Here is a 54,848-nt window from a genome sequence, read left to right as displayed (position 1 = left end):
TCTTCTCGTTGCGGATGTCGGCTTCGGCCTGGATGCCTTCTTTGCGCAGGGTCTCGACCACTTCGGCCACATAGTCATCGGCGTCTGATGTGATGGAGGCCACAACCACCTGACGCGGTGCGAGCCAGAACGGCAGCTTGCCTTCCCAGTTCTCGATCAAGATGCCGGTGAACCGTTCGAGCGAGCCAAAGAGCGCGCGGTGCAGCATGACCGGGGCCTGCTTTTCACCGGATTGGGTCACATAAGTCGAGCCAAAGCGTTCCGGCAGGTTGTAGTCCACCTGCAGGGTGCCGCATTGCCAGTCGCGGCCAATGGCGTCACGCAGAACATATTCCAGCTTGGGCCCGTAAAACGCGCCTTCGCCTTCAAAGATGGTGTACTTCATGCCCGCCCGATCCAGCGCGGTTTTCAACGCGCCTTCCGACAGGTCCCAGCTCTCGTCGCTACCAATCCGGTTTTCAGGCCGGGTCGACAGTTTGACATGGACGTCTTCAAAGCCAAAATCCTTGTAGATCGAAAGGATCAGGTCGTTCACCTTCAGACATTCATCGGTCAGCTGTTCTGGGGTACAATAGATATGCGCATCGTCCTGGGTAAAGCTGCGCACGCGCAACAGACCATGCAGCGCGCCAGATGGTTCATAGCGGTGAACCTTGCCGAACTCGGCGATCTTGATCGGCAATTCGCGATAGCTGCGCAGCGTATGATTATAGATCATCATATGGCCTGGGCAGTTCATCGGCTTTAGCGCATAGTCGCGTTCATCATGGGTTTTGGCCAGGAACATGTTTTCCATGTAATTGAACCAGTGGCCCGAGGTTTCCCACAGAGCGCGGTCCATGATGTCAGGTGTGTTGACCTCCTGATAGCCCGCAGCTTCCTGACGGCGGCGCATATAGGCAATGAGGTTCTGAAACACACGCCAGCCGGCCGGGTGCCAGAAGACAGAACCCGGTGCGTGCTCTTCAAAATGGAACAGATCCATTTCGCGGCCCAGCTTGCGGTGGTCGCGTTTGGCTGCCTCTTCCAGCATGGTCAGATGCGCTTTGAGCTTTTCCTTGCCGGTGAAGGCGACCCCATAGATCCGCTGCAGCATCTGACGATCGCTGTCCCCGCGCCAATAGGCACCCGCAACGGACATCAGTTTGAACGCATCGCCCGGAACCTGACCTGTGTGCTGCAGGTGCGGGCCGCGGCAGAGATCCTGCCAGTCGCCGTGCCAGTACATCCGCAGGGGCTCATCGCCAGGAATGCTTTCGATCAATTCGACCTTATAGGGTTCGTTGTTGTCGGTATAATGCTGGATCGCGCGGGCACGCTCCCAGACCTCGGTCCGGACTTCATCACGTTTGTTGATGATTTCCTTCATCTTCTTTTCGATGGTGCCGAGGTCTTCCGGGGTGAAGGGCTCTGCGCGGTCAAAGTCGTAATACCAGCCGTTGTCGATCACCGGGCCGATCGTGACCTTAGTGTCGGGCCAGATTTCCTGCACGGCGCGCGCCATGATATGGGCGAGGTCGTGGCGGATCAGCTCGTTTGCCTGTTCCTCGTCCTTCATGGTGTGGATGGCGATGGAGGCATCCGCATTGATCGGCCACTGGAGGTCCCAGTGCTGGCCATCAACGGTGGCCGAGATTGCTTTTTTGCCGAGAGAGCTTGAGATGTCAGATGCGACCTGTGCAGGGGTTACGCCTGCGTCATAGGACCGTGCATTGCCATCAGGAAAAGTGAGAGAGATTTGGGCCATTGTCGTGGCACTCCTCGTCGGTTTGGCGCCCACTGAACGCCCGGTTGCGGGTTATGGTGTACGGTCTTCCTGCCCAATGGAGCCTGTGAGGTCAAGCCCTTGATGTGTAAGCGAGGATGCCTGCCTGATCCCTGTGGTTTTGGGGTTTCGCATTGGGGGGCAGTCGCGTGCGATCAAAAGACGGTATCACGGGCAGACCATGGACGAGGTGCGCGTGTATTTTTAAATAAAAAAACTACCAAAAATTGTATTTATGAGGCACTGTTGGAGGGGCGAGTGGAGTATTTTATCGAATTGTCGTTCTGGAGGAGCGAGATGACAACAGATCCATTGTGGACATTTGAAGATGGCGAAACGTTTCAGGCCGCGCGCAATTTTCATGACATGTCCAAAGACACGCTGACGGATCCCTGTGCCCATCGGGGGGACGCGGCAGACGCATTACACGAGAGCATTGTTGATATACATCGTATGTCCCGGGTGGAGTATGCCCAGAATATCCGCAAGGTGGGACGCAATGTTTTTCCATTGATTATTGCCCGTGATACCGCGCCCGAAGGCGACCCCCAGGATTTGGGACGGCAAGGGTTGGGCGGGATCTATACGCTCTATCTGGCCAATGGCGAAAGCCGGACCATCCAGCCAACCCCCGCTGGGTATGAGCGGTTGAAATGTCTGAGCCATATTCCGTTGGGGCTGTTCAATATTCTCAGCCCGCATTTCCTGGACCCCGCGGCGCGGCTATGGATGCCCAAGGTTCAGGCTATGGCCGCTAAGATTGCTGAGGCGTTGCGTCGGCTTGAAGCGGCGCCATTTGATGCGCGTGAACTGAAGATTACCACCAATATCCTGAAACGCAGCGATGGCTATGTGAACAGGCTTCTGTCGGATCAGAAAGTCACGCGGGAAGGGTTTGAGGTCTATGCCGCCTCGATCCGGGCCAGTATTCGCGATGCGATGGATTATGCGGCCGAATTGCAGATGGACACCTGTATGGAGGCGTTGGGCCGATGGCGGGACGAGCTGGGACCCGAGGAATGGCGCAAGCTGCATGTGGTGGTGACAACGATCTGGCCCGTATCAGAACACAGTCCGCGCTGGCAGCTGTTCCGCACGCTCATGGATCCTGAAACGGTTGAAACACATCTGATTGTCGGGGAGGGGATCAAGACCAACGAGGAGGCACGCGATCTTTTGGGGCGCATTGTGGCGGACCGGCTTGCCTCGCGCCTGATCATTGGGATCGAGGATGAGCGCGGGCGCAGGATGACCCAATGTCTGAGTTCACGTACCGATGTGGTGGCCGACAGTGCCTATCGTGCGCTCCAGCGCCAATGCCCGATGGCGGGGGCTGCGCATACCAAGGCGGGCTAACCAAAGCGGACCACCTTTGCGTTCAGCACACCGCCCGCGCTACGGGCGGTGTGTTTGTTTCGGATTTGCTTAGCGGTCGATTTTGATGGGTGTCCCGGTCTCCAGCCAGGACTTCAGTGAGGCCACATAGCGGGGCCAGCCCTCGGCAACAGCCGCATGCACGGACGGGATCTCGTAGTGCTCGCAGGTCAGCTTGCAGGTGTCGCCCTCGGCGCTGATCAGAAAGACAGAGCGGCTGATGTTGGTGCCGTTCTCTTTGGTGGTTGTCTCAAAGGTCAGTTCCAGCCGTGACTTGGGCGTGATGCTCAGCACTTTTTGGGTCAGCATGGTAGAACCGTCTTTGCGTTTAGAGAGCATAACATCGCCGGGGGCGGTTGTGTCGCCTTCGACCCGGTCACAATCAAAGTGGTGGAGCGCAACCTGATCCGCACGGGTCAGCGCCTCCCACAGCGCGTCCTGAGTGCAACGGATAACGGTCTGGTGGACAAAGTCAGGTTTGGTCGTGTCAAGCATTTCGGTTTCTCCTTCCAGGTGGGTTTTCAAATCAATGAGGCCGCGGGCAAGCGGCTTGGCGAGCAGCGGTTCGATCCAGCGATCGATGACTTCCTGCAGGGGCACTGCGTTGAGGTAATGATATTTGAAGCGTCCCTGCTTTTTGGACAGGACCAGCCCTGCGTCCTCAAGAAGACCCAAGTGTTTCATCACGCCAAACCGTGTCATGTCGAACTGGCTTTCCAGCTCGCTGAGGCTTTGTCCGTCCTTGGTACGCAGACTGTCCAGGATGGCACGGCGCGCCGGGTCGTTGAGGGCTTTGAAGATCTTGTCCATAAAATTTTTATATGTGATTATTTAGTCACGTGTCAATATGGTCACCTTTTAAGATTGCCAGACTGCGTCCCGCGTGTTTGCGAATCCGCTGAAACATGGCATCCCCGAGTGGCGTTCAAAGTGAAGGAGAGCTGCCATGACGGATGTGAACGGAGCCGAGTATCTGGAAACCCAACACGGGCGGCGGATTGCCTATCACAAGACCGACGGAACAGGCCCGATGGTGGTGTTTCTGGGCGGGCTGAAATCCGACATGGAGGGCACAAAGGCTGTCCATCTGGAAGCTTGGGCCAAGGCGCAGGGACGAGCTTTCTTGCGGTTTGATTATTCTGGCCACGGCATCAGTTCTGAGAAATACGAGGACACCTGTATCGGTGACTGGCATCAGGACACGCTGGCCGTGATTGATCACCTGACAGAAGAGGAGATCGTGCCGGTGGGCTCGTCCATGGGGGGCTGGCAGGCGTTGCTATTGGCCAAGGCCCGGCCAGAGCGGATCAAGGGTCTGGTGACAATTGCGGCCGCGCCGGACTTTACTGAGGACGGTTGGTGGCAAAGCTTTACCGACGCCCAGAAAGCCGAGCTGGAAGAAAAAGGCGTGGTCTATCTGCCGTCGGATTACATGGAACCCTATGTTGTAACCAAACGGATGATCGACGACGGGCGCCTGCATCTGGTCTTGCGCGATGGGTTGGATTTGCCGTTCCCGGTGCGCTGTCTGCAAGGGACCGCGGATACGGCCGTCAGCACAGAGACTGCTCTGAAACTGTTGGATCACGCGTCCTGTGACGACATGCGGCTGACGCTGGTCAAAGGGGCAGATCACCGGTTTTCTGACGAGGCCTGCCTGAAGCTGATTGAAAATGCCGTAGACGAGGTTTTTCTATGAGCCGCAGGTTATTGTTTGTCACCCATGGTGAGGTGGACATCGACCCGGACGTGCCGATCACTGACTGGGGGTTGAGCGCTGTGGGACGCGCCCGGCATGAGGTGTTTTCGACCAGCCAATATGTGCAAGGGGTCGCGCACGTGTTTTCCAGCGCTGAAAAGAAAGCACGCGACGGGGCAGAGATCCTGTGCGCCCATCTTGGGGTGCCACATCAGGCCGTTGAAGCGCTCCATGAAAACGACCGCTCGGCCACGGGTTATTTACCAAGGGACGAGTTTGAGCGCACGGCGGACGCATTTTTTGCCAATCCCGAAGCGAGCATTCGCGGTTGGGAGCGTGCAATCGACGCGCAAACGCGGGTGACTTCAGCCCTGCGCGAGATTGCAGAGAATGTTCCCGATGGGGATATCGCAATTATTGCGCATGGCGGTGTCGGGGCGCTTACGCTGTGTGATGTAATGGGGGTGCCGATTGACCGGAAACACGACCAGCCGGGCAGCGGCGGTGGCAATGTGTTTGCGATCAACTTGCCCGACTGGTCTTTGTTGCACGGGTGGTGCGCAATCGAGGCTGTGGACCCTTCCCAGTAGGCGTGCCTGATTGATAGGCGTTGTTTGGTGGGTAGGCGACACATGCTGTAAATTTCAGCTTCGCCTATGGGTTGTTTCTGACCGTCCGGCTATATCTTAGTTATCGTGCGGTATGTTTGAATAAGCGGGTGGGGCGACACAATGGAACAAAGGGTCAGTCTGATCACATTGGGGGTCAAGGATCTGGAAAGAGCTACGGCATTTTATCGGGCGCTGGGCTGGGTCGAGGTCGAAAGCCCGGATGGAATTGTGGCCTTTGATCTTTTGTCCCAGACCCTTGGCCTTTATCCGATTGACGCCTTGGCCAAGGACATGGGCGTACCCGTCGAAAATCTGGGGCAGGGGGCTGTGACCCTGTCCTATAATGCTCGCAACCGGGCGGAGGTCGACGCGGTAATGGCCGCTGCAGGCAAAGCAGGCGCTGAAATTCTGAAACAACCTCAAGAGGTTTTCTGGGGCGGATACTGCGGCTACTTTCGGGATCCCGAGGGGCATTTCTGGGAAGTTTCAATGAATCCCTTTGCTCCCTTGCGCAAGGATGGCGCTTTCTGCTGGGACGGGTATTAAAGACACGGTTTCAATCTTCTGTCATTTGCAAATCTTGTGGCTTCAATGGGAAAGCTGCAAATTGCTATGAGGTGCCCGCTGACTGGCACCAACTCCTTTGAGCAGCGTCTAAGAGATAGCAGGCGACATGATGCTGGACCTTGAACCCTTGATTCTGATCCCCGGAATGATGGCGGATGCGCGGGTTTTTGCACCGCAGCTGGCGGTGTTTTCCGGTTTTATGCCGGTGATGATCGCGCCGCCTATTGGGGGAGACACAGTTGAACAGATTGCAGCACAGATGTTGCCGCAGTTGCCACAGCGCTGTGCGCTGGTGGGACTGGGGCTGGGTGGAGGCGTGGCAATGGAGATCCTGCGCCGCAGCCCGGACCGGGTAACCCGCCTGTGTCTGATGTCGACCTCGGCGCAGCCGGAAAGCCCTGAAGCCTCATCAGAGCGGGAACCCCATATTATCGGTGCTCGAACCGGGCGTCTTCCCGAAGCCGTGCGCAGCATTGTTGCGCCGGATCTGCTTGCCCCGAACAGCAATCGAGCCCAACTTGCCCAGAGCCTGATGGATATGGGTATTGATCAGGGGGGAGAGCTCTTTGTCATGCAATCCCGCGCTATGCAGCGGCGTGGGGATATGCAGGGGGCCTTGCGGCGCTGTACCGGCCCGGCTTTGGTTTTGCGGGGAGAGTACGACAGGTTGCTGCCCAGGAAACGGCAGGATTTTGCGGCGACGTTGTTGCCGCGGGGCACGCTGATGGAAATCCCGCGGGCCTCACATTTTCCGACCCTTGAAAATCCGGAGGGGGTCAACCAGGCATTGGCAGAATGGCTCTCCATGCCGCTTTGAGTTCCGGGCTGTGATCCCTGCTCTGTACCCCTTGCGCTTTGGTCCCGGGGATATGCGTCCCGTGCTGCGATCCGAAATACGGCAGGGTCAGCGGGGCAGGGCGTTGCGTTCCTGTTTGGTCAGTACCTTGATCTCGGACACTGGAGCGCCGGTTTCAGCGTCAAAGAAGGGTGTCTCTTTCCACGTACCTGACAGGCGCGAAGCCCCCATTCGTTTGACCAGTGCCAGCACCATTGGCAGCGCCCCTTTGGTGCGGGGCGGTTTGCCGGGTTGCGGCATAAAGGCCTGAACGCGGATTTTGCCAAAATGGGTCGGATCCGGAAACAGGGCAGTGCAGATCCCGGCAAAGGGCAGTTTGGGTTTGGCAAGTGTATTGGCGATCGGAGTGCCACAACATCCCGCATACCAGCGCAGAATGCCACGCGGCGTAAGACGCATCACCCGCAGATGTTCGTGGCCCTTGGAGATGCAGATGCTTTCAGGAGAAATTTGCAAAAGGCGGACCGCATTGGGTGCTGGATCCGGTTGGCCGTGAAAGACTTCATTGGCCCGGCAGTCGGCACAGAAACACTCCACATGGGTGCCAGCTTTGGCCCCCTCCGCAGACAGATGACCTTGAATAGACCCGCAGGCGCAGGAGAACGCCAGCGGGTTTTGGGATGCTTCAGCCGTCATGTCTGGTCTCCGACTGTCTTATTTATGCAGGACGATCATAACCGCACTACTCGGCCGCGGTTGACTGCGCCTGATCCTTTTGCGGTTCACGGGCATTGGCGTTCATGAAGTCAATAACCAGAGGGCGGATATTGTTGCGCCAGCTGCGGCCAGCAAAAATACCGTAGTGACCCGCGTCGGGTTCCACATGGCTGGCCTTTTTGCTTTCATCCAGACCGGTACACAGATCCAGCGCCGCGATACATTGGCCGGGCGCGGAAATATCGTCATTTGCGCCTTCGACGGTCTTCACCGCAACATCGGTGATTTTGCCGATATCGACCTTATGTCCGTTTACAACAAACTCGTTCCGGGCGATTTCACGATTCTTAAAGATACGTTCCACCGTGGACAGATAGAATTCCGCGGTCATATCCATCACCGCCAGATATTCATCATAGAACCGGTTGTGCGGATCGTGATCCGATGCCTCTCCCTGCGCGACGCGGGAAATCTGATCCATGAAGGCTTTGGAATGGCGGTCCATGTTCATCGACATGAACGACGAAAGCTGCAGAAGGCCCGGATAGACCTTGCGCCCAACGCCCGGGTATTTGAAGCCGACCCGCTGGATCATCGTTTCTTCCAACTGGCCCATTGTCACTCGGCGGCCAAAGTCTGTGACATCGGTCGGTGTTGCGTCAGGATCAACCGGGCCACCGATCAGCGTCAGCGAATTGGGCTGGGCCTTGGGTTCTTGCTCCGCAAGATAGGCGGTGGCTGCAAGTGTCAGCGGCACGGGCTGGCAGACCGCGACGACGTGGATGTCAGGGCCCAAAGCACGCATGAAATCAACAAGGTAAGAGGTGTAATCCTCAACGTCGAACTTGCCTTCGGATACTGGGATATCCCGAGCATTGTGCCAGTCGGTGATATAGACTTCACAGTTTTCTATCAGACTTTTTACCGTGGACCGCAGAAGGGTTGCATAGTGGCCGGACATCGGGGCCACCAGCAGGACCCGGCGGGGCTGTTCATCCCGGCCGGAGACGCGGAAGTGGATCAGGTCGCCAAATGCACGTTCTACGACTGTGTCAATTTCGACCACGTGGTCTTTGCCGTCAGCGCAGGTGACAGTGTGAATACCCCAGTCGGGTTTCGCTATCATGCGCTGAAAGGTACGTTCTGTGACTTCGCCCCAAGCGGCCATCCATCCAAGCGCGGGGTTGGGTAAACCGGCAAAAGCAGGGTAAGATGCAAGCGAGAGGGCCGAAGCACCAAGCCATTGATTGGTATTACGTACGGTTTCCATAAGGTCGTACGCCATCATGTATCGCATTTGTGTCTCCTTAAAGGACCACAACCATAGGTAATTTACGATTGCGACATTTTCACCTTCTCATGGCGGGGTCGCTTTGTCGTAGAATACCAAAGCAAGAATTCTGCACAGCAGAAAGACTACGGGGGAAACATTAAGATGACAACTAGCGACGACATTTCCACCGGAACTTCACCAGAAGCTCTTGAACGGCTTAAAGAAAATATGACCCGTGTCGAAGGGCTTTCCAAGCGATTGGTGCAGGTTATGTCCGCCAAACCCCACCATAATCCCAGTTTGGACGGACCGAATCAAAGCCTGTTTGCACGCGCCGCAAGCGCGTATTGGTCGGAAGTGGCGATGAATCCGGCTAAGCTGATGGAACAACAGGTAGAGTTCTGGGGCAAAACTGTATTGAATTTTGCAGAAGCCCAGAAAAAAATGCTGCGTCAGGAGCCGATTGAAGGCGCAGAAGCGGATCGGCGTTTCAAAAATCCGTTGTGGGACAGTAATCCGTATTTTCATTATGTGAAGCAGCAATATCTGATTAATGCAGATGCGGTGCGCCAGGCCGTAACAGATATCGAGGATCTGGATCCGCTGGACAAGCAAAGGTTGAATTACTTTGCTGATCAGATTGTGCAAATGATGGCGCCTACCAATTTCCTGGCCACAAATCCTGACGCTCTGGAAAAGGCCCTGTCGACGGAAGGGCAATCGTTGATTGACGGGCTGGAAAACCTTGTCGCCGATCTGGAAGCCAACAATGGTGAGCTGGTGGTGCGGCTTGCGGATGAAAACGCCTTTGAGGTTGGCGGAAATATTGCCACCTCTCCGGGCAAGGTGGTCTTTCGTAACCGGATGCTGGAGCTGATCCAATACAGCCCGACCACCGAGACGGTCCACGAAACACCGATTGTGTTGTTCCCGCCCTGGATCAACAAGTTCTATATTCTGGACCTGAAGGAAAAGAACAGTCTGGTGAAATGGATCACGGACCAGGGGTTCACTTTGTTTGTGGTGTCCTGGGTCAATCCGGATGAAACCTATGCTGACGTCGGTCTCGAGGAATACGTACGGGATGGCTATTTGAAGGTGATCGACGCCGTCAAAGAGATCTGTGGCGTCAATCAGGTCAACGCTGTCGGCTATTGCATCGCTGGCACAACTTTGAACCTGACGCTGGCCTTGTTAAAGAAACGAGGAGATAGCTCGGTCAAATCCGCGACCTTCTTTACAACTCTCACCGATTTCGACGATCAGGGCGAATTCACACCGTTCCTACAGAACGACTTTGTTGACGGGATCGAGGCACAGGTGGGCGAAGACGGCATCCTGAAGTCGTGGATCATGGCGCGCACCTTTTCGTTTTTGCGCTCAAATGACCTGATCTACGGCCCGGCGATCCGAAGCTATATGATGGGGGAGGCGCCGCCAGCGTTTGACCTGTTGTATTGGAACGGGGACGGGACGAACCTTCCGGGCAAAATGGCGGTCGAGTATCTTCGTGGTCTTTGTCAGGAAAACAGATTTGTCAAAGACGGTTTCGAACTGCTGGGAGAGACAGTGCATGTCAAAGACGTGACGGTTCCGGTTTTGGCGATTACCTGTGAAAGCGACCATATTGCGCGATGGAAGGATTGTTATCGCGGCGTTCAGCAGATGGGGTCGCGCTCCAAGACATTTGTGGTGTCCCAATCCGGCCATATCGCGGGCATCGTCAACCCGCCAAGCCGGAACAAATACGGACACTATGTGAACAAAGATCTCAAAGGTGACGCGGAGAGCTGGATGGAGGGGGCAACCTTCAGTGAAGGATCCTGGTGGCCTTTGTGGGCAGAGTGGTTGAAAGGGCGTTCTGGCAAACAAGTGTCCGGGCGTGTGCCCGGCTCTGACAAATACCCGGCTCTGGACGCAGCTCCTGGGCAGAACGTCAAGGTGAAGGCCAGCCTTTAATATGGCTGTCTTAATCGGCTGATATGGATACCCTCGCAGTGTGAGCGCTGCGAGGGGGCTTGGGAGAAATCTTGCGGTGCGCAAAGCCCTCAAAGTGAGTCGCCCGGCTTGAAACGATCTGGACGTCCGATTGACGTGTTTGTGACGCAAGAAGCGCGCGCCAGTCTCGGGCATTGCAGAAAAGAGAAATGCTGCAGTGCAGAAAAAATCCGGAAAATTGAGGGTTTTATGATGTTTTTCTGCAGCGCGGCATGATTTTTCTTGAATTGCTGCGGTGCAGCATGCATATTGTTCCTGTAACACGAAGCGGTTCGGAAGCGCCCCGCGATACATCTAGAGGATTACGACCAATGGCTAAGACCCAAGATTTCACCGCGTTCATGAAAGAAATGATGGGCGCATTTCCGGTAGACACCGCTGCTCTGGAAGACGCATTCAAAAACACTGCAGCGCTGAATGAAAAGCTGGCGGGTGTTGCTCTGGACGCGGCTGAAAAATCTGCTGAACTGTCCACCACCTGGACCAAAGACGCGCTGTCCAAAATGGGCGAAATGGCAAAAGCCAAAACTGAGCCTGCGGAATACGCAAAAGTAGCGACCGATCTGGCGTCTGCTTCCGCTGAAACCGCCGCAGAGAACATGGCCGCTTTTGCTGAGATCGCGAAAAAAGTTCAGATGGACACTGTTGAACTGCTGATGGCAGCTGGCAAAGACATGAGCGAAGAAGCAACCGCTGCTGTTAAAAAGGCCACCGAAGAGGTGACCACCGCAGCGAAAAAAGCGACTGCCGCTTAATTCCAACGGCCGCGCTTCGGAACAAGCTCTCCTCCCAACCGTTCCGTGCGTGAAGAAAGGACAGGCTGCGCGCCTGTCCTTTTTCGTTTTGAAGGGAGAGTTCAAAACGCCTGGCTGCGGAAATCCGATGCCACCGGTTTCCAGCCGGTGGCGCATTTGATCTTTGTTGCGTCCATCTGCTGGTCCAGCATGGGGCCTGCTGCCAGGGAACCAAAATTACGTTTTACATAAGCCTCGCTGCGCACGACGTAGCTTCCATCATGGCCGTAGCGCAGGCAGATTTCTTGCATAATCTCGCGCACGGGAACCCCTTGCTCGGCGGCTACGTTGAACGGGCCGGTTAAATCCGGCCGCAGGGCCAGCGCAGCATAAGCGGCGGCGAGGTCATTGCGTTCGACCAAGGGCCAGCGCGTATGGATGCTGCCCCAGATCTCAATCGGGTCCGGTGTCTGCGCGGCGTCGATGAGGCGCTGAAACGCACCGCCTGGGGTGTTCTTTGATCCGTGGTAGACAAGCGCCGGATGGACCGTGGCGACAGAGAGATTGCCCGCGGTATTCAACTGCCCCGCGTGTGTGCGCATAAAAGAAAACGGCTCAATCGGACGCAGGGGGCGGCGTTCATTGGCAACCTGCTCTCCGGTTTCGCCATAAAGCCAGCACCCGCCGGTATAAAGCACCCGCAAAGGATGGCTGCGGAGACGGGCACATGCCAAAAGAGTCTGTGTCACATTATGGTCGGCACGGGCCATCTGGTTGTCAAAGGTTGCAGCAAGATGCACCAAGACATCCGCTTTCACCAAAAGATGCGACCAGCTGTGTGGGTTCAGAATGTCCCCTAGGGCTGGTCGCGCGCCGAGGTCTTCCAAGTGCCGTGCCGCGCGATCCGAACGTGCAACCCCGGTCACCTCATGACCTTCCGAGACCAGCTGTCGCGTTACAGCTGTGCCGATGCTTCCTGTGCCTCCAAGTACTACAATCCGCATGGGAACCTCTCATCTACCTGTTATGCGGATCTGGTGATAAAACTTGAAGTTAGGTTTAGGTCAAGGGCCGTGTTCGCTGCGTTCTCCGCAAGACCAACTTTGGTGAAAATTCTGAAGTTCCAAGGAAGTCTTTCCTTTTGTTCTGCGCTCGCATAGGCTTTTCTGCATCGCACCATGGTCTTGAGAGGGAAAATATGGCGGATCAGGACAGCCCATTGCTTATTAAACGCTATGCCAGTCGCAGGCTCTACAATACGGAGACCAGTGATTACGTCACGCTGGAGGATATAGCGGGGTTTATTCGCGAAGGGCGCGAGGTGCAGATTGTCGACCTGAAATCTGGTGATGATCTGACCAGACAGTATTTGCTACAGATTATTGCAGAGCATGAGAGCCGGGGGGAAAACGTCCTGCCCGTGGATGTGCTGAATGATCTGGTGCGCAGCTATATGGTGCCGGGAGGCGGGGTGATGCCGCACTTCCTGCAGTCATCTTTTGATATGCTGCGCAACAGTCAGGAAAAGATGATGGAGAATATGAGCGTGATTAATCCGATGGCTCAAATTCCCGGGTTCGAAGCGATGAAGGCGCAACAAGAAGCGTTTTTGAAAGCAATGACCGGGGGGTTCTCCGGTGGCTGGACAGGGGCTGCGGGCTCTGAACGCGAAGGGGGCGCAGCTGAAGGCGATGATCTGGATACGATCAAGAAGCAACTGGCGGAGCTTCAGGATAAATTGTCCAAGTTAAAGTAAAACGATCTGACCTGTTCTGGAGGAAGGATCGAAAAAGGGCTGCTCCGGTGACGGGGCAGCCCTTTTCTGTTTAGCCGGATTGCGGAATGCCGCGTATTTGAAGCGCCCGCACCGCGCTTGCGCGGTGCAACGCCCAACGCTTTGGCAGGGCAGTTTACTGCCATGTCAAAGGGGCGGGAGCTCCCGCCTGTTTGGGGGCGATCAGAGATCTCCCTGCACAGTTGGGCCACGCGCCGCGCATAGGCGCGGCGCGGTTGCGCGCTCTGGATCAGGCGGCGGCTTTGGCCAATGTGTCGTCCATGGCGCCGGTCAAAACCGAGAGGATTGCATCCAGTTCGTCGCGTGTCAGGCGTACCGGTAGGCGCACATCACAGGCATTCATCAACATGGCGCGTGTTTGCGGCAGCTCTGGAACCTCTCCCATGAATTGCCAGTTCCAGAAGGCCCGGGCATTGTCGTTAGAGCGGCCAAAGATCTGCACCTTTACCCCACGCGCTGCAGAGGCTTCTGAAAACGCCTCGATCTGTGCGTCTGTCAGATTGACCAGATTGAACTGGATCGAATCGGGCGCACGGCGTTCGGGCAGTAGGGGGGCTGGGACGTGGAAATGGGCATGGGTGTTGAGCTGCTCAGCCACATAGTCATGGTTTGCCAGCCCATCGGTCACACGGCGTGCCAATTCCGGGATCTGTGGTCGGATCACGACCGCCGACAGGTTCGACATGCGAAGGTTATAAAGCGGCAGCTGATTTTGCCATCTGGCAAAAGCCTCGGCAAGCTCTGGATCGTTCTGACCTTCCGGGCCTTTGTGCTTTTTCCAGTTATGTTCGTAGGCGCCGGACATGATTACCGCCTGAGCCACCAGATCGGCGTCATCGGTGATCAGGATGCCACCTTCCCCCGCGTTGATCATCTTGTAGCTTTGGAACGAGAAACAGCCAACTTTGCCAATGGTGCCGATGTTCCGGCCATGCCAAGTGGTTCCCAATGAGTGCGCCGCGTCCTCCACCACGGGAATACCGCGCGCGTTGCAAAGCGCCATGATCGCATCCATGTCAGAGGTATGGCCGCGCATATGGCTGATAATGACAGCTTGAATATCCTGGTCCAACTTGGCTTCGAAATCGGCCATATCGATGCGGTAGTTGTCGGCGACTTCACACAGAACAGGAACGCAATCTGCGTGTACAACGGCCGATGGCACGGCCGCAAAGGTGAAGCCCGGGATCAACACGCGGGAATCTCGGGGCAGGCCAAGCGCTTTGAGCGACAGAAAGAGAGCTGCCGAGCAGGAGGATACGGCCAGCGCGTATTTTGTGCCCAAAAGCTTGGCGAAATCCTGTTCCAGCAGAGTTACTGGTGCATTTTCAGGAGCCGTATAGCGGAAGAGATCCCCTGATTGCAGCAGCGCGTCAATCTCAGCGCGGGCGGCTTCGGGGATAGGCTCAGCCTCGTGAACATTGGGAATTTGCTGCATGTTTCAAAATCCTGAATTTAGTCTTTCAAAAACCTAAAACAAGCAAATGAAGAATCCAAGACAAAGCGGAAGAACGGCTTCACTTTGTGTGATATTTTGTGCCTGTGTTGCGAAATCACCCGCCGCGGTGCAGCGGCGGGTCGCATGAAACGGTACTGACTGTGCTGATCACACGTTCAGAAGCAGGTGCTCGCGTTCCCAAGGAGAAATCACCTGCAGGAACTCTTCATATTCTGCGCGTTTGACAATGGAGTAGACGCGGGCAAATTCTTCACCGAGAACCGCGCGCAGTTCATGCGCCTCGTCAAAGAGGTCAAGCGCCTGGCCCATAACCTGTGGAATATCGCCGTCGCCCTCATAGGCATTGCCCTTGAACTGCTTGCGCGGGCGCTCTTCCTTGATCAGGCCAAGATAGCCGCAAGCCAGTGACAGAGCGATGCCGAGGTAAGGATTGCAGTCCATACCTGCAATCCGGTTTTCGACCCGGCGCGCGGCAGGCGGGGAAAGTGGAATTCGGATACCGGTTGTCCGGTTGTCCCGCGCCCATTCCAGATTAATCGGCGCGGCGTGCTCTTTCACATACCGGCGATAGGAGTTCACATAGGGTGCCATAACCGCAAGCCCGGCTGGCAGGTGGTTCTGAAGGCCGGCGATAAAGTGATAAAACGCGTCGGTCTCTCCACCCTGCGGCCCCGAAAAGATGTTGTCTCCGGTTGCTGTATCCAGGATCGAATGATGGATGTGCATGGCTGAGCCCGGCTCGTCCGCGATCGGTTTGGCCATAAAGGTGGCAAAGCAGTCATGGCGCAGCGCGGCTTCGCGGATCAGCCGTTTGAAGTAAAAGACCTCATCCGCCAGTTTCACCGGATCACCGTGGCGGAGGTTGATCTCCAGCTGGCCTGCACCGCCTTCCTGCGTGATGCCGTCGATTTCAAAACCCTGGTGTTCGGCAAAGTCATAGATGTCGTCGATGACGGGGCCGAATTCATCCACGGCCGTCATTGAATAGGCCTGACGCGCGGCCGCTGGACGGCCAGAGCGGCCCATCATTGGCTGGATCTCGCGGCCCGGATCCGTGTTGCGGGCCACGAGGTAAAACTCCATCTCGGGTGCTACCACCGGCTCCCAGCCTTTGGCACGATAAAGTTCGACCACCCGTTTCAAAACATTGCGTGGAGAATAGGGGATGGGCGCACCGTCGCGGTCATAGGCGTCGTGGATCACTTGCAGTGTCCAGTCTCCGGTCCAGGGCGCCGCTGAAACGGTAGAGAAATCGGGCCGCAGGGTCATGTCCTTCTCGATCCAGCCGTCGTCATCCGCAGCATCAGCCCAATCACCGGTTACCGTTTGATAAAAGATGCTGTCGGGTAGGTGGAAATAGTCCTGGCGCGCAAATTTGGACGCAGGCACCGCCTTTCCGCGCGCAATGCCGGGCAGGTCCGAGATGATACACTCCACCTCATCCAGACGTTTCCCGTCCAGATAATCAACTGCCGCCTGCGGCATGTGTTTGAACCAATCGGCCATTAGGACCTCACTTGTTTAAAGAATGTGGCGATGCGGTTGGCAATGTCGCCATTGTGGACGGGTTCGTCCAGATGTTCGCTGGCGGCGGCAAGCTGTGTATCGGGCACTACGCCCTTGCCGCGGAACCGGATCAGGCCGTCAATAAAGCCCGCATCGAACTCTGGATGTGGCTGGATGGTCCAGATGGTGTCACCATAGGCCAGCATTGCGTTTTCGCAGAAATCGTTGCTGCCAACCACAGCCGCCCCTTCGGGACGCTTTACAACCTGATCCTGATGCCAGGCGTTCAACGCCACAGTTTCCCCCTCGAGGTCATAGGTGGTGCGCCCGATGGCCCAGCCACCTTCAAATTTTTCAACCTTGCCGCCCAGAGCTTGCGCGATGATCTGATGCCCAAAGCAGACACCCACCATGGGAAGGCCCTTGGCGTGGATTTTGCGGATCAGCTCTTCGAGCGGGGGAATCCAATTGTGGTCCTCATAAACGCCATGTTTGGACCCGGTGATCAGCCAGCCATCGGCCTGATCAGGGCCTTTGGGAAAAATTCCGTCCAGAACGGGGAAGTTCTGGAACGAGAAGCCGTGGCCTTCGAGAAGACGGTAGAACATCTCGTCGTAATTGCCGTGGGTTTGCTTCATCTCCTCAGGAGAATGGCCAGTCTGCAGAATGCCAATTTTCATGGGTCACCAAATTTGATCAAAACTTTGCTTCGAACCGAAAGGCGCCGACGGTTCACACGGCTTCCAATAGCACTTGCCAATGCGACTGAGGAGCCAGATCTGCAAAGCTTTGCAGCTCTTGGCGTTTGGTCATGGCCAGGTTTCGGATTGTCTCAGTCGGCAGGATACGCGCCATCAGCGTATCCTGTTCGAACCATGTGATGGCGCTTTTCCAATCCGGGGCGAGTTGCGGGGCGTTTGTCACCTGATAGGCGTCGCCGGAAATCGGCGCGGGCGGCTTCATCTGATCCTCGATTCCGGTGATTGCCGCTCCGAGGACGGCGGCCAGCATGAGATAGGGGTTTATGTCACCACCTGCTGTGCGATGTTCAATCCGCCGCGCTTTGGAGGAGCCGCCGGGAATACGCAAGGCGGTGGTGCGGTTTTCATACCCCCAAAGTGCCGCTGTAGGAGCGTGTGCGCCCGGCACCAGCCGATCATATGAGTTGAGGTGCGGCGCAAAGATCAGCGTGCTGGCGGGCATGACGGCCAGACAGCCCGCCACCGCATGGCGCAGCAGATCGGTGCCGCTGTCGCCGCCATCATCAAAGACATTATTGCCATCCTGATCCACCACCGAGAAATGCACATGAAGACCATTCCCGGCCTCATCTGCGTAAGGCTTTGCCATGAAGCTGGCGGCAAACCCGTGTTTGCGGGCCACGCCCCGGACCAGAGTTTTGAACAACACAGCATCATCTGCGGCGCGCAAGGCGTTCTGGTGGTTGAGGTTTACCTCAAACTGTCCCAGCCCGGCTTCCGAGATTGCGGCCTGCGCCGGAATGCCCATGGCCGCGCAGCCGTCGTAAAGATCGGTGAAAAACGCGTCAAAGGCGTCAAGTTCAGCCAGCGACAGCACTTCCTGATGAGAAAGCATACGACCGGTCAGCGGGTTTGCCGGAGGTTGCGGCGCGTCGCTGCTGTCGTCGATCAGGCAGAACTCCATTTCGGTGCCGGCCATGACCTGCCAGCCGCGCGCTTCAAACCGGTCCAGAATATGGATCAGCGCCTGACGCGGGTCGCCATAAAAGGGAGCGCCGTCCTCGTGGTACATCATCATGGGAACCAACGCGGTAGGGGCGCCCAGCCAGGGCATTGGCACCGCGCCGCGATCGGTGGGCAGCAGCACACCATCGGCATCGCCACTTTCAAACACCAGTGGAGAGTTCTCAATGTCGCGGCCAAAGATGTCGACGTTCAGCGCGGAGAACGGCATCCGCACGCCACCTGTGTCCAGTTTTCCGGCCTGAGCACTGGCAAGACGTTTGCCACGCCAGATCCCGTTCAGATCGACACAGCCAAGGCGGATGGTGGAAAGACTGCTGATATCCATGAAGCGTCCCTTGTACTTTGAACGTAGCCTAGCGGAGGTCTTGGGGGGAGGACAAGGAAATTTGATCAAAAGTTTGCGCGCAGGTTACATGAAAACGGCTCCCGCTGGGGGAGCCGCCTCTTTTTTGTCACCGGATCAGGTTCATCTTGAACCGCATTCGCGTGCGCTGGGTTTGCGGCAAGTGCCTGTTCAAACGCCTGTTCACCACGCCAAAGAGCGAGATGATAAGCAAAGTCAACAGAATGAAATAAAACGCCAGGATCGGGTAGGGGACAAAGGGGTTAAACGTCTTGTCCGCGAAATAGCTTGCATAATAAAGCGCATCCCCCTGTTGGCGCCATGCCGGGAACCCCGAAAAGAACACCAATGTGGTGGCATGGAACAGGAAGATCGCCTCGTTTGTGTAGGACGGCCAGGCGAGGCGCATCATGGTGGGCCATATGATGCGGCGAAACCGTGTCCAGCCCGAAAGCCCATAGGCATCTGCGGCCTCGATGTCGTTCTTGGGCACGGATCGCAGCGCACCAAAGAAGATCTCGGCAGAATAGGCAGAGGTGTTCAGAAACAGGACGATCAGCGCTCCAATACCTGCTGCGGTGAAGGAATCAAACAGCGGCGACACTGATTTGAGTTCCAGGAACAAGAAGTAGGCAAAGAAGAACTGAATAAAGAGTGGCGAGCCACGGAACAGAAAGACAAACCATTCGGCTGGCTTGCGAAAGACCGGGTTTGCAGAGTTCTTCGCCAGTGCCAGGATATTGGCAAAGACAAAGCCAAAGATGATCGCCAGCGTGCCGAAATAGATGTTCCACAGCATGCCTGAGCCGATCAGAGTGAACTGATCGCACAGGGTAAAGTCGCTGCGCGGCAGGAGACGCTCGCCAAACCCGATGGAGCGGAAGGCATAGGCCTGGATGGTTTCAATACAGCTCATGACTTACCCCTCTGCCTTGCGCAGGGCTTCGCCTGCCAATGTGGCCTGACCGCGGGACAGACGTGTGGTGATGCGGGCCAGAACCATTTCAGAGACTTTGGTAAAGCCGAGGTAAAAGATCAGGAGCGCCAGAAAATACCACATGCGCCAGTCGCCATGCGGGTAGTCGGTGAACTTGGCGTTCTTGGTGCCACCGAGTTCGCGTGCCCAATAGACGATGTCTTCGACGCCAAGCAGGAACAGAAGCGGCGTTGCCTTGATCAGCACCATCCAAAGGTTGGACAGGCCGGGCAGGGCGAAGGTCCACATTTGCGGCAACAGCACGCGGCGGAAGACCTGGCGCGGTGTCATGCCGTATGCGGCAGCCGTTTCGAGCTGGGCACGCGGTACCGCCTGCATCGCGCCATAAATCACATTGGCCGCAAACGCGCCAAAGACGATGGCAAATGTGAGTACTGCAAGCCAGAAGCCGTAGACCTCATGCACCCATTGCGGGGCGCTGTTCAGTGGCATCTTGGCGATGTCGCAGACCAGAAAGTCACTGCCCTGGCGGATGGGGTCAGACCAATCCGGGCATTTGACCTGGTGACGCAGCCATTCGATCCCCTGATCCAGGGCAATCACAAAGAAGAGAAAGAATGCGATGTCCGGCACGCCGCGCACAATTGCAATATAGCCACGTCCCAGCCAGCTGAGCGGCGCGAAAGGCGCGCGGGCGGCAACTGCGCCGCCAAGGCCAAACAAAAGCGCTGTTGGCGCGGTGACGGCCAAAAGCAGAAGGACTGTGCCAAAGGAGGCATAAAAGCCCATGTGCTTGCCTGTGGTCAGATAGCAGCTTAGCCACTTGAGCCCTTCAAGCGTGGATGGGTCCGTGCAGTAGGAAAACATATAATCCCCGTTTTCTTTGGTCGCGCCCCTCTGCGTGGGCTGGACGAAAACGCAACAGGCCCGCGCATGGAGGGCGGGCCTGCCAGATCCGAATGGATCAAATTACCATTGGGAAGACACTTCCCATTTGGCGATCATCGCGTTCAGTGAGCCGTCGTCTTTCATCGACTGGATTGCCGCGTCGAATTTGGCGCGCAACTCACCATCGGATTCGCGCAGGCCAAGCCCAACGCCGCCCCCGATCTGTTCGGTACGCTCCAACATCACCAGCTCACCATCCAGAACAGTGTCCAGGAAGCTCTTGTCCGCCAGAACCGCATCTGCCTCGCCGTTGCGCACGGCTGCCACGGTTTCTTCAGGCGTTGCAAATTCAACAACGGTCCAGCCTTGCTCTGCGATGAAGGCCGCCTGAATGGTGGTTGCCTGCGCAGCAATGACACCGCCTTCGAGGTCCACATCCGCGGACAGAGCAACATAAACGGACGGGTCTGGCGGGGTGTAGGCTTGGGTGAAGTCAATGACTTCGTCGCGCTCATCGGTGATCGACATGCCCGCGATAATGGCATCGTAGTTGCCGGACGTCAGGTTGGGAATGATCGAATCCCATTCGTTGGTGACCCACTCGCAGGTCAGTTCTGCACGTTTGCACAGTTCATCGCCCAACTCGCGTTCAAAACCGTCAACTTCGCCCGCATCATTGAGGAAGTTCCAGGGCGCATAGGCACCTTCGGTTCCCAGACGCACGGTATCGGCAAAGGCCATCGTGCCCGCAACTGCGGCAATGGCCGTGCTCAAGATCAGTGATTTCATTAACAGTACTCCCGGTGGTTGTTGTCGTTTCTTATTCGTGGTTATCCGTGGCGTGTCGATTTTAGGAAGCTTCGCAGTCGCTCGGATTGGGTGTTTGCGAAAACCTGATCGGGCGTGCCTTCTTCCTCGACCAGACCTTGGTGCAAAAATACGATATGGGTTGAGATATCTGCGGCCATGTCCATGTCATGCGTCACGATCAGCATGGTGCGGCCCTCGTTCGCGAGGTCTTTGATCACTTTGATGACTTCCTGTTCCAGCTCGGGGTCCAGGGCAGAGGTCGGCTCGTCAAACAACAGCGCTTCGGGTTCCATGCACAGCGCGCGTGCGATGGCTGCCCGTTGTTGCTGGCCACCAGACAGCTGCGAAGGGTAGACATCACATTTGTCGCCGATGCCAACTTTGTCCAGGTAATGACGTGCCTTTTCCTCAACCTCGGCGCGGTCGCGGCCTAGAACCGTGACAGGCGCTTCCATCACGTTTTCCAGGATGGTCATATGCGACCAGAGGTTAAACTGCTGAAACACCATGGACAGGTTGGTGCGGATGCGAATGACCTGTTTAGCGTCGCCGGGACGGCGCGTGTGCCCGGCTCCGGACCATGTGATGGGCTCCCCCTTAAAGAGGATTTCACCCTGTTGGCTGTCTTCCAGAAGGTTGCAGCATCGCAGCAGAGTGGATTTTCCAGAACCGGAGGACCCGATCAGCGAGATGACATCTCCCCGATTGGCGCGCACATCAACGCCCTTGATCACTTCCAGGTCGCCATAGGATTTGTGCAGGCCGCGAATTTCAAGAACAGGGGTCGGTTCGGTCAAGGTCAGTCAGTCCATTTCAATGCTGATCTGACTTATTGGACAAAAAATTCATCCAAACGCAACTGGCAAACCGGATAGAGTTTCCGCTGTTCGGTCAAATAGTCGGTAAATTCTTCCGGAATGGAACAAATCGAACTAAAATTGCGCGGTCCCCTGTGGTTAGCGCAATGCCCCTTCGACGCGATGCCGGGCGGCTGCGCTTTGGACGTCATTGATTCCCAGCAGATTGGCGGCCATGCGCAACAAAGCGTCTTCTGCGGCGTCTCTTTCACCATCTGCAAGCACCACTTGCCACATGGCTTCGATCACCGCGATTCGGTCTTCCAACGCGACAGCGTCCTTGATCGCGCGGGTGAAACGGACCGTATCCGGTGCTTCCGCTTCCAATCCTTCGGCCTGTTCACGCAGAATGATCGCCCCGCCCACATCCAGACCGTAGCGGGCCATATTGATCCGGTCGATCCGGTCCATTTCCACATTTGCGTAATTGTGGTCGGCACGGGCGATCCGGACCAGAAGTGCGGTCAGTGCCATACGCGCATCCCGGTCGCTGAGCGGTTGCGGGGCTGGATCCAAAAGTACGTTTAACAGGTCACGAAATATCATTTTAAAATATCTTCCGGAAAGAGTTTGGACCGCGCCCTTGCACGCGCGCGGGTGTTGTCTTTTAGCGAAAGGCCCATAGCCAGACAGGCATCGTCAACGATTTCGACTTCGCCTTCCCGTTCAACCCCATCCGCCAGTACAACCTCCCAAAGCGCATCCAGCGCCGCGAGCCGTTCTTCAAGCCCGGTTGTCTCGCGGATCAGGCGGCCGAATGTGTCGGTGTCCGGTGCCGCTGCATGCAGCTTTTCGCAGGTGGCGCGCACCTTGGCGGCCTCAATTGCATTGTGCTGGTAAAGGCGCGCGAGAATGCGGTCGATCAGGCTGATCTCTTCAACCTGATAGGCGCGGTCGCCCTGTGCCACACGCACCAACAGTGCCCCCAGGGCCAGTTCTGCATCCGGATCGGGCAGGTTGGGTTGGGCTTCGGGCCGGAAGGCCTGGAACAGTTTCTTTAACATTGGCATGGGTTAAAACGCCCTCACATCAGCGGCTTGTGTCAGCCGTCATACCCTTCGATGATTTCCATATCCCCGGTCGAGACCGGGTCGCGCAACGCTTTGGCATCCTGATAGGCCACCGAGTCGTAACAAGCCCGCGCGGTTTCGTAATCCTTGAATTCGATCACAACTGTGCGGCTGCGCAAAGCCCCTTCGCGCACTTCTTTTTGCCCATTGCGCACCAGAAACCGGGCGTCAAACTGTGCAAACGGGGCCGCATTGGCCGCAATGTAACTCTTATACCGCTCCATATCGTCCACATCTATGTGGGCGATCCAATAGCCTTTTGGCATCTGGGTTCTCCTCTATGCGCTGCAGGCTGGCCCAGTTTGTGATCAAAGGCAATGAGAAGAATGTACCGAAACTTCCCCTCCGTCCGCTCAGGGCCATGTGCCACAGACAAAAGCGCCCACCTGTGACGGCGGGCGCATTTTGGGGCATGGGCCGGATCAGGCGATTTCGGAAATACGCGCCAGCGCCTCTGATATCTTGGCTTCTTCTTCCTCACGCGCTGCGAGGTTTTCGCGGGCCTCGGCCACCACTTCGGCAGGGGCGGATTCGGCGAATTTGGGGTTGTTCAGACGTCCGCGCAAACCGCCCAACTCCTTGGCGAGTTTGCCGAGGTTTTTCTCCAGACGCGCCTTTTCCTTAGCCACGTCGATGATCTCTGCCAGCGGCAGGCCGAATGTGGCACCGGGCGCGGCGATGGCGATGCAGCCTTTTGGGGCTTCATCCACGGCGGTCAGGCTTTCGATCCGGGCAAAGCGTTTGATCAGCGCCTCGTTACGGTCCCAATACGCCTGACCTTGGGTGTCGATCTGGGTCACAACCATCGGCACTTTGGATCCGGCCGGCACGTTTACCTCAGCCCGCGCAGATCGCACATTGTCGATGACCGCGATGACCCAGTTCATCTCGGCTTCGGCCTCCGCATCCACCAGATCGGCGGCGGTGTAGCTTGGCCAGTGTGCGTGGGCGAGCATTTTGGAGGCTTCACCGGTTTCAAACCCGCGGCCCTCAGTCACGTTCCAGATCTCTTCGGTGACAAACGGCATGATCGGGTGCATCAGGATCAGCGCCTGATCGATGGCCCATGCGTAAACCGCCTGTGTTTCATCCTTGGCGGCCTGGTCCTCGCCAAAGAAGATCGGCTTGGTAAATTCCAGATAGCGCGCGCAGAAGGTGTTCCAGAAGAAGGCATACAGCCCGTTGGCCGCGTCATTGAACCGGAAGGCCTCGAATGCGGCGTCGACCTCTTCGCGCAGTTTTGCGATCTCACCAATGATCCAGCGGTTGAGGGGCAGGGTGGCCGCTGGCGGCTGTGCACCACGTTCCGCGCTGAAGGCGTCAATCTGGCTGTCGCCATAGGAGGACGCCTGCCACAGTTTGGTGACAAAGTTCCGATAACCCTCGATCCGCTTCATGTCGAGTTTGAGCACACCACCCAGCGAGGCCATCGCCGCATTGGTGAACCGCAGCGCATCGGCGCCGTATTCGTCAATGATCTCAAGCGGATCGACCACATTGCCGGTGGATTTCGACATCTTCTTGCCCTTGGCGTCCCGCACAAGGCCATGCAGGTAGACGGTGTCGAACGGGATGTCGTCGACCACAGCCAGCTGCATCATCATCATCCGCGCAACCCAGAAGAACAGGATGTCCTGACCGGTGACCAATGTAGAGGTCGGGAAGTATTTCGAGGTGTCCTCGGACCATTCCGGCCAACCCAGCGTGCCAATCGGCCAGAGGCCGGAAGAGAACCAGGTGTCCAGCACGTCGGGGTCGCGGTGCAACGATAGGCTGCAGCTTAGGTTTTCAATGGGTTGATTGGCGCCGGAGACAAGAAGACTACTCGCAAAGGTATTGTTGGAACTTTGTGACGCTCCAATACGGTCTGCAGCAGAGAAAGTACTGTCATTGTCCGGAAGCACATCCGCATAGTAAGCGCGTGCTTGATCCGCAGCTTGCTGTGAATTTGCGCCGCAAAATGCCACCACGTCTTCTGAGAAGCGCCAGTGATATGCTTCATCAGGATGATCGGCTTGATGGGCGTGCTCCTCTAGAGCCTGCTTAAGGGTTTCTTTGCTCGGCCCATACCAAACCGGGATCTGGTGACCCCACCAGAGCTGGCGAGAGATACACCAGGGTTCGATGTTTTCCAACCAGTGGTAATAGACCTTCTCACCTGACTCCGGCAGGATTTTGGTACGGCCATCGCGCACCGCATCCAGCGCCGGGCCAACAACCTTTTCGGCGTCGACAAACCACTGGTCGGTCAGCATCGGCTCGATCACAACTTTGGAGCGGTCGCCAAAGGGCTGCATGATCGGCTTGTTCTCGACCATTGGCATGGTTTCGGTGAGTGTGGTCTCTTCACCATCGTCACTTTTGACGGTTTTGGTCACCTCGGACATCACGGCGAGACCTTCGGCTGTGATCTCGTCCACCACGGCTTTACGCGCCTCAAAACGGTCGAGGCCGCGCAGATGGTCCGGAACCAGGTTGATCGCGTCGATCTCACCCTCGGTAAACTCGGCACCCTTTGCGTGGGCCTGCGCTTTGGCGGCCTCTTCCGCGTAGGGCGCGCCATCGGCACGCATCGCGCCTTTGGTGTCCATCAGGCGGTACATCGGAATGCCGCCGCGTTTGGCGACCTGATAGTCGTTGAAGTCATGGGCGCCGGTGATCTTCACCGCGCCGGAGCCAAAGTTCATGTCCGGGTATTCATCGGTGATGATCGGGATCAGGCGGCGGTGTTCCTTGGGGCCGACCGGGATTTCCACCAGCTTGCCCACGATGGGCGCATAACGTTCATCATCCGGGTGCACCGCAACCGCGCCGTCGCCCAGCATGGTTTCAGGCCGGGTGGTGGCGATTGAGATGTAATCGCGCTCTTCGCTCAGCGTGACATTCCCGTCCTCGTCCTTTTCGACATAGGTATAGGTCGCGCCGCCCGCCAGCGGGTATTTGAAGTGCCACATGTGGCCCGCTACTTCGATGTTCTCAACCTCAAGGTCGGAAATCGCGGTTTCAAAATGCGGGTCCCAGTTCACCAGACGTTTGCCGCGATAGATCAGACCTTTGTTGTACATCTCAACAAAGACCTTGATCACCGCGTCGTGGAAGTTCGGCGAATTCTCGTGACCCGTACGCGTGTCACCCTGCGCGCCTGCCATAGTGAAGGCGGTGCGGTCGAAATCACAAGACGCGCCAAGACGCTTCAGCTGGCCGATGATGGTGCCGCCGGACTGCTCTTTCCAGGCCCAGACTTTTTCCAGAAACTTCTCACGACCCAGTTCCGCGCGCGAGGGTTCCTGGTTCTTGGCCAATTCGCGTTCAACAACCATTTGGGTTGCGATGCCTGCGTGGTCCGTGCCCGGCTGCCACAGCGTGTCAAAACCCTGCATGCGTTTCCACCGGATCAGGATATCCTGCAAGGTGTTGTTGAAGGCATGCCCCATGTGCAGGACGCCGGTCACATTCGGCGGCGGGATCATGATGCAATAGGTCGAGGCCTCGGGCTTTGCATTTGCGCCGGCCTTGAAACATCCGGCCTTTTCCCAGGCTTCAAACAGACGGCCTTCTGCTTCGGCCGCGTTAAATGCTTTTTCCATCGCCATGAAATCTGTCCTGCATCACATCATTTTCGGGTTGTTCAGTCCCATATCGAAATGGGGCGCAAAGGGAAAGGTGGGATTGGCACGCAAGGAGAGTTCGTGCGCCCGGTCTGGCAGCGCCTAGCGCTTCTGCGCCGGACCGGGCGACTTGGGAGTGGAGGAGTTGGGTATGGCCTCAGCGTCCCGAAACTTGGTTAAGATAAGGTTGCCAAATCTCGGAATGTGCGGGTTCATCCTCCCATCCGGTCTATTTTTGTGGCCAGATGGATCAGACTTTCCGAGGATCTGACCCCTCGGGCACCGGCAATGTGATCGATGGTTTGGTCCAGCTCTTCGGTCGTTTGCGCTTCGACCTGCGCCAAAAGGTCAAAGCGCCCCGATGTTGTGTGTACAACCTGAACACCGGGCAGAGATTTCAGGCGCGCCAGCACGCCGGGGGCGGCGCGCGGCTCAACGGAAATCAAAACAGTGGCTTGTAAGGGGGGGCGCATCAAAGGCGAGCTGCGCAGCGTGTAGCCCACGATAGCGCCCGATGTTTCAAGCCGTTCCAAGCGCGCCTGGACCGTTGTCCGCGCCAAATCCAGCTTGCGGGCCAGTTCAGCGACGGATTGTCTGGCGTTGTCCTTCAACAATGCCATCAGTTTCTGGTCGGTATCGTCAATTTGCATGTGGCACCTGATAATTAGACGAATCTTTTCGTCATTATAGTCGATATGACGCATGAAATCGACGTTCCCATGGGGGATCGTGATGAAAACAGGATGAGGCCTCCCATGCAGAATATCCCAGCGCTTTGGCGTGATCCCGAAACCTATTTGGCACGCATCGCGCCGGACCACCCTGTGTTGTTTTTTGCGCCGTCGGTTCTGCATGCCACAGCTCAGCGGTTTTTGGACGGGTTTCCCGGCTTCGTGACCTATGCGGTGAAGGCCAATGCCCACCCATCCGTCTTGTCCAATCTGGTGGCCGCCGGGGTGTCTGGGTTTGATGTGGCGTCGCCTGCGGAAATGGCGGCCGTGCGGGCGGTGAGCACGCGTGCCGATATGCATTACAACAATCCGGTTCGCTCGGCCGCTGAAATTGCTGCGGGGATTGCCCATGGGGTGACCAGCTGGTCTGTGGATTGTCAGAGTGAATTGGACAAGCTGGCTGCTGTTCCGCGCGATCGCGAAATCGCCGTGCGCTTTGCCTTGCCCGTTGCTGGTGCGGCCTATGATTTTGGGAGCAAGTTCGGTGCAAACCCGGATGACGCGGTGAAGCTGTTGCAGCGGGTCACAGCCGAGGGCTGGACACCGGCGCTGTGCTTTCATCCCGGCACACAGTGTGAGGATGCGGCGGCTTGGGTGGAATATATTCATGCGGCCAAGACTATCGTGGACCGGGCCGGAGTGCAGGTTGCGCGATTGAATGTTGGCGGCGGGTTTGCTGCGCATCGGGCGGGTGAGGCACCGGATCTGGAAGCGGTGTTCACAGCGATCCGCAATGCGGTAGATAAGGCCTTTGGCACCAAAGCACCGAAGCTGATCTGTGAGCCGGGCCGTGCAATGGTTTCCGAGGCTTTCACCCTGGCAGCCGGGATAAAAGGAATTCGCCCGGGTGGTGAGACAGTATACTTGAACGACGGTATCTACGGCGGTTTGGTTGATATCCGCGATATGGGCCTGCCGGAACGGGTGCATGTGGTTGCGGCTGATGGCAGCTGGCGCATGGGCCCTGCGCAAGCACGCATTGTCTTCGGCCCGACCTGTGACAGCTTGGATCGCCTTCCGGATGGGCTTCCGCTGGCCGAGGATGCAGCGATCGGCGATTTCGTTCTGTTTCCGGGGCTTGGCGCCTATTCCCTGGCCATGACCACGGCCTTTAACGGCTACGGCCTGTCAGAGGTCGTGACCGTTCTGGACCTCGCGCGTCACTAGGAGATGACCGAACGGTTGTGTTACGCAATCGTAAGACTTCTGCGCAATTCTAAAGAGACGGGCCATATGCGTAGGATTTGAGGGCTCCCACTCGGTTTTGCCGCACTTGTGAGCAAAACTGAAACGACCCCAGCAGGTTTTACGCTACACTGTTTATTAATGACAGGCAGCGGGGTTGCCTGGCCCATTTGGACCGGATGTTCCGTCCCCGCCGCCATCGGCCTCAGACAGAGGCAGAATTGGATGTGGAAAAGGATGATTTTCAGACGGCTGCAGAATAAAGTTTTGGCCTGGATTGGACGGCCCCTGCTGTCCGAGCATACTGCCGAAGTAAAGCAGCGCGGTCCCCAGGACCATGTTATTATCCTTGATGGAACCATGTCGACGCTGGACGAAGGGTTTGAAACCCATGCGGGCCGCCTGTTTCGCCTGTGTCAACAAAGCGGTGGGCGCATCAATGTGTTTTATGAATCGGGCATTCAGTGGCACAGCTGGAGGAGCGCGCCGGACGTGATGATGGGGCGGGGTATCAACCGCCAGATCCGCCGCGCCTATGGCTATCTTGCGTCGCGATATCGGCCCGGAGATCGTATCTTTCTCTTTGGGTATTCGCGGGGCGCCTATGCCGTGCGATCCCTCGCGGGGGTGATTGATCAGGTCGGGCTGTTACGGGCGGAAGAAGCAACCGAACGCAATATTCGCACGGCTTACCGCCACTACCGTAAGGACGGCCCGACCGATTTCTCCGAAGCTTTTCGCGGTGCCTATTGCCACCAGGATGTCGAGATAGAGATGGTTGGGGTCTGGGATACCGTAAAGGCGCTTGGGCTGCGGTTGCCAATCCTGTGGCGTTGGGCTGAAAGCCAACATTCTTTCCATAACCACGCATTGGGGCATCACGTAAAGAACGGATTTCAGGCTTTGGCATTGGACGAAACACGGAAAGTCTTTGGTCCGGTGCTCTGGGATTGTCCCGAAGGGTGGAGCGGACATATGGAGCAGGTTTGGTTCAGAGGCACTCATGGCGATGTCGGAGGTCATCTGGGCGGGTTTGAAGAGGCGCGGCCCTTGGCGAATGTCCCCTTGGTGTGGATGTTGGAAAAGGCAGAAGATTGCGGCCTTCCGCTGCCACAAGACTGGCGGATGCGTTTTCCTGTTGACCCTAACGCCCCGTCAGTTGGAACCTGGCGGGGCTGGGGTAAGATCTTTGTGTTGCGTGGAAAGCGGACCGTGGGGCGCTGCCCGTGTGAACGTCTTCACATCTCGGTGCAAAGCACCGAAGGTCACGGTGCTTCTGATTGGCCTGCGCTTGCAAGGCGCTCTGCGCCGCGATAGGCCAGCGCGGCGCTTGCGGATTCCAATGCAGCTTCCGCAGCGGCCGCTAAAGTGGTTTCGCGTGCCGCAAGCACAGTTTGACTGCCCCAAAACGATTTCAGAAATCTGAGATGTTCTTTGAGGAGGGTGGTATCTTCTCCGGCACTTTGGGCATCGCTTAGGCTCTCCTCGCTCTGTGCAACCAGATCTATCCGCTGCTCTGGGTCAAAATCGGGAAGCCTGTAGTCAATCCCGGTTTCCGCACGTGCTGTGGAAATGTGAGTTTCCAGATGCGCCCGGAAATCTGCGCCCTTGGTCAAAAGCCTGCCAAGGGTTTTGACGTCTGTGAACCCGGCTTCAACCAGATCCTGTGCAGCCTGATCGATCTCCCGCGGGGTGATGTTTGTCATGTCGTATTGGCCTTTTACGGCATGTATCTCTTCCGCAGTTGAAGATGTGCGCGCTGCCGACGGGGTTTTCTGCTCCGCCACCGATAGGTTTGTAAACAACGGTGAGCGGGCCTGAGTGGATGTAATTTGCATATGAAACGCCTCACTCTTCGGTTTGGGCCAAGGCCGCTTGGATGGCTGCGGCGACTGCAAACAAGGTGTTCGATGCGGGTTTAGAAGAGAAAGATTTCAGAAAAGCGATATTTTCCTCGTGGCCTTTCTGGTCGCGGCCTTCATTCTTTGCGAGTTGCAACTGTTCCTCGGCGATCCCTATCAGGTTGACCGGTTCACCTGACCCTATCAGCGGCATCTCTATCTTGATTTCTTGTTGTTCGTAGACCTGGGCTGCGATCTGGGTCATATGCCCTTGGAAGCGTTCTCCGGCGTGATGGAGCGGTAAGAGTTCGCGAAGGCTGACGCCGGCGGCAAAAAGTTCATCCGCTGCCTGATCGGCCTCCCAGGGGGTGATATTGGTCACGTCGTACCGGGACTTGATCGACTCGATTGTTTCGGCATTTGCCGTCGTGTCGGATGAAAACGATGTTTCTGGACGAGAGCCTGCCGTTTCTGACAGATGATTGAAAATGGGAAACGCCTCGTAGGCTTGATGAATCTGCATTCTGCATACCTCCTTGAAATTCCGCATATGGAATATCAAGGCGCACTAAAAAGCAGGTTAAGGGTTGGGAGGAGTTGAACCCAGAACAGTCAGCCGACCGCAAAAAAGGCCTGCATTTGCAGGCCTTTGAGATCACAATTTTGTTATCGGTCTAGGCGACGTTTTCCAATGAGACCTTGGGCTGGATCCCAAGCGCGTGACAGACATCACGGGTCAGCTCGGGTCGGTTCAGCGTATAGAAATGCAGCCGCTTCACGCCGCCGTCCAACAATTCCGAGCAGAGTTCAGTACAGATTGCCGTGGCCAGCAGATCTTCGCGTCCATCACGCTCTGCTTTGGTGAAGGCCTCATCAACCCAAGCCGGGATATGCGTCCCGCAGCGTTTGGCAAAATTGCGCGCGCCTTTCCAGTTTTCGATCGGCAGAATGCCCGGCGTGATCGTGTCTCCATCGATACCGGCCTTTTGGCAGGCGTCACGGAAGCGAAAGAACGTCTCTGCTTCAAAGAAGAACTGTGTCAGGGCCTCGTCCGCGCCCGCATCGATTTTGCGCTTCAGCCAATCCACATCTGCCTGGGCATTGGGCGCTTCGGGGTGCGGATCCGGGTAGGCACCCACGCGAATGTTGAATTTTTCGGTTGCCGCCAGCGCTTCGATCAATTCGACCGAATTTGCAAAACCGTCCGCATGGGGTGTGAACTTGCCTGCGCCCTTGGGGGGATCGCCGCGCAGGGCAACAATTTCCTTGACGCCTGCTTCGGCAAACTGATCCGCAATTTCCAGCGTTTCTGCGCGGGAGGCGTTTACACAGGTAAGATGTGCCGCCACATTCAGGCCTGAGGATTTATGAAGCGTTGCAACCGCATCGCGGGTCAGTTCCCGCGTTGTCCCTCCGGCGCCATAGGTCACAGAGACAAAGCGCGGTGACATCGGCGCCAGCACCTGAACTGTATCCCAAAGACGGAAAGAGGCTTCCAGCGATTTTGGCGGGAAGAACTCAAAAGAGATTTCAGGTGCGCTCATTTTCATAAGTCCTTTTGTCGATTTCGTCCCTTGTTGCACGGGCGGCTTTGTGAGACAAATTCATTATCCTCAAGAATAACATGAGTTAGATATGAGTTTGGTGTCGCGATTGGTTGCCATAGGGTCGTTCCTGGATCGTTTAAATCTCGTTCAAAGCGCTGTTATTGCGCGTGTTTTTACGTGTGATTTTACGGTGCAGTGGCTCCTTGCGCGCGACATTTCGACAGGTCGCGTGACACAAGTTTCATAAAATTCTCATCATCATCTGGAAACCAAGACAATGCATATCGAATTTCGCCACCTGCGCACGATCAAGGCGATTCATGAAGCCGGGGGACTGGCGCGCGCGGCGGATCAGCTGAATATCACCCAAAGTGCGCTGTCGCATCAGATCAAAGGGTTGGAAGATCAGGCCGGGGTGGAACTGTTCCTGCGTCGGTCCAAACCGTTGAAGCTGTCGGCAGCTGGTCTGCGTCTGTTGCGACTGGCCAATCAAATCCTGCCACAGGTGGAAGCAGCACAGGCGGAATTCTCAGATTTGCGCAGCGGCAACACGGGCCGGATGCATATCGCCATCGAATGCCACGCCTGTTTTGAATGGTTGTTCCCTGTTCTGGAAGCGTTCCGGAAAAATTGGGGGGATGTGGATGTCGACATCCGCCCGGGCCTTGCCTTTGACGCGTTGCCTGCTTTGCAAAAGGAGGAGGTTGATCTGGTTGTCTCTTCCGATCCCGAAGATATTTCCGGTGTGACCTTTATTGAGCTGTTTGATTACAAGGCCGTTTTTGTCGCCTCCAGTCAGCATCCGCTGGCCGAAAAGCCCTTTGTCGAGGCAAAGGATTTTCTGGGCCAGACGTTGATCACCTATCCGGTGGAGAAAACCCGACTGGATGTTTTTAGCCAACTGCTGATCCCGGCTGGAATTGAGCCGGGTGCCGTACGCCAGGTCGAACTGACGGCAGTAATCCTGTTGTTGGTGGCATCAAACCGCGGTGTGTCTGTGTTGCCGGATTGGGTCGTCCGTGAGGTGAAGTACAATTCGGACTATGTCACCCGTCCCTTGACCCAAGCGGGCATCACCCGCAGGCTTTATGCGGCGATCCGCACCGAGGATGAGGAAAAACCCTTTGTGCAGGAGCTGATCCGGCTGGCCAAAACCGAAGCGCGGAAATTGCAGCAGCATATGGCTGCGCTATAATTTAAAGGAGCGCTCGATTATCGAGCGCTCCTGAAAAAACAATTTTCAAAGCCTTCATTCAGCTTTGACTATGATTTCCGGCGTTTTGCAATAACACCAAGGCCACCCAAACCAAGCAAAAGCAGCGGGAGGCCTGCGGGCAATGGAACCGGAGCCAAGTCTGCGGTTACAACGGTTACATTATCAATCCAGGTGTTCCCCGGAGTGTTAGTTGACGAAAAACGGAAACCACCTACACCGTTGTTGCTTGTCGTGTTGACGGAAATCGAGTTCGTGTAGGAGTACGTGTCGAACCCATCGAACGTATCTAGCACATTTCCAACGATGTCATAAATGGTGAGTAAATTGCCACCGGTAAAGGTTGCCACATCCATCGAAATCGATGTGATCGTGGACCCAAAAAGCAAGTCAAACTCAACGTTGACCAAAGGGTCACCCTCATTTGTGTCTTCTACCCAAAGACCAAGCGGTTGATTGCCTCGTCCTTCACCAACACCATAGTAGTTTCGGATGTTCGAATTAGTGCCCAGCCACTCGTTTTCCCAGTCTGGAAACACATCGAAACCTTCGGTTAAAGTGGCTGCACTGGCGGTTCCTGCGCAAAGCACTGTACAAAAAGCGGCGCATCGCAGGGCGTTTTTAAGCTCATGTAACATAGAGATTCTCATACATTTAAGATCGATACCGTGATTAAAGTTTAAATAGTTGCCCTCCTCAGTCAATTAGTTAAAAATCTATTAATCCAGTGGTTGGGGGAAAATTGACTGGGGTGTTTATCAAAGCCTGCTCATAGAGATCGTTGAGGGCTCGGGGACAGTGACAGGTTGTTCTTGATGTGAGGCCCGCAAATTGCAGGTCTGATCTTCGCAGAATGCACAGGTCTTGGGCGTCTGCCCCCTTGGCAAATGGGCTTTGGGCGCGTATAGGCACGCTTTGACCGACATCTCCCCGTCCAAGGATAGCCCGTAAAATGATTGGTAGCGCAAACCTCAATGTGATGATCAAGGCCGCTCGCAAGGCTGGCCGCTCTCTGGTGAAAGACTTCCGCGAGGTGGAAAATCTTCAGGTCTCCTCCAAAGGGGCCGGGGACTTTGTCAGCCGCGCTGATATTGCGTCAGAGCAGATCCTGAAAGACGAGTTGATGGGTGCGCGTCCGACTTATGGTTGGCTGGCTGAAGAAGGTGGAGAAGAAGAGGGGCAAGACCCCACACGTCGCTGGATTGTGGATCCGCTTGATGGGACCACCAACTTTTTGCACGGCTTGCCGCATTGGGCCATTTCAATCGCGCTGGAACACAAGGGCAAGATCGTCGCCGGTGTGATCTATGACGCAGCCAAAGATGAGATGTTCTTTGCGGAAAAGGGCGAGGGTGCCTGGATGAATGACACCCGGATCCGGGTGTCTGCGCGCCATCGTATGATTGAATCCATCTTTGCCACTGGCGTGCCATTTGGCGGCCGTTCGGATCTGCCGGAAACCATTAAGGATCTGGCCCAGATTGCGCCGGCCTGTGCAGGTATTCGTCGTTGGGGATCCGCTTCGCTGGATATGGCCTATGTGGCGGCTGGACGTTATGAAGGCTATTGGGAACGCCGTCTGAACGCTTGGGATCTTGCCGCGGGTGAGATCATTGTCAAGGAAGCAGGCGGTTTTGCCCAGGCGCTGGACCCGGAAGACACGATTGTCGAAAGCGGCACCGTGATCTGCGGCAACGAGGTGGTTTTCGACAGTTTTGCCAAAGTGATCCGCGGCTAATCTGCCAGGTGATCTTATGGTTCGGATGGCGCGTCTACCGTTTGGTGGGCGCGTTTTCTTTTGCGAAATCTTGTGACCACGGGTCATTGGAAGAGGATGTCTATTTGCCCCAAGGTCCGGGGCGGCGCGGGGCCTGATGTCGGCGTGCCACCTTTGGCAGGCGACTGGAACTGTACACATACTGTGTTTCAGGGTGAGGTGGGGTGCCTTTGGTTTGGGACCAGAACTGCGGCCCACCTCGTTTGAGCCACAACGGCAGCGCAAGGATAAGCCCCGCAGCAAAGCCACCGGCATGGGCCCAATAGGCAACGCCTCCGCCGGAGGTATCGGCTGTGACCCCACCAAAAAGCTGCAAAGCCAGCCAAACGCCCAAAACCCAGACGGCAGGGATAGAGATGATCCGGAAAAAGATGATGAGGATCAGAAGGATGTCGACCTTTGCGCGGGGGAAGAGCAGAAGATAGGCGCCCATGACCCCGGCGATGGCTCCGGAGGCCCCGACGGTTGGGACGCGTGATAGCGGGTCCGCTGCAACCTGGGCCAGAGCCGCTGCAACACCACAGGCCAGATAAAACAGGAAATAGGGCAGGGGGCCCATCTCGTCTTCGATATTGTCGCCAAAGATCCACAGGAACAGCATATTGCCCGCAAGATGCATCAGACCGGCGTGGACAAACATAGAGGTGATCAGGGTGCCGTAGCCCTCTCCATGCGTGATCTCGATCGGAACCACGGCAAAGGCGTCGTAGAATTGTGCCAACGCCCGCCCTTCGGGGAAGCTGGATGAATACCAGAAGAAGGCAAGAATATTTACCGCCATCAGGCCGTAGGTAACATAGGGCGTGCGCCCGGAAGGATTATGGTCGCGCAGTGGAAACATACAAAAAAGCTGGGCCCTTAGGGGCCCAGCGTCAAGGGGAAAGGGTGGAGGGGATTAGTTACCCATTTCCCCCCAACAAGGCTGCGTTGCCGCCGGCTGCTGTGGTGTCGACACAGACATGGCGTTCTGCCATGACGCGGGCGCGATCAGGCAGACCGGGGATCAGTGGTATAATCGGGCCGGACCGTGTGGCAAGAATTTGCTCGATCTGGCGCGCGTGACCCTCGTCGCCCCACCACAAAACGCCGGAGATCGGAGTTTCGGATTCAAGGAGTGACGTGTCCACTTCGCCAGTTGCTTCGATTGCTCGACCGCCCAATGCGCGGACCGCCTGCGCCTGGGCGCGCGCGGTGTCGGCACCCGGACCTGCACACAACAGCGGCGGACGGGGGCTTGTGGTCAGGCGATTGGACTCCCCTGTGGGACCGGGCAATGTCAGTGTGACAGGATCAGCCCCGGTTTCCTCGAAGCTGGGCAGGTTTGTCACGACGCCGGACCAGTTGCCCTCGGCTGTCTGGCGATCTGGCGCGCAGAACCGTGACATGTAAAGCGGCCCGCCCGCTTTGGGACCGGTGCCGGACAGGCCCTCGCCGCCAAAGGGCTGGCTGCCGACAATCGCGCCGATCTGGTTGCGGTTGACATAGATATTGCCGGCATGAACACGGTCACAGACATGTTGAACGCGGTCGTCAATCCGGGTGTGCAGACCAAATGTCAGGCCATATCCGGTGGCATTGATTGCATCAATCACCGCGTCGATCTCTCGGGACTTGAACCGGGCAACATGCAGAACGGGGCCAAAGATCTCTTCTTTGAGGTCTGCAATACCGTTGATCTCAATCAGGGTCGGGGCGATGAATGTCCCTTCCGTCGGGGCCACCAGTTCTTTGAGAACGCGTCCCTCGGTGCGGGCGGCTTCGATGTGAGCAGCAATACCCTGTTGCGCGCCCTTGTCGATGACCGGGCCACAATCGGTTGAAATGTGCCAGGGATTGCCCATGCCCAGGCAATCCATCGCGCCTTTGAGCATGGTCAGGAGGTCATCTGCGATGTCATCCTGCACATAAAGGCACCGCAGGGCCGAGCAGCGTTGGCCGGCAGATTGAAAGGCGCTTTCGACAATTGCCTGAACTGCCTGTTCGGGAAGGGCTGTTGAATCCACGATCATCGCGTTCAGGCCGCCGGTCTCAGCTATCAGAGGCGCGCCGGGGCGGCATCCATTTGCCATTGCCGCGCGGATCCGCATCGCTGTGGCTGTGGAACCGGTGAATGCAACGCCACCGATGCGGGGATCTCCGGTAATGGTCCCACCGATTTTGCGACCAGAGCCTGGAACATATTGCAGCACTGCGCGGGGGACACCTGCTTCATGCAGCATTTCAACCGCGCGGAACGCGACAAGCGGTGTCTGCTCCGCAGGTTTTGCGATAACCGCATTGCCGGTTGCAAGCGCAGCCGCAACTTGGCCGGTGAAAATGGCCAGAGGGAAGTTCCACGGCGAGATGCAGGTGAATACGCCTGCTGGCGCAGCTTCTGGAATATTGGCTGCGTAAAAGCGCAGGAAATCCACAGCTTCGCGCAGTTCCGCCACCGCGTCCGGCTGGTTTTTACCGGCTTCGCGGGCAAGGATGGCAAAGAATTCGCCAAAGTTCTCTTCGTAGAGGTCAGCCGCGCGGTTCAGGATCTTGGCGCGCTCGCTTGCAGGGGCGTCCCAAGTGGTGGCTGACGCCAGTGCGATCTCGACATCGGCAGCGCTGGCATTTGCAACGGTACCGATTTTGGACAGATCGCTTGGATTGGTGACGTCTTGCAGCCCTTCGGGAGACGCATCAGCCGCCAAGAGGGGCGCAGCCTGCCAATTATGGTCCGCAAACGGCGCGCGGGCATCTTCGATCCGCGCAAGGCTTGGCGCGTGCCCCATGTCGAACCCCATAGAGTTCGGGCGTTCCGGCAGGAACAATTCGGGTCCGGTCGGGATCGGGGCGTTGACGTCGTCAATTGCTTCAAACGGGTCCGCGGCGACAACTTCCGGCGGCACGTTTTCGTCCACGATCTGGTTTACAAAGGAGGAGTTCGCACCATTTTCCAGCAGACGCCGCACAAGATATGCCAGCAAGTCGCGGTGTGCCCCAACCGGGGCGTAGATGCGGCAGCGGGTCTTGTTCTGTTCCAGAACCATGCGGTGCAGGGTTTCACCCATGCCGTGCAGGCGCTGGAATTCAAACGGCTGACCTTGATCAGCCATATGCAGGATCGCAGCCACTGTATGCGCGTTGTGGGTAGCAAACTGCGGGTAGATCCGGTCTGTCATACCCAGCAGCTTGCGCGCATTGGCAATATAGGAGACGTCGGTGAGCGCTTTGGAAGTATAGACCGGGAAGCCGTCGATACCTTCAACCTGGGCCAGCTTGACTTCGGTGTCCCAATACGCGCCTTTGACCAGTCGCAAGGTGAATTTACGGTCGTATTTCTCGGCCATTGCATAAAACGCATCAATCGCCGCACCAGTGCGGGGGCCGTAGGCCTGAAACACCATGCCAAACCCGTCCCAGCCATCCAGAGCTGGATCCGACACTACCGCGTCGACAACCTCAAGCGAAAGCGAAAGGCGGTTGGCCTCTTCGGCATCAACATTGAGCCCCATGTTCGCAGCCTTGGCCAGCAGCGCCAGCGCTTTGAGGCGTGGAACAAGCTGTTCCATCACGGACTGTTCCTGCGCCAGTTCATAGCGGGGATGCAAGGCAGAGAGTTTTACGGAAATACCGGGGTTCTCGCGGATATCGTCGCTTTTGCAGGCTGCCGCAATGGCCGAAATCGCTTTGGAGTATGACAGGTGGTAGCGGGCTGCGTCCGCTTTGGTCCGCGCGGCTTCACCCAGCATGTCGTATGAATAGGTATAGCCCTTGGTTTCCATACCACCGGCACGTTTCATGGCGCTTTCGATGGTTTCGCCCAAAACAAACTGACGACCCATTTCCTTCATCGCGCGGCCCACTGCCGTGCGGATTACGGGTTCGCCAAGACGTTTGATGGCCCCCCGTAGGGCGCTGATGGGACCGCGGTCCTCGTCCAGAACCTTACCCGTCAGCATCAGAGCCCAAGTGGAGGCATTGACCAGAGACGAAGTCGAATGGCCGAGATGTTTGCCCCAATCAGAGGGTGCGATCTTGTCTTCGATCAGCGCATCAATTGTTTCTGCGTCCGGAACCCGCAGCAGCGCTTCGGCGAGACACATCAGCGCAACGCCTTCGTCCGTCGAAAGACCGTATTCCGCCAGAAAAACTTCCATCAGACCCGGAGCCGAATGGCCACGGATGTCAGAAACCAGGGTCGCTGCCCGCGCCGAGATCCGTTTGCGGTCTTCAGACGACAGATTGGCCAGCGCTACGAGCTCGTCTCGTTTGGCGCTGTGGTCAACATAAGTTTCCTGATCAATCAAATCGCGCAGGCGCGGTTCATGTGTCATGCGAGATCCCCAACTGGATTTATAGGTGTTTAATTTAGTATGCCTGTTTTTCTCTGGTCTGTTCGCCTAAAGTGAAGTATTTGGCAGGCTGATTGCCTAAAGTTAATGGGATTTTGGAGGTTGTATGGCCTTATTGAACTTGGATCGATATGACCGCCAGATTCTAACGGCTCTTGGTGAGGACGGCCGGATCTCTGTTGCTGATCTGGCGCGGCGGATTGGCTTAACCAAAACTCCGACGCAAGCACGGGTGAAACGGCTGGAGGCAGATGGCATCATTACGGGGTACAGGGTGATGCTGGATCCGATCCGGCTGGGGCTTGATCACGTTGCATTTGTCGAAGTGAAACTGAGCGACACGCGTGAGGCTGCGCTGAAGGCGTTCAATCTTGCCGTGGCCAGAGTTCCCGAAGTCGAGCAGGCGCATATGCTGGCCTCTCATTTTGATTACCTTCTCAAGGTGCGGACGCGATCCATGTCGGATTTCCGAACCGTGTTGGGAGAGAAGATCTCAGCGCTGCCACATGTTTCATCGACCTCCACCTATGTTGCCATGCAGGCCATCAAGGAGCAGGCCGACCCGCAGCCCCTGTAATCGTACACGAAAAAGACATTTTGCGATTTCCGGATTTTGGGCCAGCATGAGAGCATGCGTATCCTGGCCCTCATTTCCATTGTAGCGCTGCCAACAGCGTCCTTCGCCCTATGTCCAAAGGCACCCGATCACAGTGCTGCAATAGAGAGCCTGCTGGCAGAGGTCCAAGACGCGGAGAGTGAAACCGAGGCGCGCGATCTGGCCAATCAGATGTGGCAGTATTGGGCGGATGCCCCGGATGATCAATCGCAGGAGATGCTGCAGCGGGGAATGGAACGGCGGGCAGCCTATGATTTTCTGGGAGCGCTGCAGGACTTTGACAGGTTGATCGCCTATTGCCCGGACTATGCGGAAGGGTACAATCAGCGGGCCTTTGTACATTTTCTGCGTCAGGACTACGGCGCGGCTCTGCGGGACCTGGAAAAGGCGCTTGAACTCTCTCCGCGCCATGTGGCCGCAATGAGCGGGCGGGCCCTGTCCTTGGTTGGGCTACACCGTCTGACAGAGGCGCGTGATGTGTTAAAGCACGCATTGAAGCTGAACCCTTGGCTGCCGGAACGGGGGCTCTTGTCACCTGGTGGACCCTTGGCTCCGGATGGGGTCGATCTTTAAGCCCGCCACGTTTTGCACAGGCTGAAGAGGCTGGCGCAGTGGCTCCTGCCAAAATCGATGAATTTTAGGTTGTGTCGGATCTCAGCGATTGTTAAATCAACGCCTTAGACGCCAGATTGCAATGCGCAATCCCGGCGCGCCCGCGTGGTGGAATGGTAGACACAGGAGACTTAAAATCTCCAGGCCTTAGTGCCGTGCCGGTTCGAGTCCGGCCGCGGGTACCACTGAAAACAAAGGGATTTAGATCCATATTCTTTTGCTTTCAAATTCTCAGGGTGCACGTTGGGTGCACGTTGGGTGCACGGTTCTTTCTTCTAACGGTTTTGGCTTCTCAACGATATGACGTTGTTTGCAGCTCCGGATCTGTCACGGGTATAAATGTCAGTGGTGCTCATGTGTGTATGCTGAGCGGCGTGTTGAAGCGTTTTCGGGTCTGCCAAAGCCTGGGCTTCAGTGATTCCGCCAGATCTTGCATCGCTGATGCGAAGGTCTTCAGGTAGATCCAAATCCCGAACAACCATCTTGAATTTCTTCGTGTAGTGGCCGTCTTCGTGCGGCAAAAGTCCCTGTCTCGGCTTTCGGAAATGCAATGCTCCGTTGATCATCACGGGGCTGCCGCGGAAAGAGACAAACACCGGTCCTTTTCGCAAGTGCACCGGGCATTCCATTAACCGATCGCGGATGTGGGGCGCTTGGGTCAAGTCAAACTGGTATGGATGGGGTAGGCTGTCTTTGGTTTTGTTGATGAGCTTCTTTAACGTCGTCAACTCCCCATCAAACATATCCCACGTGAGACCGCTGGTCCAAATACGTTTACCGCGCCGGATCCCGCCTTTTGCGCCTTCTGCATTGATCCACTGACCGTAAACATCCACTCCTCGTAGCAGGAGCTCGAAACGGAAAAGAACCGCCAACGCTTCGAGATACATTCCTCGGCGGTCCATCTCCTCGACTATCGCCTGTATCTGCTCATACGTTGCGTAGGCCTGACGGGCGGCTGGCGTTTTGATCCGCATTTCCGATCGGATGCTTTTCACCCTAAGGCAATGCTCACGCACGCCATCATGATTGCCAATTTTGATGCCGTGAGAAACCGCCATACTGAAATAGGTGAACCACGTCTTGATGAAGTGATCGGAACGACCTTTGTCCTTCATCGCTTTCTTCCAGGTCGCCATGCGTTCAAAATCTGTTTCCGCGATTAGGACATTGCCCACCGCTTCCTCCACTACCTTCAACTTTTTGGCGTATGTCGTTCTGGTCTGAGGCTCAACATCCCAAAAAGAGCTGAACTCATCGGCGCGGAAACGGGATATCAACCAGCCCCAAGTGCCAGGTTCTTTGCCCGTCCTTTGTCCGTCGTACCATTCAACCATTTCTCGCGTAAGAGCCCGACATTGGCTTGCGCGCTCATAGTCAAGGCCATCGCCTTTGCTGCCCCCAAGCTCATAAGTGGAGATGGGGTATCCGGCCTTTCTGTATTTTGGGGTGGCGCGCCAGAAATAGTTGTCCTTGTCTGACCGGTATTGTCGGCAAGGGGCGTAATCTGGCTCGCTATCGTCCCAAAGCGAGTCTCTAAAACCCATTGAAATTTTCCTCGTGGTTGTTTTGGGGCAACCGCTCGGTGCGCGCCTTCGGTAATCTACTGTTCCGTTCCCGCGCCCATTCCTCAACTGATGGAATATGCCTAAGCCCGATGGCTGGATCAATCCTTGGAAACCCGTATTGGTCCTCCAAGGTTGTGGCATTCTTGTGAAGCCACTTCATGTCATGCCCCAGCATACGCGCAATATTGCGATCGCTGGTGTAAAGCGGCTTGGTTGTCATTTTTGGCGGTCCTCAATCTCAAGAGGGTTTGGCATTGTGATCGGTGGGGCTGGCATCCGTGACTGCCCCCGGAGTGTTTCGGGGGCAGGGTGGGGTGTCAGGACTCGGGGGATCCGAGAAAGAGCGGCAGGCCAGTGTCTTCCTGGTGCGTTGGTACACTTGGCGTTTTCGCGGTCATCACGGGCGGTTCCTTTCGTGTAAATGGGTGGCAGTTTATGGACGGCGGGCGGGGATGCGGCCGCGCCATGCGTCGTATTCGGTGCGCAAGGCTTGAAATTGGCCGGCGGCCTTTGGGTTGCTGTCCAGCTGCTTGCGGCTGGTGACGCCGCAGACGGTGCGGACGTATTCAGCCGCGGCGCTTGGTGTCATTGTCTTGTCAGGGTAGCTGCAGCGCTTTGCCGCGAATTCCTGGAACAGACCTGTATTACAGAGGATCGCGGCCTGACTTGCGTGGGGCAGCTGCGCGAAGGGTGTGCGGGTGGAGGATGTCGTCACGGGCTACACTCCCCGAAACACAGCGGTCGCTGCAGCGATTAGGGTGCCCCCGGCCAGCGCCAGGGGAATGATGAACCATCCGCTTGGCCATTTGTCCTCAACCTCCGGCTCGGGGAAGGAGTTGGCAGACAGCTGTTTGAGGCGTTCGATTTCAATCATCGGGGCATTGGATTTGTGCATGCATCAGCTCCCTTGGTTTTGTGCCGGGGGCAGGTGTGGGTCTGCGCCCCGGCGATGTGCTGCCACGCTTGGGGGAGTGGCGGCGCAATTCTGAAAAAGGCCGGGGGAACGCATCTCCCCCGGCGCGTGGGGAGGCCTTGCGGGTTACAAGGCGTCCGGGTTTGTCCTGCGGTTGGGGCAGGCGGCGCAGCGCCAGTTGCAGAGTTTCGCACGGGCGGCCTGGGGCCAGCGTTTCAGGGCGTGTTCAAAGAGTGCCCCTGATGTCGTGATATTGAAGAGCCGAACGCGCCATGTTGTTTCCCCGTGATCGAAGGGGAAAGCCTCGGGTTCTTGCACAGCTCCGCCTGCGTTGACGATCAGCAGCCGGGCTGCGTCTTCGGTCAACGTGGGCAGGACGGTGGCGGCCCAATATATGCGCGTGCGGTCCATGATGGTTTAGCGCAGGCAGGTGATTGGCGGAGGAGTGTACCCGCCTGCGCTGAGCTGCACCGGGAGGATTGGCGCAGTTTCTGTGTGAGTGGTGGTCTCCGCCAGTTTGGCGCGCAGCTGCAGGATCTCTTGTGCCATGTCTGGCAGGGCATGGCGCGCGATACCTACTAGCTCTTCATCTGTGAGAGCAGTAAGTAACGAAGAAGGGGTCAGCGCGCTGAATTGGTGCAGTTGCTCATTCGAGTATAGGTAATTGTCACTTTGTGCTGACATTCATATTCTCCCATTGGCTTTAGAAAATATGAATGTCAGGAATATTCCAGTCAAGAATAAAAATGACTGTTGGGAATATTTTTTTGCCTGATAATGCCCTTGTGACAGTGACCTTCTGTGGCTTGGCTTTGTTGGTGCGTGGCTACGCTTGACCACTTGGGGCGTCAACGCCTAGCAAATTTAGTTCTTTTGCCTTGTAGCAAAGTGAAGCGTTTGAACCGCAGTCGTATTTCTCGCGAAGCCTTAAGAAGCGACTTTTGACGCCTGATTGGGAGATGCAGAGCCGGTCAGCGATTTCGCTGTAAGATAGATCTTCGTGGATTAGCAGCCTTAATATGTTCAGCTCATCAGCTGTTGGCTGTGGTGGCGGAAGTAGCGAATTGAAAAAGGCAGAGGTCGCCACTCGAACATCGGTCATTTCCTTGTCTGTTAGTTCTCTGTCCGAGCGAGAAATAAACACCATGGATCTTCGCGCCCCCGTTAGAGCGGAAAAGGTGGCGCCAAAGGTTAAGCCGTAACGCTGTGACTTCTTTAAGACCTGAAGTGGGTCGGGGAGTTGGATTTCCGACCAACGAATTTCGCCCTCATTGGCTAGGGCCCATCGAAAGACGGGATCCTCAAGCAGAAAGTTTCCTAGATCGTACTGCTCTTTCCAAGCGTCGTGGAAGGTACATTCGAAGTGTTCGTACCCCATGATCGAAAAGTTAACCATCAGCGTGTAGCCGGAGTTGCTTACGCGTTCCAACACCTTTCGGCAGTTTGAAAACAGCGTGCTGATGTCTTCCTTAGCAATTGTTGTCAGGTTTCTTTCCATTCGTCATCGTCCATCTCTTCTCGGTGCCAAGCGGAAACCAAGGTTGCTTTTCGTGAAACTTCGGTTGCACCCAATGAAACCTTGGTTGTATTTCCGATAGCACCTTCAGAATGTTCTGGACAGAAAAAATACAGCTTGAGATTGTCAAGTTTGCTTGATTGCTATATTTTTTACGACTGGAGAGTGTATTGTCGGAGAGGATTACTTCGAAAATTGGCGTTGCGTCTAACCGCGTTGCAACCATGGTTGTTCAATTTAGTCAGGTTCGACTGCCAAAGCATTATCGTGATCTCGATCAGGATGTTCTAGACTCATTTATGAAGTTGCGCCGTCAAGTTTTTGCCGAAGGTAAAGGCTGGCGCGTTTGGTTAACGTGTTCCTCTGATTTGGATCAGTACGATCAACTGGATGCGTATTATGTAATCGCCTATGACGTGCATACGGGAAAAGCACTTGCGGGTTGTCGCCTCCTGAGGACGGATCGGGGCGGGGCTTCGCCGGACCGTGCGACAATGACTTACATGGTGCGAGATGCGGGTCGTGGTGTCTTGCCGGGGTTGCCCGGTGATCTTTGTGAGCAAGAGCCGCCCTGCGATAGACAGATTTGGGAGTTAACCCGATTTGCCTCCAACGGTGAGCCTGGGCCGGGTTCATTGGTCCTGCAAGAAGTTCGTCGTTTTCTAATGGCGCAAGGGGCTTCTGGGTTTATTTTCCTCTCACCGCCAGCCGTGTCGAGGCTTGCAAAAAGGGAGGGTTTCTTCAACGTGCGCCCTCTTGGTCCGATGCGAGGTGGGTTGGGGAATTGGTATCGCGTGTTTGCCGCAGACCTCTTGGAGGTGAAAGAGCAAGAGGCCGCATATGGTTGATTTGGTGGCGAAAGGTGACTTCCCGAAGGGAAGTCACCGGAGGCTAACTGTTGATCGGGCGCAAATGACTGTCTTGCTTGTCAAGATGACTGACGCCCAACTGGACAGCTTTATTGATCATCTTCTTGAGGCGCGGCTACTACTGCCTGAGCCATATCCAGCCAGCCGCTTCGGCGATCCTCGGGAAGGTTCCGAAAAATCTGTAGAAGCTTAGCCTCTGCTTCGCTTCTATCGTCCTGCAGTAGGGTATAGGTTGGGACCTCAAGTGCCTGAGCGATATAGTTTAAAACTCTCAGAGTTACGCCGTCCCATCCCGATTCAATCTTTGAAATGGTAGACTGTTCGACCCCTGCGGCTTCCGCCAGCATGGTTTGATTCCAGCCCTTTGCTTTTCTGAGACGCTTGAGTGTTTGCATGCCGTTAGTGTGCACACTGTGCATTGGATTCTCAAATGCGGCTCGGGAATAAGTATTCTTGACAGGAATATGAATGTGGGGAATATTATGACCCATGTTAAACCTCAAATCATACAGAAAGCAGCAAAAATTGCGCCAATGTGACTTGGCTGAGTTGTTGGGCGTTGAGCAGGCGACCATTTCCAAACTCGAGGCTGGCGTAATCTCGCCTGGTCTCGAGCTGGCGTTTGCGATCGAGGATCGAACCAAGGGGGCGGTCCTCGCGCGCAGTTGGTTGAGGGGGAAGGAAAAGGGTGATGTCTCGGGGCGCCCGCTGGATGATCAGTTTGCGGGTTTGGGCACATGAGAGCGCGAATTGGCGATATGTCAGGTAAACTGTCTGCACGGCATCAGTGTGTGCGGAACGGCTGGAAAAATCTTGCACAATCTTCTGATACTCCTGGAGACGCAAGAAAATGGTTCGCTGACCTTTTGTGGTTGGCATTTCCATCCAACAGTGAGCGCGAGCTAAGCCAGACGGCGGCGCGCGCCCTCAGGTGTTCTCCCCGGCAAGTCACGAACTGGCTCCGATGCGAAAACGACGCATCTCTTTCGGTCGTCGTGAAGGTTTTGGCCGCAGCGGGAGCAGAAGTCATGTTCCAAAAAATCGAAGGGAAACGTCTATGAGTGTGCGAATGCACATCCTCGCCAGATGGTATGAGGTGCGCGCTAGAATGGCGCATGGCCGCTATGTGCGGTTCACCAGAAAGGCCCAGCAATTGTGGGCACAGTTGTCGGCTGGACGGAGTGGCTCATGAGCGCCTTGCTGCAAGTCTCCTTGGACGCACCGGCAGATCCCGACTGGGTTCGGCTGCCGGGAGATGTGTGGGCGGCAAGCAAACTACCTTTTCAAGTATTTTTTCCTCTGAGAAGCGCTGGGGGCTATGATGTTGACGGAGATGAAGCAGGCGCTTCCATCATGCTTGAAACCGGCGCACCGAAGCTCTGCGCCGATTGGCATTTGGTCGCTAAACTCGCTGTTCAATTCTGCTGCTACTTGCGCGGGGATGTAGCCAAGTATTTTCTCGGAGGCCTTTGTGTTGGCTTTGCCCAAAACCTGCATGGCATTTGGGTCATAAGGGTTTTGGTAGTCGCGATGGATCCTGAGTGTTGCCTGCACCGGGTCCGATGTTTTGATAAACGTGCTTGCTCCGCTCCCAAGCTGGTTTGTGCCAGCCAAGCTGATGTCTCCTCGGCCCGCGAGGTTAACAAACCCATTCGGTCGGTTTTCTTTGATTGGGTGAAAGTCCTTTCGAGACCATTCTGGAGTAAAGTCTTCTTCCTTTTCAGCTTCAGCGCTATCATCGTCTTCCTCGTAAAGTTCGAGTGTTACGTCAATGCTATAAGGGTGGTCGCCACCGACCGAAAAACTTTTGGAGGAAGTGGAAAGAAGGCCCGATCCCGGCTTGTTTTTGATCGGAGCTTCGGTAATCGAACCGTCTTTCTCCTTTACGTCAAGATGCGCGAGTGGGTCGGCTTTCCAGTCTTGGCCGCTCTTGCGAGCAAGCAAATTTATGAGTCTCTGCAGGACTGCCGCCGCAATAAAACACCCAACTGCGATCCCGATTGTCGTGAAGAGAAACATGCCAGAATAAGCCTCACTGATTGCAAAATAATTTGGGTAGATTTCACTATAGGTAGTGTTGCTTTCGCGGTCCACACCCCAAGGGGGGTGTGAGTGATGGGCAGGCGCAGCAATTTCAAGCGGATTGATCGCGATGCCTATCTGACATGGGATCAGCGCGCTTACCCCCCATTGCTGCGGCATCTGCCGCGCCACACATCGTTTATTGAACCCTGCGCCGGGCGTGCGGATCTGTTGGATGGGTTGGAGGCCGCTGGTCACAGATGTGTGCTGGCCACGGACATCAGGCCCATGGATGAGCGGGTGTTCAAATCCGATATTTTGCGAGCCACGCCAGAAGAGATCCGCCTGTTCGGTGCAGATATGGTCATCAGCAACACGCCGTGGCGGCGGGATGTCCTGCATCGCATGATCCGTCTGTTTTCGGATGCTTTGCCAACTTGGCTTTTGTTCGATGCGAACTGGATTTTCACAAAGCAGGCGGCGGAATTCATGCCGTGCCTGCGCAAGGTGGTTGCGGTCGGGCGGCTCAAGTGGATCGAGGGGTCGAGGGACGACGGTAAGGACGATTGCGCCTGGTATCTGTTTGATAAGCCTTCGCCGCAGCCGCCCCGGTTTTATGGGAGGGTGGTGTAATGACTCCAGAGCGGGATCTGTGGATTGCGGTCATCGCACGCGCCGTTTTGGATGCTGTTTCACCTTCGCAAGCCGAAGAGGGAAGGCGGGCGCGCGTAAGTGCCCGGCGTTTCTTTGAATATGGCGGGGCGGACTTCAATCAAACCTGCAGCTTGGCCGGTTTGGACCCGGACGCCGTTCGTGAGGCCTATCTGGCAGGGCGGTTTGAGATGTGCGCGCAGGATTTGCAGTGTCTCTTTCGCACCTCTGGCGGGCGGGTTGAGAAAGCGTTCCAGAAGGGAAGTGCGGTATGACTGCCATAAAACTCGTTGAGCCGATAGAGATTTCCCAGCTTCCGGAATACCCGATCGGCCCGGATCAACGCTTGGATTCGCACGGTTTCATTCAATGGGAATACCGGCGTTGGATCAGCTCGGACATGCGATGGAACGGAACGCATGAATGCAAGTCGATCTGGTTTGAGTTGGTCAATATCGCACATGGTGAAACGCCGGTGGGTACACTGCCAGCAGATCCGCGCCGGTTGGCCCGCATGGTGGTGCCGTTCATCGACCCTGATCACTTCGAGAACCTGTGCAGATTGGACTTTGGCCCGCTCCATGGTTGGGATCGCTGCCGGGTTGAGGATGATGTTCGGTTGATGCATCCCGTTGTCACGCGGATTGTTACCTCTGCTTTGGCTTCGCGGGCAAATGCTGCAGCGCGTACTGAAGCTGCGTCGCATGTGCGGCGGCTGAAACGTTTGACTGAGGACATCGCGGCGCTTGCGCCTGCGATCTCCGAAGATCCAGCCAAGGTGAGGTGGATCGACATGTCGCTGCAAGAGTTGATCGCCGCGCGTGGCGGTTCCCGTCGCACGCCCGAGGATCTTCACCGCGCGATACAGGCATGCATTCAGCGCGATCGTGACGGTCGCTTTGCCAAGCCTCCCCAATAACTAACGTCCGCTAATGTCCGTTAGACACTAACTGACAGTCCGCGACACTCCGCTAATGTCTGCTTCGATAAGGATAAAGACATGAAATTGATAAAGAAAAAATCCGCAGACGGTCGATCAGGACCGGTGATGCCTGTGGATAACTCGGATTGCTGAGAGGGATTGAGCATGGATGAGAAGGAACAGGTTGCTGGTGAGCGCCGTGTGCGTGAGCTGCTGGTGGTGCCATTGCAGGAATTGGGGCTCGCGCGCCCTTCGACCCTGACAGTGAAGGCATATGAGGAAATGCTGTCTGCGTTGTGCAGCAAGCTGGCCTATATGTCCGAAATCAATCTGCGGGCTTTGCAGGAGGTTGCATCTGGGCGTCCGGGTGGTGCCAATGGGGATCGTTTTCCAATTGCTGCGAATGTTCTGAAATGGGCTGGCGAAATCCAAGCGCCAGATGATGATGGGTCGCCGCTTGTGCGGGCGGTCTTTGCGCATCGGATTGGTATCCAGGCGTTGGATGAGGGCTGGGCGCCGGAGCTTCTGGGGTTTCTCAAGTCGCAGCGGTCCTGGCCGAAGGAGTACGATTTGCGCAAGATCCGTGATCGTGCCCAGGATATTCGGCGCGAGTTTGAAAAGATGAATGACACCCTGCGGCGTGGGGGAATTGTGTCCAGTGAAGAGTTGGCGCGAAAGCAGCGCAGAGCGGACGTCGTAGAAAAGTGCCGGCGGATTGCAGCGTTGGTTCAGGAGGGAGCGGCATGATGTGCGCAGCAATCCGAGATTTTGAGACCATCGTTGTTGACCCATTGGGGCGGGCAACAAAGAAGGATCTGCGGGCGCTGCATGAGGCGCAGCGTTTATGTGATGTGCGCGCTTCGGGTTCGATTCCGGATGGCGCTTGTCCAGATGCGCCGATGGCTCCAGCGCGTGGCCCTGTGCAAGTGTTCGACATGATCGCAGCCTATCCCAAAGGGGAAGACGGATTTGAGTTCAAGCATAGCGGCTTTGATGGTCGCAAAACCATGCGGTGTGCGGACGTCTTTGACGTTATGGCGGCACGGGCTGCCGGTCATGGGAAGCCGTCACCGTTTAGCCCGTCCCAGGTCGCGATGGGGCGGTTCTATCGCGATCTGGTGGAGAAGCACGCACATGCGGGCGTCAAGTGTTCCTCACTTGAGAGCCTGTCACAGCGCAGCGCGGGGAATGGGTCGGACTTTATCGACGCGGTGTTGCGCGATCGGGAAAGGCTGCAGCAGTTGCACCGGCGCATTGGGGATGGGGCGAGTTTGGTTGTGCGCCGCCATCGTCCCTCAGCGCGCGGTTCCCGCACCACCATTACGGATCGCCGGTTGGTCGACATGGTTTGCATCGAGGGCATGACCATGAGTGATGTTCTGAAAGCTCATGGGTGGTCTGTCCGCTCTGCGTTTATCAGGGACTTGCGAAAGGCGCTGGCGGCGGCTCTGGACCGGATGCAGGGACCGGTGCGCCGTGGCCGCGTTGGGGCAGTCCAATTTGGCGATGGCTGCGTTCCTTTGTGGTAGCGCGCTAAATTAGGGGTTGATCTTTACGCCATCAATTTCGTATGGATTCTATATCATCACGAAATGCGCCCACGGGAAACCGGCGGGCGTTTTTGTTTGTGGTGTCCCTTCCTTCGGGGGTTGGGTTGAAGGTCAGCGCGGTCATGTCGCCAAACTAGTGCCGCGCTGACCCGTTTTTACGGACATTGTTATGGCGCAGCTCAAAATCTGTGTGGCCGCTGGCTGCGATGAGTTTGCTTTGCCTGGGTTGTCTCATTGCGAGCGACACGAGGTGGTGCGACAAGAAAAACTCAAGGCTCGGCGGGCTAAAGCAAAGACATCTGAAGCGGCTTTGAATGCAAGTGCGTTCTACGGTGATCCTAGATGGAGGGTGGCACGCAAGGCATACCTGCGTCTCCATCCTTTGTGTGCGGATTGTGGCGATCTGGGGGTGATTGAGCTTGCCACTGATGTTGACCACATCGTTCCGCACAAGGGTGATCGGAAGCTGTTCTGGGATCGGAGCAACTGGCAGCCGCTTTGTCATCGGTGTCACAGCCGAAAGACTGCTCGCGAGGTGTTTCATGGGGCACCGGGGGGTACTCGAAAATAAAGTCCGATACATCCGTAACCGGCGGTGGAACCTTTTTTTACGCGGTTCGGAAATTGGAGAAAAAACCCACTTTTAAAGGAGTTAGGTTGTGAAGGGAAGGAAGCCAAACCTTCAGAATGTTGTCCCGATGAAGGATGACATCCAGAAGGAAATTCCCGTAGCGCCTGATTTTCTGTGCGACTTGGGGCGTGACGTGTGGGACGAGCTGTGTCCGGAACTGGTTAGAAAGGGGCGGCTGGAACTTTTGTTCAAGTACCAGTTTGCAAGCTACTGCGCCGCCGTCGCGAATTTCATTCAGGCCACCAACACTCTTGCCATGGAGGCGCTGTTTTATGAGACCGGCAAAGGGCGAAACGGCAACCAGAAACGAAAGCATCCTGCTTTGACACTTCAGGAGGCCGCCAGTTCACAGATGCGCCGTGACAGTGCGCTGTTTGGCTTGTCGCCGGTTGACGAGGCTCGGTTAAGCGATGGCGGTCAAGGTGACCTGTTCAAGGCGGTGATGGATCAACTGAACGGTACAAATGGAACCAATTGATCATCCGGTTTCCAAGTATGCGCTCTCCGTTGTTGAGGGGGACGTGGTGGCAGGAGATCTTGTGCGAATGGCTTGTGAACGGCATTTGCTTGATCTTGAGACCGGAAAGGATCGCGGCCTTTATTTCGACTGTGAAGCCGCCAGCAAAATCTTACGGTGGGCGGGAATGTTGCAGCACACTGTGGGGCCGATGGGGGGCAAGCCTCTGAAGCTGGAGCCCTGGCAAGAGTTTCGCCATGGATCGGTTTTTGGATGGAAGCGTGAGCAAGACGGGTTGCGGCGCTTTAAATCGACTTACCATCAAGTGGGTAAGAAAAACGGTAAAACGACCGATACCGCCGTTCCGATGTTATACACGCAACTTTTCGATGGGGAGGCGGCACCTCAAGGGTTCTGCGCTGCTACGACAAAAGACCAGGCTGGACTGCTGTTCAAAGAGATGCAGCGTATGATAAAGAAATCGCCCTTTCTCGGGCAGCTTTTGACTGTGAAGCGCAACGTAATTGAGTCGCCCAATACCCAAGGGACGATCGCCTGTCTCAGCCGTGATGGTGACAGTTCCGATGGTATCAACCCGTATTTTCTGGCGCGTGACGAAATGCACCGTTGGACCGATCGGGAGCTTGCTGACACGATTGTGGAATCCATGATCGCACGGGCGCAACCGATCGACTGGGTAATCACAACGGCGGGGCAGGATCGTAATTCCCTATGTGGTGAGTTGCGTGGCTATTCTGAGGAAATCCTGCGGGGGAAGGTCGATGACGATACGGTTTTTGCGTTTGTCGCGGAGCCGCCGCAGGACTGTGATCCAACGGATCCGGTTGCCTGGGCTATGGGCAACCCAAACCTTGGCGTCAGCAAAGGCGTTGAAGCCATGCAGGACACTTTGCGCAAAGCGCTGGCGATCGCCGGGCGCATGCCAAACTTCCGTAGGTTTCACTTGAACCTGTGGACCGAGGGTGCAGAGACATGGATTGCACGTGACGTTTGGGATGAGGGCTTGATGTCTGCGCCATTTGACCCGGCGCAGCTCTATGGGCGTAAGGCGTGGGTCGGGTTGGATCTGTCAAACAAGATTGACACAACGGCAATTGTCGTAGCGGTTCCCGTTGAAGGTCTTATCTACTTGATTACCTACACTTTTCTACCGGAAGGCCCGAAGGGTTTTATCCAGCGGGCACAGACGGAAAAACGAGAGTATGTCAGCTGGCGTGATCAGGGGTGGTTGGAGATCCACAAAGGTGGGTCGATCGATGAGGATCAAATTGCCGATCGGTTGGAGTGGATACGGGCGCATTTTGACCTGCAGGAGGTCGCCTATGACCCGTGGGGCATGAAATACCTCGCTGACAAGTTGGACAAGCGGCGGTTTCCGATGGTGGAGCATCGCCAGGGATACGCGTCGATGTCAAATCCGATGAAACGTTTTGAGGAAAAGGTCGCGCAAAAGAAAATTCGACACGGGGGGAACCCGGTGTTGGGGTGGCAAGTTGGCAACGTTCATCGAGATGAGGACGCGGCAGAGAACATCAAGCCGAATAAAAAGAAGTCGACGGGGCGGATTGATGCAGCGGTTGCCGCGATCATGGCACTCGGGCGTGCGGAGGTCGGTGAAGAGAAACGTAAGGCTCGCGAGGTTGAGGTCGTATGAAATTTCTGGGACTGGAAATCAGCCGCGCACGTCACGGGGAGGCTGAGCAGACACGTATGGAGCCGCCGGTTACCGCTGCGTCCGCAGGACCATCAGGCGTTACTCATCCTCAGCCCTGGTTGTCGGAAGTGGGGTGGGGTGGTGGCTCAAGGCTAGCAAAGAAACTTCCGCGCGTAACACCGGATAGAGGTGAGCAGCATGGAACAGTTTTTGCGTGTTGCAACAACATTGCGGGGGACCTTGCAAAGGTTCCTTTGAAATTGTGGCAACGTCAAAAGAATGGGCAGGAGGTAAGGGTTCGCGATCATCCAGCAAATTACCTGCTGAATGTTGAGGCTTCCGATGGCGTGCCCGCAAAGATCATGCGCTTTGCTTTGATCTATGCCTGGGCGTTGCGTGGCAACTCTTACGCCTTCGGACCGCGTGACGGTGGCGGCGAATTGGAGATGATCGAGCTCGTGGACCAGAACGGCTGTACGCCGCTAAAGGCTGGTCGTGATCGCTTTTATGATTTTACCGATGGTGCAGGCGTGTACCGGCGGGTTGCCAGTCGGTCGATGGTTCACTTGCGATATATGGCGCTTGACGGTTGGGCGGGGCGGTCACCCATACAGGTGGCCTCTGAAACCGTTGGTTTGGCTTTCGCGGGTCAGGAATCTGCTGCCCGTTCGGTCTCTGGCGCGCATTCGAAGGCTTACATGAAGCTGGGTGAGGCATATGAGGATGATCAATCGCGCACCCGAAATGCGCGCCGGATCAAGGAAACGCTACTGAATAGTGATTCAGACGGCATTCCGGTTTTGGGTCCGGACGAAGACATTAAAAGTCTTGATCTGACTGCGGCAGACCAAGAGCTGCTGGCCAGTAGAAAGTTTGATCGCGAACAGCTTGCTGCGATTTACCGGATGCCTCCGTCAAAGCTCCAGATGTTGGAATATGGGGTCAAGGCAAACGGTGAACAACAGGCGATCGATTATCTTACGGATTGCCTTTTTCATTGGTCGGGGATGGCCGAACAGACAATTGCGATGGCAGTGCTGACACGGCGGGAACGGGAGGCGCAAATGTTCCTGCGCCATGATTTTGACTCGTTATTGCAACCGACAATCAAAGAACGAAACGAGGCAATGAAAACATCTATAGGCGGGCCATTCATGACGCCTAATGAGGGCCGCGAAAAGGTCGGGCTGCCGCCGATCGAGGGGGGGCATGTCTTGAATCCAGCGCCCAACATGACTCGTGACGATAGCAAGACTCAGAAGGGAAAAAGCGAATGAGCCTAGAAACCATTGGTGCCCATTTGGGGGGCGCTGTCCTTGCTCTAAGCGACGCCGGTTTGCCACTGCTGAGCGGCTGTATTCCTCGTGTGCCGGTGGATGCATCTTTGACATCCTACGCCTTGGAGGACGGTGGCGTGTCTGTGGAGCGCGGAGAGCGGTTTTCAGTTCACCGTGGAGTTGCCTATGTGCCGGTTCGGGGAATCCTTTCGCCCAATTCAGCTGCTTTGGAAAAATATTTGGGCTGGTCCACCTATCACGGGTTGATTGAGACCATGAGGGCTCTTTCTGCAAGTGATGAGGTGCGGTCGGTGGTGATGTTTTATGACACACCGGGTGGTGCCGTGATCGGAATTCAGGGTGCGGCTGAGGCGATCAAGGCCTGTGCGGCAGTTAAGCCGGTTCACGCAATGGTC

General features: G+C 56.3%; 59 protein-coding genes and 1 tRNA gene (2 of these 60 cut by a window edge). 27 read left to right on the top strand and 33 right to left on the bottom strand.

Going from position 1 to position 54,848, the window contains the following annotated elements; translation table 11 throughout:
- On the bottom strand, positions 1–1,747 hold the 5' portion of the coding sequence (thrS, locus tag ACXAEW_RS17825; protein WP_474942612.1) for a threonine--tRNA ligase. It extends 185 nt beyond the left edge of the window; the window shows 1,747 of its 1,932 coding nt (coding positions 1–1,747); its start codon is at positions 1,745–1,747; the stop codon falls past the left edge of the window.
- Positions 1,748–2,062: 315 nt separating this feature from the next.
- Here thrS and ACXAEW_RS17820 point away from each other — a divergent pair, with 315 nt between their 5' ends.
- A complete protein-coding gene (locus ACXAEW_RS17820; RefSeq protein WP_474942611.1) occupies positions 2,063–3,121 on the top strand; it encodes a hypothetical protein in 1,059 nt (352 codons plus the stop codon).
- 69 nt (positions 3,122–3,190) lie between these two features.
- Here ACXAEW_RS17820 and ACXAEW_RS17815 read toward each other — a convergent pair whose 3' ends face one another.
- Complete coding sequence (locus tag ACXAEW_RS17815; protein WP_474942609.1) at positions 3,191–3,949, bottom strand: ArsR/SmtB family transcription factor; 759 nt, start codon at positions 3,947–3,949, stop codon at positions 3,191–3,193.
- A gap of 136 nt (positions 3,950–4,085) precedes the next feature.
- Here ACXAEW_RS17815 and ACXAEW_RS17810 point away from each other — a divergent pair, with 136 nt between their 5' ends.
- The 4 genes from ACXAEW_RS17810 to ACXAEW_RS17795 all read left to right on the top strand — a co-directional run bounded on the left by ACXAEW_RS17810 (position 4,086) and on the right by ACXAEW_RS17795 (position 6,833).
- On the top strand, positions 4,086–4,838 hold the full coding sequence (locus tag ACXAEW_RS17810) for an alpha/beta fold hydrolase (protein ID WP_474942608.1): 753 nt from the start codon (positions 4,086–4,088) through the stop codon (positions 4,836–4,838).
- Positions 4,835–5,428 (top strand): histidine phosphatase family protein, encoded by a 594-nt coding sequence (locus ACXAEW_RS17805; RefSeq protein WP_474942607.1) that lies wholly within the window; start codon positions 4,835–4,837, stop codon positions 5,426–5,428. The genes ACXAEW_RS17810 and ACXAEW_RS17805 overlap by 4 nt, the downstream gene beginning before the upstream one ends.
- 141 nt (positions 5,429–5,569) lie before the next feature.
- Positions 5,570–5,995 carry a VOC family protein gene (locus ACXAEW_RS17800; RefSeq protein ID WP_474942606.1) on the top strand — a complete coding sequence of 142 codons (426 nt, stop codon included), beginning with the start codon at positions 5,570–5,572 and terminating at the stop codon, positions 5,993–5,995.
- 127 nt (positions 5,996–6,122) lie between these two features.
- Positions 6,123–6,833: an alpha/beta fold hydrolase gene (locus ACXAEW_RS17795; RefSeq protein WP_474942605.1), complete on the top strand. Its 711-nt coding sequence runs from the start codon at positions 6,123–6,125 to the stop codon at positions 6,831–6,833.
- Positions 6,834–6,920: 87 nt separating this feature from the next.
- Here ACXAEW_RS17795 and ACXAEW_RS17790 read toward each other — a convergent pair whose 3' ends face one another.
- Both ACXAEW_RS17790 and phaZ read right to left on the bottom strand, forming a co-directional pair.
- Positions 6,921–7,508 (bottom strand): DUF6151 family protein, encoded by a 588-nt coding sequence (locus tag ACXAEW_RS17790; RefSeq protein WP_474942604.1) that lies wholly within the window; start codon positions 7,506–7,508, stop codon positions 6,921–6,923.
- Between the two features lie 46 nt (positions 7,509–7,554).
- Positions 7,555–8,826 (bottom strand): polyhydroxyalkanoate depolymerase, encoded by a 1,272-nt coding sequence (phaZ, locus tag ACXAEW_RS17785; RefSeq protein WP_474942603.1) that lies wholly within the window; start codon positions 8,824–8,826, stop codon positions 7,555–7,557.
- Between the two features lie 138 nt (positions 8,827–8,964).
- Between phaZ and ACXAEW_RS17780 the strand changes: the two genes are divergently transcribed.
- On the top strand, positions 8,965–10,761 hold the full coding sequence (locus tag ACXAEW_RS17780) for a PHA/PHB synthase family protein (RefSeq protein ID WP_474942602.1): 1,797 nt from the start codon (positions 8,965–8,967) through the stop codon (positions 10,759–10,761).
- A gap of 350 nt (positions 10,762–11,111) precedes the next feature.
- On the top strand, positions 11,112–11,555 hold the full coding sequence (locus ACXAEW_RS17775) for a phasin family protein (protein ID WP_474942601.1): 444 nt from the start codon (positions 11,112–11,114) through the stop codon (positions 11,553–11,555).
- A gap of 101 nt (positions 11,556–11,656) precedes the next feature.
- Here ACXAEW_RS17775 and ACXAEW_RS17770 read toward each other — a convergent pair whose 3' ends face one another.
- Positions 11,657–12,538 carry an NAD-dependent epimerase/dehydratase family protein gene (locus ACXAEW_RS17770; protein ID WP_474942600.1) on the bottom strand — a complete coding sequence of 294 codons (882 nt, stop codon included), beginning with the start codon at positions 12,536–12,538 and terminating at the stop codon, positions 11,657–11,659.
- A gap of 194 nt (positions 12,539–12,732) precedes the next feature.
- On the opposite strand from ACXAEW_RS17770, the gene phaR reads away from it, so the two are divergent.
- Positions 12,733–13,290 (top strand): polyhydroxyalkanoate synthesis repressor PhaR, encoded by a 558-nt coding sequence (gene phaR, locus ACXAEW_RS17765; RefSeq protein WP_474942599.1) that lies wholly within the window; start codon positions 12,733–12,735, stop codon positions 13,288–13,290.
- A gap of 268 nt (positions 13,291–13,558) precedes the next feature.
- Here phaR and ACXAEW_RS17760 read toward each other — a convergent pair whose 3' ends face one another.
- The 13 genes from ACXAEW_RS17760 to ACXAEW_RS17700 all read right to left on the bottom strand — a co-directional run bounded on the left by ACXAEW_RS17760 (position 13,559) and on the right by ACXAEW_RS17700 (position 27,184).
- The gene (locus tag ACXAEW_RS17760) at positions 13,559–14,767 is read right to left on the bottom strand and encodes a DegT/DnrJ/EryC1/StrS family aminotransferase (RefSeq protein WP_474942598.1); all 1,209 of its coding nucleotides are present in this window, start codon (positions 14,765–14,767) and stop codon (positions 13,559–13,561) included.
- Positions 14,768–14,935: 168 nt separating this feature from the next.
- Positions 14,936–16,294, bottom strand: coding sequence for a glutamine synthetase family protein (locus ACXAEW_RS17755; RefSeq protein ID WP_474942597.1), 1,359 nt, complete (start codon positions 16,292–16,294; stop codon positions 14,936–14,938).
- On the bottom strand, positions 16,294–16,974 hold the full coding sequence (locus tag ACXAEW_RS17750) for a type 1 glutamine amidotransferase (protein ID WP_474942596.1): 681 nt from the start codon (positions 16,972–16,974) through the stop codon (positions 16,294–16,296). Before ACXAEW_RS17750 ends, ACXAEW_RS17755 begins: the two co-directional genes overlap by 1 nt.
- Positions 16,975–17,026: 52 nt before the next feature.
- A complete protein-coding gene (locus ACXAEW_RS17745) occupies positions 17,027–18,346 on the bottom strand; it encodes a glutamine synthetase family protein (protein WP_474942595.1) in 1,320 nt (439 codons plus the stop codon).
- A gap of 127 nt (positions 18,347–18,473) precedes the next feature.
- Positions 18,474–19,280 carry an ABC transporter permease gene (locus ACXAEW_RS17740; RefSeq protein WP_474942594.1) on the bottom strand — a complete coding sequence of 269 codons (807 nt, stop codon included), beginning with the start codon at positions 19,278–19,280 and terminating at the stop codon, positions 18,474–18,476.
- Between the two features lie 3 nt (positions 19,281–19,283).
- Positions 19,284–20,168 (bottom strand): ABC transporter permease, encoded by an 885-nt coding sequence (locus tag ACXAEW_RS17735; protein WP_474942593.1) that lies wholly within the window; start codon positions 20,166–20,168, stop codon positions 19,284–19,286.
- A 102-nt stretch (positions 20,169–20,270) separates the two neighbouring features.
- On the bottom strand, positions 20,271–20,978 hold the full coding sequence (locus tag ACXAEW_RS17730; protein WP_474942592.1) for a transporter substrate-binding domain-containing protein: 708 nt from the start codon (positions 20,976–20,978) through the stop codon (positions 20,271–20,273).
- Positions 20,979–21,019: 41 nt separating this feature from the next.
- On the bottom strand, positions 21,020–21,796 hold the full coding sequence (locus tag ACXAEW_RS17725) for an ABC transporter ATP-binding protein (RefSeq protein ID WP_474942591.1): 777 nt from the start codon (positions 21,794–21,796) through the stop codon (positions 21,020–21,022).
- A 159-nt stretch (positions 21,797–21,955) separates the two neighbouring features.
- The gene (locus tag ACXAEW_RS17720; RefSeq protein ID WP_474942590.1) at positions 21,956–22,402 is read right to left on the bottom strand and encodes a tellurite resistance TerB family protein; all 447 of its coding nucleotides are present in this window, start codon (positions 22,400–22,402) and stop codon (positions 21,956–21,958) included.
- Positions 22,399–22,860 (bottom strand): tellurite resistance TerB family protein, encoded by a 462-nt coding sequence (locus ACXAEW_RS17715; RefSeq protein WP_474943064.1) that lies wholly within the window; start codon positions 22,858–22,860, stop codon positions 22,399–22,401. Before ACXAEW_RS17715 ends, ACXAEW_RS17720 begins: the two co-directional genes overlap by 4 nt.
- Positions 22,861–22,898: 38 nt before the next feature.
- Positions 22,899–23,192 carry a DUF1330 domain-containing protein gene (locus ACXAEW_RS17710; protein WP_474942589.1) on the bottom strand — a complete coding sequence of 98 codons (294 nt, stop codon included), beginning with the start codon at positions 23,190–23,192 and terminating at the stop codon, positions 22,899–22,901.
- Positions 23,193–23,348: 156 nt separating this feature from the next.
- Positions 23,349–26,519, bottom strand: coding sequence for a valine--tRNA ligase (locus tag ACXAEW_RS17705; RefSeq protein ID WP_474942588.1), 3,171 nt, complete (start codon positions 26,517–26,519; stop codon positions 23,349–23,351).
- 227 nt (positions 26,520–26,746) lie between these two features.
- Positions 26,747–27,184 (bottom strand): Lrp/AsnC family transcriptional regulator, encoded by a 438-nt coding sequence (locus tag ACXAEW_RS17700; RefSeq protein WP_474942587.1) that lies wholly within the window; start codon positions 27,182–27,184, stop codon positions 26,747–26,749.
- Positions 27,185–27,289: 105 nt separating this feature from the next.
- On the opposite strand from ACXAEW_RS17700, the gene ACXAEW_RS17695 reads away from it, so the two are divergent.
- Together ACXAEW_RS17695 and ACXAEW_RS17690 are read left to right on the top strand one after the other, a co-directional pair.
- The gene (locus ACXAEW_RS17695) at positions 27,290–28,432 is read left to right on the top strand and encodes a type III PLP-dependent enzyme (RefSeq protein WP_474942586.1); all 1,143 of its coding nucleotides are present in this window, start codon (positions 27,290–27,292) and stop codon (positions 28,430–28,432) included.
- 255 nt (positions 28,433–28,687) lie between these two features.
- Entirely contained in the window at positions 28,688–29,767 is a 1,080-nt protein-coding gene (locus ACXAEW_RS17690) for a DUF2235 domain-containing protein (RefSeq protein WP_474942585.1), read from the top strand.
- Here ACXAEW_RS17690 and ACXAEW_RS17685 read toward each other — a convergent pair.
- The 3 genes from ACXAEW_RS17685 to metF form a co-directional block, all read right to left on the bottom strand.
- On the bottom strand, positions 29,716–30,288 hold the full coding sequence (locus ACXAEW_RS17685) for a hypothetical protein (protein ID WP_474942584.1): 573 nt from the start codon (positions 30,286–30,288) through the stop codon (positions 29,716–29,718). The genes ACXAEW_RS17690 and ACXAEW_RS17685 overlap by 52 nt on opposite strands.
- Before the next feature lie 10 nt (positions 30,289–30,298).
- Positions 30,299–30,841, bottom strand: a complete 543-nt coding sequence (locus ACXAEW_RS17680; protein WP_474942583.1) for a hypothetical protein — start codon at positions 30,839–30,841, stop codon at positions 30,299–30,301.
- Positions 30,842–30,965: 124 nt separating this feature from the next.
- Positions 30,966–31,835, bottom strand: coding sequence for a methylenetetrahydrofolate reductase [NAD(P)H] (gene metF / locus ACXAEW_RS17675; RefSeq protein ID WP_474942582.1), 870 nt, complete (start codon positions 31,833–31,835; stop codon positions 30,966–30,968).
- A gap of 280 nt (positions 31,836–32,115) precedes the next feature.
- Between metF and ACXAEW_RS17670 the strand changes: the two genes are divergently transcribed.
- Positions 32,116–33,033 (top strand): LysR family transcriptional regulator, encoded by a 918-nt coding sequence (locus ACXAEW_RS17670; protein WP_474942581.1) that lies wholly within the window; start codon positions 32,116–32,118, stop codon positions 33,031–33,033.
- Between the two features lie 68 nt (positions 33,034–33,101).
- On the opposite strand, the gene ACXAEW_RS17665 is transcribed toward ACXAEW_RS17670, so the two are convergent.
- Positions 33,102–33,689 carry a VPLPA-CTERM sorting domain-containing protein gene (locus ACXAEW_RS17665; protein WP_474942580.1) on the bottom strand — a complete coding sequence of 196 codons (588 nt, stop codon included), beginning with the start codon at positions 33,687–33,689 and terminating at the stop codon, positions 33,102–33,104.
- 314 nt (positions 33,690–34,003) lie between these two features.
- On the opposite strand from ACXAEW_RS17665, the gene ACXAEW_RS17660 reads away from it, so the two are divergent.
- A complete protein-coding gene (locus ACXAEW_RS17660) occupies positions 34,004–34,789 on the top strand; it encodes an inositol monophosphatase family protein (RefSeq protein ID WP_474942579.1) in 786 nt (261 codons plus the stop codon).
- Positions 34,790–34,889: 100 nt separating this feature from the next.
- Here the strand turns inward: ACXAEW_RS17660 and ACXAEW_RS17655 are convergent, their stop codons facing one another.
- Positions 34,890–35,669, bottom strand: coding sequence for a rhomboid family intramembrane serine protease (locus tag ACXAEW_RS17655; RefSeq protein WP_474942578.1), 780 nt, complete (start codon positions 35,667–35,669; stop codon positions 34,890–34,892).
- Positions 35,670–35,727: 58 nt separating this feature from the next.
- Positions 35,728–39,135, bottom strand: coding sequence for a bifunctional proline dehydrogenase/L-glutamate gamma-semialdehyde dehydrogenase PutA (gene putA / locus ACXAEW_RS17650; protein WP_474942577.1), 3,408 nt, complete (start codon positions 39,133–39,135; stop codon positions 35,728–35,730).
- A 124-nt stretch (positions 39,136–39,259) separates the two neighbouring features.
- On the opposite strand from putA, the gene ACXAEW_RS17645 reads away from it, so the two are divergent.
- The 3 genes from ACXAEW_RS17645 to ACXAEW_RS17635 all read left to right on the top strand — a co-directional run bounded on the left by ACXAEW_RS17645 (position 39,260) and on the right by ACXAEW_RS17635 (position 40,566).
- A complete protein-coding gene (locus ACXAEW_RS17645) occupies positions 39,260–39,730 on the top strand; it encodes an Lrp/AsnC family transcriptional regulator (RefSeq protein ID WP_474942576.1) in 471 nt (156 codons plus the stop codon).
- 54 nt (positions 39,731–39,784) lie between these two features.
- A complete protein-coding gene (locus ACXAEW_RS17640) occupies positions 39,785–40,342 on the top strand; it encodes a tetratricopeptide repeat protein (protein WP_474942575.1) in 558 nt (185 codons plus the stop codon).
- A 138-nt stretch (positions 40,343–40,480) separates the two neighbouring features.
- Positions 40,481–40,566, top strand: a tRNA-Leu gene (locus ACXAEW_RS17635).
- A 90-nt stretch (positions 40,567–40,656) separates the two neighbouring features.
- Here ACXAEW_RS17635 and ACXAEW_RS17630 read toward each other — a convergent pair.
- The 7 genes from ACXAEW_RS17630 to ACXAEW_RS17600 form a co-directional block, all read right to left on the bottom strand.
- The gene (locus tag ACXAEW_RS17630; protein WP_474942574.1) at positions 40,657–41,928 is read right to left on the bottom strand and encodes a hypothetical protein; all 1,272 of its coding nucleotides are present in this window, start codon (positions 41,926–41,928) and stop codon (positions 40,657–40,659) included.
- Positions 41,918–42,169: a hypothetical protein gene (locus ACXAEW_RS17625; RefSeq protein ID WP_474942573.1), complete on the bottom strand. Its 252-nt coding sequence runs from the start codon at positions 42,167–42,169 to the stop codon at positions 41,918–41,920. The genes ACXAEW_RS17630 and ACXAEW_RS17625 overlap by 11 nt, the downstream gene beginning before the upstream one ends.
- A gap of 213 nt (positions 42,170–42,382) precedes the next feature.
- Positions 42,383–42,664, bottom strand: coding sequence for a hypothetical protein (locus ACXAEW_RS17620; RefSeq protein ID WP_474942572.1), 282 nt, complete (start codon positions 42,662–42,664; stop codon positions 42,383–42,385).
- A 3-nt stretch (positions 42,665–42,667) separates the two neighbouring features.
- On the bottom strand, positions 42,668–42,844 hold the full coding sequence (locus ACXAEW_RS17615; protein WP_474942571.1) for a hypothetical protein: 177 nt from the start codon (positions 42,842–42,844) through the stop codon (positions 42,668–42,670).
- Between the two features lie 144 nt (positions 42,845–42,988).
- Positions 42,989–43,273, bottom strand: a complete 285-nt coding sequence (locus ACXAEW_RS17610) for a hypothetical protein (RefSeq protein WP_474942570.1) — start codon at positions 43,271–43,273, stop codon at positions 42,989–42,991.
- Between the two features lie 6 nt (positions 43,274–43,279).
- Positions 43,280–43,546, bottom strand: coding sequence for a hypothetical protein (locus tag ACXAEW_RS17605; protein ID WP_474942569.1), 267 nt, complete (start codon positions 43,544–43,546; stop codon positions 43,280–43,282).
- Positions 43,547–43,688: 142 nt separating this feature from the next.
- Positions 43,689–44,360, bottom strand: a complete 672-nt coding sequence (locus ACXAEW_RS17600) for an autoinducer binding domain-containing protein (RefSeq protein ID WP_474942568.1) — start codon at positions 44,358–44,360, stop codon at positions 43,689–43,691.
- Positions 44,361–44,548: 188 nt separating this feature from the next.
- Between ACXAEW_RS17600 and ACXAEW_RS17595 the strand changes: the two genes are divergently transcribed.
- Entirely contained in the window at positions 44,549–45,226 is a 678-nt protein-coding gene (locus tag ACXAEW_RS17595) for an acyl-homoserine-lactone synthase (RefSeq protein ID WP_474942567.1), read from the top strand.
- 110 nt (positions 45,227–45,336) lie between these two features.
- Here the strand turns inward: ACXAEW_RS17595 and ACXAEW_RS17590 are convergent, their stop codons facing one another.
- On the bottom strand, positions 45,337–45,738 hold the full coding sequence (locus ACXAEW_RS17590) for a helix-turn-helix domain-containing protein (protein WP_474942566.1): 402 nt from the start codon (positions 45,736–45,738) through the stop codon (positions 45,337–45,339).
- Between ACXAEW_RS17590 and ACXAEW_RS17585 the strand changes: the two genes are divergently transcribed.
- Positions 45,737–45,988: a helix-turn-helix transcriptional regulator gene (locus ACXAEW_RS17585; protein ID WP_474942565.1), complete on the top strand. Its 252-nt coding sequence runs from the start codon at positions 45,737–45,739 to the stop codon at positions 45,986–45,988. The genes ACXAEW_RS17590 and ACXAEW_RS17585 overlap by 2 nt on opposite strands.
- 534 nt (positions 45,989–46,522) lie before the next feature.
- Here the strand turns inward: ACXAEW_RS17585 and ACXAEW_RS17580 are convergent.
- Positions 46,523–47,341, bottom strand: a complete 819-nt coding sequence (locus ACXAEW_RS17580; protein WP_474942564.1) for a hypothetical protein — start codon at positions 47,339–47,341, stop codon at positions 46,523–46,525.
- A 21-nt stretch (positions 47,342–47,362) separates the two neighbouring features.
- On the opposite strand from ACXAEW_RS17580, the gene ACXAEW_RS17575 reads away from it, so the two are divergent.
- The 10 genes from ACXAEW_RS17575 to ACXAEW_RS17530 form a co-directional block, all read left to right on the top strand.
- Positions 47,363–47,902, top strand: a complete 540-nt coding sequence (locus ACXAEW_RS17575; RefSeq protein WP_474942563.1) for a class I SAM-dependent methyltransferase — start codon at positions 47,363–47,365, stop codon at positions 47,900–47,902.
- Positions 47,902–48,195, top strand: coding sequence for a hypothetical protein (locus ACXAEW_RS17570; RefSeq protein ID WP_474942562.1), 294 nt, complete (start codon positions 47,902–47,904; stop codon positions 48,193–48,195). Before ACXAEW_RS17575 ends, ACXAEW_RS17570 begins: the two co-directional genes overlap by 1 nt.
- Positions 48,192–48,839, top strand: a complete 648-nt coding sequence (locus tag ACXAEW_RS17565) for a hypothetical protein (protein ID WP_474942561.1) — start codon at positions 48,192–48,194, stop codon at positions 48,837–48,839. Before ACXAEW_RS17570 ends, ACXAEW_RS17565 begins: the two co-directional genes overlap by 4 nt.
- Before the next feature lie 168 nt (positions 48,840–49,007).
- The gene (locus ACXAEW_RS17560; protein WP_474942560.1) at positions 49,008–49,589 is read left to right on the top strand and encodes a hypothetical protein; all 582 of its coding nucleotides are present in this window, start codon (positions 49,008–49,010) and stop codon (positions 49,587–49,589) included.
- Positions 49,586–50,371: a hypothetical protein gene (locus ACXAEW_RS17555; protein ID WP_474942559.1), complete on the top strand. Its 786-nt coding sequence runs from the start codon at positions 49,586–49,588 to the stop codon at positions 50,369–50,371. The genes ACXAEW_RS17560 and ACXAEW_RS17555 overlap by 4 nt, the downstream gene beginning before the upstream one ends.
- Before the next feature lie 190 nt (positions 50,372–50,561).
- Positions 50,562–50,963, top strand: a complete 402-nt coding sequence (locus tag ACXAEW_RS17550) for an HNH endonuclease (protein WP_474942558.1) — start codon at positions 50,562–50,564, stop codon at positions 50,961–50,963.
- Between the two features lie 88 nt (positions 50,964–51,051).
- Positions 51,052–51,501 (top strand): phage terminase small subunit P27 family, encoded by a 450-nt coding sequence (locus tag ACXAEW_RS17545; protein WP_474942557.1) that lies wholly within the window; start codon positions 51,052–51,054, stop codon positions 51,499–51,501.
- A complete protein-coding gene (locus ACXAEW_RS17540; RefSeq protein WP_474942556.1) occupies positions 51,488–53,155 on the top strand; it encodes a terminase large subunit in 1,668 nt (555 codons plus the stop codon). Before ACXAEW_RS17545 ends, ACXAEW_RS17540 begins: the two co-directional genes overlap by 14 nt.
- The gene (locus ACXAEW_RS17535) at positions 53,152–54,432 is read left to right on the top strand and encodes a phage portal protein (RefSeq protein ID WP_474942555.1); all 1,281 of its coding nucleotides are present in this window, start codon (positions 53,152–53,154) and stop codon (positions 54,430–54,432) included. The genes ACXAEW_RS17540 and ACXAEW_RS17535 overlap by 4 nt, the downstream gene beginning before the upstream one ends.
- A protein-coding gene (locus tag ACXAEW_RS17530; RefSeq protein WP_474942554.1) for a S49 family peptidase crosses the window boundary here: on the top strand, positions 54,429–54,848 show its 5' end (the start). 504 nt of this gene lie beyond the right edge of the window; only the first 420 of its 924 coding nucleotides appear in the window; the start codon lies at positions 54,429–54,431; its stop codon lies off the right edge, out of view. Before ACXAEW_RS17535 ends, ACXAEW_RS17530 begins: the two co-directional genes overlap by 4 nt.

This window comes from Epibacterium sp. ABZ3_068 (genome assembly GCF_056159265.1).
The sequence above is the reverse complement of the archived record's forward strand: the minus strand, read 5'-3'. Positions and strand labels throughout refer to the sequence as shown.

Coding starts and splice junctions, on each gene's coding strand:
- ACXAEW_RS17705 (WP_474942588.1), bottom strand. CDS start 26,519: ATGGCGATGGAAAAAGCATTTAACGCGGCCGAAGCAGAAGGCCGTCTG.
- ACXAEW_RS17740 (WP_474942594.1), bottom strand. CDS start 19,280: ATGAGCTGTATTGAAACCATCCAGGCCTATGCCTTCCGCTCCATCGGG.
- ACXAEW_RS17610 (WP_474942570.1), bottom strand. CDS start 43,273: ATGGACCGCACGCGCATATATTGGGCCGCCACCGTCCTGCCCACGTTG.
- ACXAEW_RS17755 (WP_474942597.1), bottom strand. CDS start 16,294: ATGGCCGATTGGTTCAAACACATGCCGCAGGCGGCAGTTGATTATCTG.
- ACXAEW_RS17805 (WP_474942607.1), top strand. CDS start 4,835: ATGAGCCGCAGGTTATTGTTTGTCACCCATGGTGAGGTGGACATCGAC.
- ACXAEW_RS17735 (WP_474942593.1), bottom strand. CDS start 20,168: ATGTTTTCCTACTGCACGGACCCATCCACGCTTGAAGGGCTCAAGTGG.
- ACXAEW_RS17695 (WP_474942586.1), top strand. CDS start 27,290: ATGCAGAATATCCCAGCGCTTTGGCGTGATCCCGAAACCTATTTGGCA.
- ACXAEW_RS17745 (WP_474942595.1), bottom strand. CDS start 18,346: ATGGATATCAGCAGTCTTTCCACCATCCGCCTTGGCTGTGTCGATCTG.
- ACXAEW_RS17670 (WP_474942581.1), top strand. CDS start 32,116: ATGCATATCGAATTTCGCCACCTGCGCACGATCAAGGCGATTCATGAA.
- ACXAEW_RS17630 (WP_474942574.1), bottom strand. CDS start 41,928: ATGGGTTTTAGAGACTCGCTTTGGGACGATAGCGAGCCAGATTACGCC.
- ACXAEW_RS17590 (WP_474942566.1), bottom strand. CDS start 45,738: ATGGGTCATAATATTCCCCACATTCATATTCCTGTCAAGAATACTTAT.
- ACXAEW_RS17810 (WP_474942608.1), top strand. CDS start 4,086: ATGACGGATGTGAACGGAGCCGAGTATCTGGAAACCCAACACGGGCGG.
- phaR (WP_474942599.1), top strand. CDS start 12,733: ATGGCGGATCAGGACAGCCCATTGCTTATTAAACGCTATGCCAGTCGC.
- ACXAEW_RS17815 (WP_474942609.1), bottom strand. CDS start 3,949: ATGGACAAGATCTTCAAAGCCCTCAACGACCCGGCGCGCCGTGCCATC.
- ACXAEW_RS17690 (WP_474942585.1), top strand. CDS start 28,688: ATGATTTTCAGACGGCTGCAGAATAAAGTTTTGGCCTGGATTGGACGG.
- putA (WP_474942577.1), bottom strand. CDS start 39,135: ATGACACATGAACCGCGCCTGCGCGATTTGATTGATCAGGAAACTTAT.
- ACXAEW_RS17820 (WP_474942611.1), top strand. CDS start 2,063: ATGACAACAGATCCATTGTGGACATTTGAAGATGGCGAAACGTTTCAG.
- metF (WP_474942582.1), bottom strand. CDS start 31,835: ATGAGCGCACCTGAAATCTCTTTTGAGTTCTTCCCGCCAAAATCGCTG.
- ACXAEW_RS17665 (WP_474942580.1), bottom strand. CDS start 33,689: ATGTTACATGAGCTTAAAAACGCCCTGCGATGCGCCGCTTTTTGTACA.
- ACXAEW_RS17615 (WP_474942571.1), bottom strand. CDS start 42,844: ATGCACAAATCCAATGCCCCGATGATTGAAATCGAACGCCTCAAACAG.
- ACXAEW_RS17655 (WP_474942578.1), bottom strand. CDS start 35,669: ATGTTTCCACTGCGCGACCATAATCCTTCCGGGCGCACGCCCTATGTT.
- ACXAEW_RS17575 (WP_474942563.1), top strand. CDS start 47,363: ATGGGCAGGCGCAGCAATTTCAAGCGGATTGATCGCGATGCCTATCTG.
- ACXAEW_RS17730 (WP_474942592.1), bottom strand. CDS start 20,978: ATGAAATCACTGATCTTGAGCACGGCCATTGCCGCAGTTGCGGGCACG.
- ACXAEW_RS17645 (WP_474942576.1), top strand. CDS start 39,260: ATGGCCTTATTGAACTTGGATCGATATGACCGCCAGATTCTAACGGCT.
- ACXAEW_RS17660 (WP_474942579.1), top strand. CDS start 34,004: ATGATTGGTAGCGCAAACCTCAATGTGATGATCAAGGCCGCTCGCAAG.
- ACXAEW_RS17570 (WP_474942562.1), top strand. CDS start 47,902: ATGACTCCAGAGCGGGATCTGTGGATTGCGGTCATCGCACGCGCCGTT.
- ACXAEW_RS17550 (WP_474942558.1), top strand. CDS start 50,562: ATGGCGCAGCTCAAAATCTGTGTGGCCGCTGGCTGCGATGAGTTTGCT.
- ACXAEW_RS17790 (WP_474942604.1), bottom strand. CDS start 7,508: ATGACGGCTGAAGCATCCCAAAACCCGCTGGCGTTCTCCTGCGCCTGC.
- ACXAEW_RS17710 (WP_474942589.1), bottom strand. CDS start 23,192: ATGCCAAAAGGCTATTGGATCGCCCACATAGATGTGGACGATATGGAG.
- ACXAEW_RS17685 (WP_474942584.1), bottom strand. CDS start 30,288: ATGCAAATTACATCCACTCAGGCCCGCTCACCGTTGTTTACAAACCTA.
- ACXAEW_RS17775 (WP_474942601.1), top strand. CDS start 11,112: ATGGCTAAGACCCAAGATTTCACCGCGTTCATGAAAGAAATGATGGGC.
- ACXAEW_RS17535 (WP_474942555.1), top strand. CDS start 53,152: ATGAAATTTCTGGGACTGGAAATCAGCCGCGCACGTCACGGGGAGGCT.
- ACXAEW_RS17700 (WP_474942587.1), bottom strand. CDS start 27,184: ATGCAAATTGACGATACCGACCAGAAACTGATGGCATTGTTGAAGGAC.
- ACXAEW_RS17680 (WP_474942583.1), bottom strand. CDS start 30,841: ATGCGGAATTTCAAGGAGGTATGCAGAATGCAGATTCATCAAGCCTAC.
- ACXAEW_RS17750 (WP_474942596.1), bottom strand. CDS start 16,974: ATGAAAATTGGCATTCTGCAGACTGGCCATTCTCCTGAGGAGATGAAG.
- phaZ (WP_474942603.1), bottom strand. CDS start 8,826: ATGCGATACATGATGGCGTACGACCTTATGGAAACCGTACGTAATACC.
- ACXAEW_RS17605 (WP_474942569.1), bottom strand. CDS start 43,546: ATGTCAGCACAAAGTGACAATTACCTATACTCGAATGAGCAACTGCAC.
- ACXAEW_RS17625 (WP_474942573.1), bottom strand. CDS start 42,169: ATGACAACCAAGCCGCTTTACACCAGCGATCGCAATATTGCGCGTATG.
- ACXAEW_RS17715 (WP_474943064.1), bottom strand. CDS start 22,860: ATGTTAAAGAAACTGTTCCAGGCCTTCCGGCCCGAAGCCCAACCCAAC.
- ACXAEW_RS17600 (WP_474942568.1), bottom strand. CDS start 44,360: ATGGAAAGAAACCTGACAACAATTGCTAAGGAAGACATCAGCACGCTG.
- ACXAEW_RS17800 (WP_474942606.1), top strand. CDS start 5,570: ATGGAACAAAGGGTCAGTCTGATCACATTGGGGGTCAAGGATCTGGAA.
- ACXAEW_RS17720 (WP_474942590.1), bottom strand. CDS start 22,402: ATGATATTTCGTGACCTGTTAAACGTACTTTTGGATCCAGCCCCGCAA.
- ACXAEW_RS17760 (WP_474942598.1), bottom strand. CDS start 14,767: ATGCAGCAAATTCCCAATGTTCACGAGGCTGAGCCTATCCCCGAAGCC.
- ACXAEW_RS17540 (WP_474942556.1), top strand. CDS start 51,488: ATGGAACCAATTGATCATCCGGTTTCCAAGTATGCGCTCTCCGTTGTT.
- ACXAEW_RS17565 (WP_474942561.1), top strand. CDS start 48,192: ATGACTGCCATAAAACTCGTTGAGCCGATAGAGATTTCCCAGCTTCCG.
- ACXAEW_RS17585 (WP_474942565.1), top strand. CDS start 45,737: ATGTTAAACCTCAAATCATACAGAAAGCAGCAAAAATTGCGCCAATGT.
- ACXAEW_RS17640 (WP_474942575.1), top strand. CDS start 39,785: ATGCGTATCCTGGCCCTCATTTCCATTGTAGCGCTGCCAACAGCGTCC.
- ACXAEW_RS17560 (WP_474942560.1), top strand. CDS start 49,008: ATGGATGAGAAGGAACAGGTTGCTGGTGAGCGCCGTGTGCGTGAGCTG.
- ACXAEW_RS17555 (WP_474942559.1), top strand. CDS start 49,586: ATGATGTGCGCAGCAATCCGAGATTTTGAGACCATCGTTGTTGACCCA.
- ACXAEW_RS17780 (WP_474942602.1), top strand. CDS start 8,965: ATGACAACTAGCGACGACATTTCCACCGGAACTTCACCAGAAGCTCTT.
- ACXAEW_RS17770 (WP_474942600.1), bottom strand. CDS start 12,538: ATGCGGATTGTAGTACTTGGAGGCACAGGAAGCATCGGCACAGCTGTA.
- ACXAEW_RS17795 (WP_474942605.1), top strand. CDS start 6,123: ATGATGCTGGACCTTGAACCCTTGATTCTGATCCCCGGAATGATGGCG.